The organism is Bradyrhizobium sp. NBAIM08, from assembly GCF_020193935.1.
GTDB classification, from domain to species: domain Bacteria; phylum Pseudomonadota; class Alphaproteobacteria; order Rhizobiales; family Xanthobacteraceae; genus Bradyrhizobium; species Bradyrhizobium yuanmingense.
This window is the reverse complement of record NZ_JADYVR010000003.1, coordinates 112,989-169,007: the sequence shown is the minus strand read 5'-3', so window position 1 is coordinate 169,007 and position 56,019 is coordinate 112,989. Positions and strand designations below refer to the sequence as shown.

The 56,019-nt window shown below is 65.0% G+C and carries 56 protein-coding genes (2 of these 56 running past the window's edge); 29 read left to right on the top strand and 27 right to left on the bottom strand.

What is annotated here, in order from left to right:
- Positions 1-66, top strand: the final stretch of a protein-coding gene (locus tag I6F37_RS11640; protein WP_035998887.1) for a tripartite tricarboxylate transporter substrate binding protein. Its footprint begins 912 nt before the window's first position; only the last 66 of its 978 coding nucleotides appear in the window; the start codon falls outside the window, past its left edge; it ends in the stop codon at positions 64-66.
- A 120-nt stretch (positions 67-186) separates the two neighbouring features.
- On the opposite strand, the gene I6F37_RS11635 is transcribed toward I6F37_RS11640, so the two are convergent.
- Complete coding sequence (locus I6F37_RS11635) at positions 187-1,872, bottom strand: methyl-accepting chemotaxis protein (RefSeq protein ID WP_035998883.1); 1,686 nt, start codon at positions 1,870-1,872, stop codon at positions 187-189.
- 254 nt (positions 1,873-2,126) lie between these two features.
- On the opposite strand from I6F37_RS11635, the gene I6F37_RS11630 reads away from it, so the two are divergent.
- The 5 genes from I6F37_RS11630 (at position 2,127) to I6F37_RS11610 (ending at position 8,085) form a co-directional block, all read left to right on the top strand.
- Positions 2,127-3,170: a C-terminal binding protein gene (locus I6F37_RS11630; protein ID WP_035998879.1), complete on the top strand. Its 1,044-nt coding sequence runs from the start codon at positions 2,127-2,129 to the stop codon at positions 3,168-3,170.
- 85 nt (positions 3,171-3,255) lie between these two features.
- On the top strand, positions 3,256-4,596 hold the full coding sequence (locus I6F37_RS11625; RefSeq protein WP_225112909.1) for an ABC transporter substrate-binding protein: 1,341 nt from the start codon (positions 3,256-3,258) through the stop codon (positions 4,594-4,596).
- Positions 4,597-4,739: 143 nt separating this feature from the next.
- Positions 4,740-5,696, top strand: a complete 957-nt coding sequence (locus tag I6F37_RS11620; protein ID WP_035998865.1) for a carbohydrate ABC transporter permease — start codon at positions 4,740-4,742, stop codon at positions 5,694-5,696.
- 49 nt (positions 5,697-5,745) lie between these two features.
- Entirely contained in the window at positions 5,746-6,588 is an 843-nt protein-coding gene (locus I6F37_RS11615) for a carbohydrate ABC transporter permease (RefSeq protein ID WP_225112986.1), read from the top strand.
- A gap of 141 nt (positions 6,589-6,729) precedes the next feature.
- Positions 6,730-8,085: an esterase-like activity of phytase family protein gene (locus I6F37_RS11610; RefSeq protein WP_035998858.1), complete on the top strand. Its 1,356-nt coding sequence runs from the start codon at positions 6,730-6,732 to the stop codon at positions 8,083-8,085.
- Positions 8,086-8,145: 60 nt separating this feature from the next.
- Here the strand turns inward: I6F37_RS11610 and I6F37_RS11605 are convergent, their stop codons facing one another.
- The 6 genes from I6F37_RS11605 to I6F37_RS11580 all read right to left on the bottom strand — a co-directional run bounded on the left by I6F37_RS11605 (position 8,146) and on the right by I6F37_RS11580 (position 13,611).
- Positions 8,146-8,973: an energy transducer TonB gene (locus I6F37_RS11605; RefSeq protein WP_225112910.1), complete on the bottom strand. Its 828-nt coding sequence runs from the start codon at positions 8,971-8,973 to the stop codon at positions 8,146-8,148.
- The gene (gene exbD / locus I6F37_RS11600) at positions 8,973-9,413 is read right to left on the bottom strand and encodes a TonB system transport protein ExbD (protein WP_035998845.1); all 441 of its coding nucleotides are present in this window, start codon (positions 9,411-9,413) and stop codon (positions 8,973-8,975) included. Before exbD ends, I6F37_RS11605 begins: the two co-directional genes overlap by 1 nt.
- Before the next feature lie 2 nt (positions 9,414-9,415).
- Complete coding sequence (exbB, locus tag I6F37_RS11595; protein WP_225151263.1) at positions 9,416-10,192, bottom strand: tonB-system energizer ExbB; 777 nt, start codon at positions 10,190-10,192, stop codon at positions 9,416-9,418.
- A 23-nt stretch (positions 10,193-10,215) separates the two neighbouring features.
- Positions 10,216-10,731, bottom strand: coding sequence for a heme utilization cystosolic carrier protein HutX (gene hutX, locus I6F37_RS11590; RefSeq protein WP_035998840.1), 516 nt, complete (start codon positions 10,729-10,731; stop codon positions 10,216-10,218).
- A 24-nt stretch (positions 10,732-10,755) separates the two neighbouring features.
- A complete protein-coding gene (locus I6F37_RS11585; protein WP_035998838.1) occupies positions 10,756-11,091 on the bottom strand; it encodes an antibiotic biosynthesis monooxygenase in 336 nt (111 codons plus the stop codon).
- A 126-nt stretch (positions 11,092-11,217) separates the two neighbouring features.
- Positions 11,218-13,611 (bottom strand): TonB-dependent hemoglobin/transferrin/lactoferrin family receptor, encoded by a 2,394-nt coding sequence (locus tag I6F37_RS11580; protein ID WP_225151260.1) that lies wholly within the window; start codon positions 13,609-13,611, stop codon positions 11,218-11,220.
- 262 nt (positions 13,612-13,873) lie between these two features.
- Here I6F37_RS11580 and I6F37_RS11575 point away from each other — a divergent pair, with 262 nt between their 5' ends.
- Genes I6F37_RS11575 through I6F37_RS11560 form a run of 4 tightly spaced genes read left to right on the top strand, consistent with a single transcriptional unit; the run spans position 13,874 to position 16,927 of the window.
- The gene (locus I6F37_RS11575) at positions 13,874-14,080 is read left to right on the top strand and encodes a hemin uptake protein HemP (protein WP_035998834.1); all 207 of its coding nucleotides are present in this window, start codon (positions 13,874-13,876) and stop codon (positions 14,078-14,080) included.
- A gap of 5 nt (positions 14,081-14,085) precedes the next feature.
- Positions 14,086-15,036, top strand: a complete 951-nt coding sequence (locus tag I6F37_RS11570; protein WP_225151258.1) for a hemin ABC transporter substrate-binding protein — start codon at positions 14,086-14,088, stop codon at positions 15,034-15,036.
- Positions 15,033-16,118 carry an iron ABC transporter permease gene (locus I6F37_RS11565; RefSeq protein ID WP_035998828.1) on the top strand — a complete coding sequence of 362 codons (1,086 nt, stop codon included), beginning with the start codon at positions 15,033-15,035 and terminating at the stop codon, positions 16,116-16,118. The genes I6F37_RS11570 and I6F37_RS11565 overlap by 4 nt, the downstream gene beginning before the upstream one ends.
- Complete coding sequence (locus I6F37_RS11560) at positions 16,115-16,927, top strand: heme ABC transporter ATP-binding protein (protein ID WP_225151256.1); 813 nt, start codon at positions 16,115-16,117, stop codon at positions 16,925-16,927. The genes I6F37_RS11565 and I6F37_RS11560 overlap by 4 nt, the downstream gene beginning before the upstream one ends.
- Before the next feature lie 171 nt (positions 16,928-17,098).
- Here the strand turns inward: I6F37_RS11560 and I6F37_RS11555 are convergent, their stop codons facing one another.
- Positions 17,099-18,778 carry a mucoidy inhibitor MuiA family protein gene (locus I6F37_RS11555; protein WP_035998805.1) on the bottom strand — a complete coding sequence of 560 codons (1,680 nt, stop codon included), beginning with the start codon at positions 18,776-18,778 and terminating at the stop codon, positions 17,099-17,101.
- A 179-nt stretch (positions 18,779-18,957) separates the two neighbouring features.
- On the bottom strand, positions 18,958-19,566 hold the full coding sequence (locus tag I6F37_RS11550; protein WP_035998802.1) for a response regulator transcription factor: 609 nt from the start codon (positions 19,564-19,566) through the stop codon (positions 18,958-18,960).
- 199 nt (positions 19,567-19,765) lie between these two features.
- Between I6F37_RS11550 and I6F37_RS11545 the strand changes: the two genes are divergently transcribed.
- On the top strand, positions 19,766-20,794 hold the full coding sequence (locus tag I6F37_RS11545) for an AraC family transcriptional regulator (protein WP_035998798.1): 1,029 nt from the start codon (positions 19,766-19,768) through the stop codon (positions 20,792-20,794).
- 2 nt (positions 20,795-20,796) lie between these two features.
- Here the strand turns inward: I6F37_RS11545 and I6F37_RS11540 are convergent, their stop codons facing one another.
- Positions 20,797-22,008: an NnrS family protein gene (locus I6F37_RS11540; RefSeq protein ID WP_035998796.1), complete on the bottom strand. Its 1,212-nt coding sequence runs from the start codon at positions 22,006-22,008 to the stop codon at positions 20,797-20,799.
- Between the two features lie 129 nt (positions 22,009-22,137).
- Between I6F37_RS11540 and I6F37_RS11535 the strand changes: the two genes are divergently transcribed.
- Positions 22,138-22,848, top strand: coding sequence for a Crp/Fnr family transcriptional regulator (locus I6F37_RS11535; protein ID WP_035998793.1), 711 nt, complete (start codon positions 22,138-22,140; stop codon positions 22,846-22,848).
- Positions 22,849-22,953: 105 nt separating this feature from the next.
- Here the strand turns inward: I6F37_RS11535 and I6F37_RS11530 are convergent, their stop codons facing one another.
- Together I6F37_RS11530 and hemN are read right to left on the bottom strand one after the other, a co-directional pair.
- The gene (locus tag I6F37_RS11530) at positions 22,954-23,151 is read right to left on the bottom strand and encodes a DUF1858 domain-containing protein (RefSeq protein WP_225151254.1); all 198 of its coding nucleotides are present in this window, start codon (positions 23,149-23,151) and stop codon (positions 22,954-22,956) included.
- Between the two features lie 180 nt (positions 23,152-23,331).
- Positions 23,332-24,684: an oxygen-independent coproporphyrinogen III oxidase gene (hemN, locus tag I6F37_RS11525; RefSeq protein ID WP_225151252.1), complete on the bottom strand. Its 1,353-nt coding sequence runs from the start codon at positions 24,682-24,684 to the stop codon at positions 23,332-23,334.
- Positions 24,685-24,849: 165 nt separating this feature from the next.
- On the opposite strand from hemN, the gene I6F37_RS11520 reads away from it, so the two are divergent.
- The 5 genes from I6F37_RS11520 to I6F37_RS11500 all read left to right on the top strand — a co-directional run bounded on the left by I6F37_RS11520 (position 24,850) and on the right by I6F37_RS11500 (position 30,279).
- Entirely contained in the window at positions 24,850-25,050 is a 201-nt protein-coding gene (locus I6F37_RS11520) for a hypothetical protein (protein ID WP_035998787.1), read from the top strand.
- A 302-nt stretch (positions 25,051-25,352) separates the two neighbouring features.
- A complete protein-coding gene (gene nirK / locus I6F37_RS11515; protein ID WP_225151250.1) occupies positions 25,353-26,450 on the top strand; it encodes a copper-containing nitrite reductase in 1,098 nt (365 codons plus the stop codon).
- A 58-nt stretch (positions 26,451-26,508) separates the two neighbouring features.
- Positions 26,509-27,387 (top strand): SUMF1/EgtB/PvdO family nonheme iron enzyme, encoded by an 879-nt coding sequence (locus I6F37_RS11510; protein ID WP_225139243.1) that lies wholly within the window; start codon positions 26,509-26,511, stop codon positions 27,385-27,387.
- 164 nt (positions 27,388-27,551) lie between these two features.
- Positions 27,552-28,577 carry a Fe(3+) ABC transporter substrate-binding protein gene (locus I6F37_RS11505; RefSeq protein ID WP_035998784.1) on the top strand — a complete coding sequence of 342 codons (1,026 nt, stop codon included), beginning with the start codon at positions 27,552-27,554 and terminating at the stop codon, positions 28,575-28,577.
- 67 nt (positions 28,578-28,644) lie between these two features.
- Positions 28,645-30,279 carry an iron ABC transporter permease gene (locus I6F37_RS11500; protein WP_035998781.1) on the top strand — a complete coding sequence of 545 codons (1,635 nt, stop codon included), beginning with the start codon at positions 28,645-28,647 and terminating at the stop codon, positions 30,277-30,279.
- Positions 30,280-30,360: 81 nt separating this feature from the next.
- On the opposite strand, the gene I6F37_RS11495 is transcribed toward I6F37_RS11500, so the two are convergent.
- From I6F37_RS11495 to I6F37_RS11485, 3 genes are read right to left on the bottom strand one after another with little or no spacing between them, the layout of a single operon-like run.
- A complete protein-coding gene (locus I6F37_RS11495) occupies positions 30,361-30,996 on the bottom strand; it encodes a GNAT family N-acetyltransferase (RefSeq protein WP_057028038.1) in 636 nt (211 codons plus the stop codon).
- Positions 30,997-31,017: 21 nt separating this feature from the next.
- The gene (locus I6F37_RS11490) at positions 31,018-31,668 is read right to left on the bottom strand and encodes a CoA transferase subunit B (RefSeq protein ID WP_035998776.1); all 651 of its coding nucleotides are present in this window, start codon (positions 31,666-31,668) and stop codon (positions 31,018-31,020) included.
- Between the two features lie 18 nt (positions 31,669-31,686).
- Positions 31,687-32,394 (bottom strand): CoA transferase subunit A, encoded by a 708-nt coding sequence (locus I6F37_RS11485; RefSeq protein WP_035998773.1) that lies wholly within the window; start codon positions 32,392-32,394, stop codon positions 31,687-31,689.
- 288 nt (positions 32,395-32,682) lie between these two features.
- Between I6F37_RS11485 and I6F37_RS11480 the strand changes: the two genes are divergently transcribed.
- The 4 genes from I6F37_RS11480 to I6F37_RS11465 all read left to right on the top strand — a co-directional run bounded on the left by I6F37_RS11480 (position 32,683) and on the right by I6F37_RS11465 (position 37,960).
- The gene (locus tag I6F37_RS11480) at positions 32,683-34,566 is read left to right on the top strand and encodes an AsmA family protein (protein WP_225126653.1); all 1,884 of its coding nucleotides are present in this window, start codon (positions 32,683-32,685) and stop codon (positions 34,564-34,566) included.
- A 188-nt stretch (positions 34,567-34,754) separates the two neighbouring features.
- A complete protein-coding gene (locus I6F37_RS11475) occupies positions 34,755-36,140 on the top strand; it encodes an ABC transporter substrate-binding protein (protein WP_035998767.1) in 1,386 nt (461 codons plus the stop codon).
- 99 nt (positions 36,141-36,239) lie between these two features.
- Positions 36,240-37,112 (top strand): carbohydrate ABC transporter permease, encoded by an 873-nt coding sequence (locus I6F37_RS11470; protein ID WP_035998764.1) that lies wholly within the window; start codon positions 36,240-36,242, stop codon positions 37,110-37,112.
- Positions 37,109-37,960 carry a carbohydrate ABC transporter permease gene (locus I6F37_RS11465; protein WP_035998760.1) on the top strand — a complete coding sequence of 284 codons (852 nt, stop codon included), beginning with the start codon at positions 37,109-37,111 and terminating at the stop codon, positions 37,958-37,960. The genes I6F37_RS11470 and I6F37_RS11465 overlap by 4 nt, the downstream gene beginning before the upstream one ends.
- Positions 37,961-38,098: 138 nt before the next feature.
- Here I6F37_RS11465 and I6F37_RS11460 read toward each other — a convergent pair whose 3' ends face one another.
- The 5 genes from I6F37_RS11460 to I6F37_RS11440 all read right to left on the bottom strand — a co-directional run bounded on the left by I6F37_RS11460 (position 38,099) and on the right by I6F37_RS11440 (position 45,462).
- Entirely contained in the window at positions 38,099-38,911 is an 813-nt protein-coding gene (locus I6F37_RS11460; protein WP_225151248.1) for an ABC transporter permease, read from the bottom strand.
- A 4-nt stretch (positions 38,912-38,915) separates the two neighbouring features.
- A complete protein-coding gene (locus I6F37_RS11455; RefSeq protein ID WP_225151246.1) occupies positions 38,916-39,830 on the bottom strand; it encodes an ABC transporter permease in 915 nt (304 codons plus the stop codon).
- Positions 39,827-40,999 (bottom strand): ABC transporter ATP-binding protein, encoded by a 1,173-nt coding sequence (locus I6F37_RS11450; RefSeq protein ID WP_225151717.1) that lies wholly within the window; start codon positions 40,997-40,999, stop codon positions 39,827-39,829. The genes I6F37_RS11455 and I6F37_RS11450 overlap by 4 nt, the downstream gene beginning before the upstream one ends.
- A 169-nt stretch (positions 41,000-41,168) precedes the next feature.
- A complete protein-coding gene (locus tag I6F37_RS11445) occupies positions 41,169-42,641 on the bottom strand; it encodes a glycerol-3-phosphate dehydrogenase (protein WP_225151245.1) in 1,473 nt (490 codons plus the stop codon).
- 136 nt (positions 42,642-42,777) lie between these two features.
- A complete protein-coding gene (locus I6F37_RS11440; protein WP_225151243.1) occupies positions 42,778-45,462 on the bottom strand; it encodes an EAL domain-containing protein in 2,685 nt (894 codons plus the stop codon).
- Positions 45,463-45,664: 202 nt separating this feature from the next.
- Between I6F37_RS11440 and I6F37_RS11435 the strand changes: the two genes are divergently transcribed.
- Complete coding sequence (locus I6F37_RS11435) at positions 45,665-46,789, top strand: NAD(P)/FAD-dependent oxidoreductase (protein ID WP_035998729.1); 1,125 nt, start codon at positions 45,665-45,667, stop codon at positions 46,787-46,789.
- A 146-nt stretch (positions 46,790-46,935) separates the two neighbouring features.
- On the opposite strand, the gene I6F37_RS11430 is transcribed toward I6F37_RS11435, so the two are convergent.
- Positions 46,936-47,118 (bottom strand): YdcH family protein, encoded by a 183-nt coding sequence (locus tag I6F37_RS11430; RefSeq protein WP_008546178.1) that lies wholly within the window; start codon positions 47,116-47,118, stop codon positions 46,936-46,938.
- A gap of 330 nt (positions 47,119-47,448) precedes the next feature.
- Between I6F37_RS11430 and I6F37_RS11425 the strand changes: the two genes are divergently transcribed.
- From I6F37_RS11425 to I6F37_RS11415, 3 genes are all read left to right on the top strand, one after another.
- Positions 47,449-47,655 carry a YdcH family protein gene (locus I6F37_RS11425; RefSeq protein WP_008546179.1) on the top strand — a complete coding sequence of 69 codons (207 nt, stop codon included), beginning with the start codon at positions 47,449-47,451 and terminating at the stop codon, positions 47,653-47,655.
- A gap of 131 nt (positions 47,656-47,786) precedes the next feature.
- Complete coding sequence (locus tag I6F37_RS11420; protein ID WP_035998725.1) at positions 47,787-48,005, top strand: hypothetical protein; 219 nt, start codon at positions 47,787-47,789, stop codon at positions 48,003-48,005.
- A gap of 22 nt (positions 48,006-48,027) precedes the next feature.
- Complete coding sequence (locus tag I6F37_RS11415) at positions 48,028-48,279, top strand: hypothetical protein (protein WP_035998722.1); 252 nt, start codon at positions 48,028-48,030, stop codon at positions 48,277-48,279.
- A gap of 1 nt (position 48,280) precedes the next feature.
- Here the strand turns inward: I6F37_RS11415 and I6F37_RS11410 are convergent, their stop codons facing one another.
- A complete protein-coding gene (locus I6F37_RS11410; RefSeq protein WP_051056819.1) occupies positions 48,281-48,988 on the bottom strand; it encodes a GGDEF domain-containing protein in 708 nt (235 codons plus the stop codon).
- Between the two features lie 142 nt (positions 48,989-49,130).
- Between I6F37_RS11410 and purE the strand changes: the two genes are divergently transcribed.
- A complete protein-coding gene (gene purE, locus I6F37_RS11405; RefSeq protein WP_035998720.1) occupies positions 49,131-49,619 on the top strand; it encodes a 5-(carboxyamino)imidazole ribonucleotide mutase in 489 nt (162 codons plus the stop codon).
- Entirely contained in the window at positions 49,616-50,722 is a 1,107-nt protein-coding gene (locus tag I6F37_RS11400) for a 5-(carboxyamino)imidazole ribonucleotide synthase (protein WP_035998717.1), read from the top strand. The genes purE and I6F37_RS11400 overlap by 4 nt, the downstream gene beginning before the upstream one ends.
- 42 nt (positions 50,723-50,764) lie before the next feature.
- On the opposite strand, the gene aqpZ is transcribed toward I6F37_RS11400, so the two are convergent.
- A complete protein-coding gene (aqpZ, locus tag I6F37_RS11395; RefSeq protein ID WP_035998714.1) occupies positions 50,765-51,487 on the bottom strand; it encodes an aquaporin Z in 723 nt (240 codons plus the stop codon).
- Positions 51,488-51,746: 259 nt separating this feature from the next.
- Here aqpZ and rpsU point away from each other — a divergent pair, with 259 nt between their 5' ends.
- Together rpsU and I6F37_RS11385 are read left to right on the top strand one after the other, a co-directional pair.
- Positions 51,747-52,043: a 30S ribosomal protein S21 gene (rpsU, locus tag I6F37_RS11390; RefSeq protein ID WP_008546194.1), complete on the top strand. Its 297-nt coding sequence runs from the start codon at positions 51,747-51,749 to the stop codon at positions 52,041-52,043.
- A gap of 101 nt (positions 52,044-52,144) precedes the next feature.
- Entirely contained in the window at positions 52,145-52,795 is a 651-nt protein-coding gene (locus I6F37_RS11385) for a tetratricopeptide repeat protein (RefSeq protein ID WP_074447704.1), read from the top strand.
- A gap of 26 nt (positions 52,796-52,821) precedes the next feature.
- Here the strand turns inward: I6F37_RS11385 and I6F37_RS11380 are convergent, their stop codons facing one another.
- From I6F37_RS11380 to I6F37_RS11365, 4 genes are all read right to left on the bottom strand, one after another.
- Positions 52,822-53,727, bottom strand: a complete 906-nt coding sequence (locus I6F37_RS11380; protein WP_036021950.1) for a hypothetical protein — start codon at positions 53,725-53,727, stop codon at positions 52,822-52,824.
- Between the two features lie 93 nt (positions 53,728-53,820).
- The gene (locus I6F37_RS11375; protein WP_035998690.1) at positions 53,821-54,105 is read right to left on the bottom strand and encodes a cupin domain-containing protein; all 285 of its coding nucleotides are present in this window, start codon (positions 54,103-54,105) and stop codon (positions 53,821-53,823) included.
- A 12-nt stretch (positions 54,106-54,117) separates the two neighbouring features.
- Complete coding sequence (locus I6F37_RS11370; RefSeq protein WP_035998688.1) at positions 54,118-55,215, bottom strand: calcium:proton antiporter; 1,098 nt, start codon at positions 55,213-55,215, stop codon at positions 54,118-54,120.
- A 48-nt stretch (positions 55,216-55,263) separates the two neighbouring features.
- Positions 55,264-56,019, bottom strand: partial view of a sodium:proton antiporter gene (locus I6F37_RS11365; protein WP_225139249.1) — the 3' portion only. The gene runs 672 nt beyond the window's last position; only the last 756 of its 1,428 coding nucleotides appear in the window; the start codon falls outside the window, past its right edge — the gene reads right to left on this strand; it ends in the stop codon at positions 55,264-55,266.

The window sequence follows — 56,019 nt, the reverse complement described above, 5'->3', positions numbered from 1 at the left end:
TTCGTGAACGAGCAGCTGGTGCTGTGGGAAAAGCTGATCGCCAACGCGAAGATCGAGAAGCAGTAGAACGGTCTCGTAGGGTGGGCAAAGCGCAGCGTGCCCACGAAGAGTCGCACCGTACTCAAAAAGAAAAGGTGGGCACGACGCTTCGCGTCTTTGCCCACCCTACGAATTCAGCGTAAGAATTTACGCCGCGCGGACCTTGGCGAGGAAGCCGTCGACGGCATCGCGCAGCGCGCCGGACTGGGTGTCCAGCTCGCGGGCGTTGGTGAGCACATCGCTGGCCGCGCTGCCGGTCGCTTCGGCGGCCGAGGTGACGCTGCCGATATGGGCGTTGATCTCGCTCGAGCCGGCCGCGACCGACTGGATGTTGCGGGCGATCTCGCGCGTCGCCTCGCCCTGCTGCTCGATCGATGCGGAAATGCCGGCGGTGATCTCGCTCATCTCGGCGATCGTCTGGGTGATGCCGGAGATGGCCGACACCGCATCGCTGGTCGAGGTCTGCATCGCCGCGACCTGGGCGGAGATCTCCTCGGTCGCCTTCGCGGTCTGGTTGGCGAGCGCCTTGACCTCGGAGGCGACGACGGCGAAGCCGCGGCCGGACTCGCCGGCACGCGCCGCCTCGATGGTGGCGTTGAGCGCGAGCAGGTTGGTCTGCGCCGCGATCGAGTGAATGAGCTTGACCACCTCGCCGATCTTCTCGGCACCGGTGGAGAGCTCCTGCACCGTGGCGTTGGTGCGCTCGGCATCGCTGACGGCACGGCTCGCAACTTCAGTCGAGCGCGTCACCTGGCGGGAGATTTCCGCAACCGAGCTCGACAGCTCTTCGGCGGCGGCCGCAACGGTGCCAACATTGCCGGACGCCTTCTGCGAGGCGGCACCGACGGTTGCCGCGCGCGAGGAGGCATCGCTGGCGGTCGCGGTCATCGATTGCGCCGTGGTCTGCATGCCGGCTGCGGCCGAGGAGACCGAGCGGACGATGCCGTTGACGCTGCGCTCGAAATCGTTGGCGATCTCCTCCATGGCGCTGCGGCGATCCGCCGCGGCGCGTTCCTTGGCGTCCGCGTCGGTCTTCTCGAGGTCGCGGATGCGGATCGCGTTGTCCTTGAAGATCTGCACGGTCGATGCCATCGCGCCGATCTCGTCGCCACGACCGACGCCGGGGATGTCGCCTTCGAGCTTGCCGTCGGCCAGCTCCCGCATCCGGGTGCCGAGCAGCCCGAGCGGAGCACTGATGCTGCGGCCGATCATCCAGGCGACGCTGCCGGCAACGATGACGATGCCGAGCACCGCCAGGCCGAGCAGCCAGTAGACCGGACCCATCTTGGCGTCGATGTCATCCAGATAGGCGCCGGTGCCGAGATACATATCGAAGCCGGGGACCGCGACCGCGTAACCGATCTTGCGGATCGGCGTTTCCTGGCCGGGCTTCATATATTCATAGTGAAGCAGGATCTCGCCGTTGGCCTTGACGCCGTTCATCAATTCCAGCGACAGCTTGCGGCCGTTGGTCACGACGTCCATTCGGTTGGTGCCGATCACCTTCGGATCGGGCGCAAGCTGGGTGAGACCGTCATAGGACGTGCCGAACAGGTAGCCGGCACCCTTGTCATAGGTCATCGCGTTGCCGTAGCGGCGAAGCTCGGCCATCGCGGCGTCCTTCGTCATCTCGCCGGCATCGACGCGCTTCTTCAACGCGGCGGCATAGTTGCGCGCCAGCTCGACGATCGCCTTGGCCTGGTCGATGCGCGCATTTACCATCTCGCGCTTCATCAGATAGCCGGCGAGAACTCCGGAGATGCAGAGGCCGAACAGCGTGACGCCGACGAGAATGCCAAGCTTCGGGGCGATCTTCAGATTGCTCAACTTCACAGGTTAGCTCCGGCAATGATGGGGTACAGGCGCACGACGAGATCGATCAAATTCGAATCAAGTCTTAGTGGCGGAGCCCTTAGCAAGTTACTTACGCACCTCCGTAGAAGCCCGGGGCTTGCACGGAAAAGCGGAAATATACCTCGCCCGCAACAACCGTGAATTGTACGCACTCGCCCGGATTTCGCGTAAAAGACGCAAAGGCCCGCCCGTCGAGGCGGGGCGCAACAAGAAACCAAAATCGGGAGCAGATAATGCCGAAATACAGGGTGGTGACGCCGAAGGGTGCGAGCTTCACCGTCGCGGGCAGCGATTATTCCTATGAGCGCGAGGCGCTCGATCCGATCGATGCCGAGATCGTCGAGGGGCCCGCCGACGAGGCGGGGTTCATCGCCGCCGCGAAGAATGCCGACGCGATCTACGCCAAGGGCATCCCGATCACCAAGACCATCATCGACGCGCTCGAGAGCTGCAAGGTGATCACGCTCGGCTCGGTCGGCGTCGACAGTGTCGACGTCAAGGCCGCCACGGCCCGCGGCATTCCGGTCACCAACATTCCCGACACCTTCATCGAGGAGGTCGCCGACCACGCCATGATGCTGCTGCTCGCCGGCTTCCGCCGCCTGGTCGAGCAGGACCGCATGGTGCGCGACGGCCGCTGGGCCGAGGGCCGGCCGGCGCTGCTGAAAATCCCGAGGCTGATGGGCCAGACGCTTGGCTTCATCTCGTTCGGCCGGGTCGCGCGTGCGGTCGCGAGACGCGCCGCGCCTTTCGGCCTGCGCATGATGGCCTACGATCCCTTCATCCAGGAAACGCTGATGTACGAACACGGCGTGATCCCGGCGACGCTGAACGAGGTGCTGTCGCAATCCGACTTCGTCTCGATGCATGCCCCGGCGCGGCCCGAGGTGCATCACATGCTGACCGAGAAGCACTTCCGACAGATGAAGAAAGGCTCGATCTTCATCAACACCGGCCGCGGTGCCACCGTGGACGAGGAGAGCCTGATCAAGGCGCTGCAGGAGGGCTGGATCGCGCACGCCGCTCTCGACGTGCTGGAAAAGGAGCCGCCCTCGCACAACAATCCCCTGCTCGGCATGGAGAACGTGACCCTGACCGCCCATGTCGCCTCGGCCTCGGCACGGTTCGACGAGGCGCGCAAGCGCCGGGTGGGCTACGAATTGTCACTGGTGCTCCAGGGCATGTGGCCGGTAAGCTGCGTCAATCCGTCGGTGCTGCAGAACACCGCGCTCCGCCGCTGGCAGCCCGTCAGCATGGACCGCGGGCCGAACAGCTAGGCGGGCGGCGCGAAGGCGCCAAGGACCAAACGGCCCCTTCACCGGCGATCAACGCCGGGAAGGGAGACATCATAGGGAGGTACTGATGAGGAACGACATCACACGTCGTGATGCCTTGGCGCTGGGCCTGTCCGCTGCAACGCTCGCGGCCACCGGTGCTGCAGCGCAAACGTCCGCTATCAAGGCTGCCGACGTCCCGGCACCCAAGCGCGAGATCGAAAAGGGCGCGTCCTTGCGCATGCTGCGCCCGGTGCGCTTCGTCCAGGCGGACGAGGACGTGTTCCGCGCCAATGCGGCAAAGTTCACCAAGGACACCGGGGTCGAGGTCAAGGTCGACTTCGTCGGCTGGGAGGACATCAACCAGCAGACCGCGGTGACCTCGAATTCCGGCGCCGGCCCCGACATCATCATCGGCTTCTCCGACGCGCCTCACATCTACATCGACAAGCTGATCGAGCTCACCGACGTCGCCGACTATCTCGGCAAGAAGTACGGCGGCTGGCTGCCGCTGGCGCAACGCTACGGCAAGAAGAACAAGAGCGAGTCCTGGATCGGACTGCCGTTCGGCGCCACCGCAGGTCCCCTGATCTACCGCAAGTCGGTCCTGCAATCGGTCGGCTTCGACAAGGTTCCGGAAGATCATGCCGGCGTGCTCGACCTCTGCCGCAAGCTGCAAAAGGCCGGCAAGCCGGCCGGCTTCGCACTCGGCAACGCCAAGGGCGACGGCAACGGCTTCGCCAACTGGGCGCTGTGGTCGCACAACGCCTCGCTGCTCGACGAGGAGGGCAACGTCACCATCAACAGCAAGGAGACGATCGCCGCACTCAACTGGGTCAAGGAGCTGTATCCGACCTTCATCGCCGGCACGCCGTCCTGGAATGACGTCAGCAACAACCGCGCCTATTCCTCGCAGGAGATCGCGCTGACGGCCAACGGCGTCTCACTGTACTTCTCGCTGAAGAACGACCCGGCCACCAAGTCCATCGCCGAGGACAGCGAGCATCAGCTGCTGCCCAAGGGCCTCGCCAAGGTCTCGCCGATGGCGGGCCTGACATTGAACGCCATGGTGTTCAAGCACAGCCCGTACCCCAATGCCGCCAAGGCCTTCCTGCAGTACATGCTGGAGAAGGACCAATACGAGCCGTGGCTCAATGCCAATTCGGGCTACTGGTCGCAGCCGCTGGCCGCCTATGCCGAGGCTGCCGTGTGGTCGCAGGATCCGAAGGTGAGCCTGTTCAAGAACACGATGAACAGCACTTACTATGACGGCTACAAGGGGCCGATCTCGACGGCCACCGGCGCAGTCAGCGCCGATTACGTGCTGATTCAGATGTGCGCGTCCGTCGCCACCGGAGCCGCCACGCCGGAAGCCGCGGCTGCGGAAGCCGAGCAGCGCTGCAAACGCTACTTCCGGCGGCAGCGGTAGAGCGCGACGACGACAGAGCCGCCGTCATTGCGAGGAGCACTTGCGACGAAGCAATCCAGACGATCACTGCGGAGACAGACTGGATTGCTTCGCTTCGCTCGCAATGACGGTGTCGTGACACTTCAGACGGGACAAACCAATCTATGTCCGTGACCACCCTCTCCTCCCACGCACTGGCGCAACGACAGCCGAACTGGATCGTGCGCCTGTTCGACTACAAGCCGTTCCTGATCGTGATGTGCCTCGCGCCCGCGCTCGGGCTGCTCACGGTATTCCTGACCTACCCGCTCGGCCTCGGCGTCTGGCTCGCCTTCACCGACACCACGATCGGCCGTCGCGGCATCTATGTCGGGATCGAGAATTTCCAGTACCTGCTCACGGATCCCTTGTGGTGGAACGCGGTGTTCTACAGCGTGTTCTACACGGCCGTGGCGACCTTCGGAAAATTCGCGCTCGGCTTCTGGCTCGCCCTGCTGCTCAACAACCATTTCCCGTTCAAGAGCCTGCTGCGCGCCATCGTGCTGCTGCCCTGGATCGTCCCGACGGTGCTGTCGGCGCTGGCGTTCTGGTGGATCTACGATCCGCAGTTCTCGATCATCTCCTACCTGCTGGTCGACGTGCTGCATTGGCGCGACAGCAATATCGACTTCCTCGGCTCGCCCTGGCCGGCGCGGTTCTCGCTGATCGCCGCCAACATCTGGCGCGGCATTCCCTTCGTCGCGATCTCGCTGCTGGCGGGCTTGCAGACCATCTCGCCCTCGCTCTACGAGGCCGCGATGCTGGACGGCGCCAGCGCCTGGCAGCGCTTCCGCTACATCACCTTCCCGATGATGCTGCCGATCCTCGCCATCGTCATGACGTTCTCGATCATCTTCACCTTCACTGACTTCCAGCTGGTCTACGCCATTACCCGCGGCGGTCCGGTGAACTCGACGCATTTGCTGGCGACGCTGGCGTTCCAGCGCGGCATCGCCGGCGGCGAGCTCGGCGAAGGCGCGGCGATCGCGGTGTCGATGATCCCGTTCCTGGTGTTCGCGACGCTGTTCTCCTATTTCGGCCTAGCACGCCGCAAATGGCAGCAGGGAGAGGCCAATGACTGAAACCGTCGCGCAATCGACCGTCGCGGACGCAAAAGCGCCGCCCGACACCATGGCCTGGGATTCCGGGCTGCGGCGGCTGATGATGATCTACCTGCCGCTCGGCTGCTTCGTTCTGATCCTGCTGTTTCCGTTCTATTGGATGGCGATCACCTCGTTCAAACCGAACGCGGAGCTGATGAACTACCGGGACAACAACCCGTTCTGGATCTCCTCGCCGACCCTGGCGCACATCAAGCATCTGTTGTTCAACACCGCCTATCCGCAATGGCTGAAGACGACGATGCTGGTCGCGATCGGCTCGACCACGCTGTCGCTGATCGCGAGCACGCTGGCGGCCTACGCGATCGAGCGCCTGCGCTTCCGCGGCAGCCCCTATGTCGGCCTCGGCATCTATCTCGCCTATCTGGTGCCGCCGTCGATCCTGTTCATTCCGCTCGCCACCGTGGTGGTGCAGTTCGGCCTGTTCGACTCGCCGCTGGCCCTGATCCTGGTCTATCCGACCTTCCTGGTGCCGTTCTGCACCTGGCTCCTGATCGGCTATTTCAAGTCGATTCCTTACGAGCTCGAGGAATGCGCGCTGGTCGATGGCGCCACGCGGCTGCAGATCCTGCGCCGGATCACGCTGCCGCTCGCGGTGCCCGGGCTGATCTCGGCCGGCATCTTCTCCTTCACGCTGTCCTGGAACGAGTTCATCTACGCGCTCGCCTTCATCCAGAGCGGCGCCAACAAGACGGTGCCGGTCGCGATCCTGACCGAGCTCGTCACCGGCGACGTCTATCAATGGGGTGCGCTGATGGCGGGATCGCTGCTCGGCTCGCTCCCGGTCGCGATCTTCTACTCGCTGTTCGTGGATTACTACGTCTCTTCGCTGACGGGTGCGGTGAAGGAGTAGCCCCGCTCTCTCGTCCCCCTCTCCCCGTTCTCACGGTCTGCAGGCGGGGAGAGGCGAAGAGCGCTGCGGCCTTTGGCCCGGCTTCACAATACTGCAACATGCGATCCGCATAAGCGTTGCGTCCGCCAACAGGAGACGCACATGCGCGCGACTTTTCTTTGCACCGTCGCCACGATCATCCTCACCGCGAGCACAGCGCTCGCGCAGAGCGAGGGCGAATTCCCCGCCAAGCTCGCCGGCCACGCGGTGATGCCCGCCGAAACCTTCATCGAGGCGCCGGCTGATGCCCCCGCCGATCTCAAGGCGGCGGGCAAATATACCACCGGCAAGCGGGTCGACGCGCTCGGCACCGTGATGGGCAAGTCCTTCGAGCGTCCGACCGGCGTGTCGCTGCCGTTCAAGGGCCAGCCGCTGCAGGGCCATTCCGGCATCAAGACCCTGCCCGACGGCACGTTCTGGGTCCTCACCGACAACGGCATGGGCGCGCGCGCCAACTCGCCGGATTCGATGCTGTACCTCAACCGCTACAAGATGGACTGGGCCAGCAGTAAGATGGAGCGGCTGGAGACCATCTTCCTGCACGACCCCGACAGACGCGTCCCCTTCCGCATCGTGCACGAGGACACCCAGAAGCGCTATCTCACCGGCTCCGATTTCGACACCGAAGGTTGCCAGATCGTCGGCGACACCTTCTGGATCGGCGACGAGTTCGGCCCCTATGTCCTGAAGGCGGACAAGTCAGGCAAAATCCTCGGCGTGTTCGATACGGTCGCCGACGGCAAGCCGGTGCGCTCGCCCGACAATTGGGCGGTGGGGACGCCGGCCGCGCCGGGCGCGACCTACACCAATGTCAATCTCCGCCGCTCCAAGGGCTATGAGGGCTTCGCCGCGTCCAAGGACGGCAAGTTCCTCTACGGCCTGCTCGAGGGACCGCTGTGGGACGCGGAGAAGAAGGAGTGGGAGAAGGTCGACGGCAAGGAAGCCGCCCGCATCCTCGAATTCGACGTCGCCGCCGAGAAATTCACCGGCCGGTACTGGCACTATGTGTTCGAGCAGAACGGCAACGCCATCGGCGACTTCAACATGATCGACCAGGCTTCCGGCCTCGTCATCGAGCGCGACAATGGCGAGGGCACCGCCGACAAGGCCTGCCCGCAAGGCCAGCGCGGCGAGAACTGCTTCCCCGACCTCGCCAAGTTCAAGCGCGTCTACAAGATCGAGCTGACCGACGCCAATGTCGGCAAGCCCGTGCGCAAGATCGGCTATATCGACCTGATGAAGATCAGGGATCCCGACAAGAAGGCGCGGAAGCCGCTCAACGACGGCGTCTACACCTTCCCGTTCTTCACCATCGAGAACGTCGATCGCGTCGACGACACCCACATCATCGTCGGCAACGACAACAACCTGCCGTTCTCCTCCAGTCGCGATCCCAACAAGGCCGACGACAACGAGTTCGTGCTGCTCGAGGTCGCGGATTTCCTGAAGGCGAAGTGAGGCGAGGCTCGCTCTCTCTCCCTCCCGCTTTTCCGCGGGAGGGAGAGTCATTGCCCATGGCTACTTCCCGAAAATCACCGGGACGTTGATGGGTATGGTTGCATAACTGATCTCGGCCGGCACCGGCGGGAATGGTTGGGCCTGGCGCACCATGGCCATCGCCTGGGCATCGAGCGCTGCGACGCCCGAGGAGCCGCCGAGGCGGCTGGACAATACCTGACCGTTACGGCCGAGCGTGAAGCTCACCTTGACCACGCCCCTCTGGCCATTCGCGCTCGTCGGATACTGGTGGAAGCGCATGAGATGCGCGCGGACGCGCTGATAATAGGTCGCCATCGCAGACGCGAGCGAGCCGGCATTGACGGCAGAGGCCAGCGGAGCCTGCCGCTCCGTGCGCGGCGGTGCGCTGGTGCGCGGCGCCGGAAGGGCATCCGACGGCTTCCGGGCGTCGAGGCGGACCGCCTTGGGCTTCGCCGGGGCGGGCTTCTCCACGGGCACAACTTTCGCGGGCTCGGGCTGCGGCGGGCTCGGCTCGAGCTTCTGTTCCGGTGGAGCCAACACCTCCGGCCGCTCCTGCGGCGGTGTCGGCGGGATCATTTCCTCGACAGCCTGCTGCTGCACCGGCTCGGGCGGTGACGCATCCGCCTGCTGCATCATCGGTCCCGGCGCGATGTCCAGCGGCGTTGACTGCGGTGCCGACGTCTCCGGCGTCATGTCGATCAGGATGGCCGGCATGTTGACGCCCTCGTCCGGCACCTGCTTCAGCCAGTTCATCGCAAGCAGCGCGGCGCCGAGATGCAGCGCCACGATCATCGCCGCCGAGGCGCCCCAGCGCGCGCCCTCCCGCTCGTCAAGCGGCTGATGCAAGGCAAAGGCGTTCGCTGCCATCAGCTGCGTCCGTCGAGCCCGACGAGGGCGACCTTGAGATAGCCGGCGTTGCGCAGGGTGTTCATCACCTCCATCAGGTCGCCATAGGAGACGGCCTTGTCGGCGCGCAGATAGATGCGCTCGTCCTTGCGGCCCTTGGTGGCGGCATCGAGTGAGGTGCTGAGCCCGTCGCGAGCGACGATATCCTCACCCACGGCGATCGAAAGGTCCGGCTTGACGGTGACGAAGACCGGCTTGTCGGGCCGCGGTGCCGGCTCGGCGGCGGTCGCCGGGAGATCGACGCCGATGTCGACGGTGGCGAGCGGTGCGGCCACCATGAAGATGATCAGGAGCACCAGCATCACGTCGATGAACGGCGTGACGTTGATCTCGTGGGTGACGTCGAAATCCCTCGTCTCGCCGCGCGAGCCGAGCTTCGATGTTCCGAGCTTGACGGCCATGGCTACTCCGCTGCCCGCGCCAGACGGAAATGGCTGTGGTCGCGCTGGCGGCTCACCAGCAGCATGAGCTGCGCCGAGGCGTCGCCGAGCAAAGCGCGGTAATTGGCAATGCCGCGGACGAGGTGATTGTAGATCACCACCGCCGGAATCGCGGCGACGAGACCGAGCGCGGTCGCGAGCAACGCTTCGGCAATGCCGGGCGCGACCACCGCCAGACTGGTGGTGTGGCTCTCGGAGATGCCGATGAAGGAATTCATGATGCCCCAGACGGTGCCGAACAGACCGACGAACGGCGCGATGGCGCCGATGGTCGCGAGCACGCCGGTGCCGCGCGCGATCTGCCTGGACATCGCCGCCTCGACCCGCTCCAGCCGCAACGCGACGCGCTCCTGCAGGCCGTCGTCGAGAATGCCGCCGGAGAGCTCGGCCTCCCTGGCGCAGGACTGAATCAGCTGCGCGACTGCGTCGCGGGCGTCGTCGGTCCGCGCGGATGCCTCGGCCAGCGTCATGTTGCCTTCGAGGGTGCGCGTCCGCTGCAAGGCGAGCGAGCCCTTGCGACGCAGCTCGATGGTCTTGGCGAGCCAGACCGTCCATGTCGCCAGCGAGGCAACGGCAAGCCCGACCATCACGACCTTCACGACGATGTCGGCACCGAGGAACATGCCCCAGGGCGACAGATTGCGCGGCAACAGCGCCGCGTCGATCGCAAAGGCCGGCGCCGGCACGAGCGCCAGTGCGATTGTGAGGATCACGTGCCCTAGCGTGGAATTGCTCTGCATCCTGATCTCCCGACAAATGGAAGTCACGCCGAAAGCTTCGCCGCGATCCGGTCCGCGAGCCGCCGGAACCGCGCCAGCTGATCCGCCCGCAGCGCCCTCGTCTCGTCGCGGCCGACGAAGACCTTGAACATGATGCCGCCGTCGGCGTTCACGAAGGCGACGAAGGCCGAGGACTTGCCCATGAAGGGCCGCTCGACGAAGGCAATTCCCGCGCAGCGCTCGTGGCGGAGATGGCCGTGCAGGCCCTTTGGCTGCATCAGGTTGAAATAGCCGCGGCCGATCTCGCCCGCGGGAATGGTCCCGGTGAACTCGAAGATCGCATCATCGGTGTGGACGATCAGCGTGACCTCGCCCCATTCCGCGATGTCCTGCATGGCGGCGGCAAAATGTTCGCCGCTCCCGATGCGCACCATTGACGGCGGCAACGCCTCGATCACCGCGCGCGGCGTGGCGCTGCGCTCGCGCGCGACGTCCTCGATCACGGCACCCGGATTGTCCGCCATATGCGCCTTGAGGTCGGCGAGATCGGTGCTCAGCATATCTGGCTCCTCAACCCCGGCGCCTCAAGCGGCCGCGCTCGCCTTGCGCTCGGTCATGATGACCTCGAAACCTTCGAACTTGGGGTGACCGAGATAGAGGCTCTCGCCGGTCTTGTTGTCGGCGCGCGCATGAGCGCGGCGGAATTCCTCCGAGCGCGTCCAGGCCTCGAAAGCCGCTTTGTCGACCCACACGGTATGCGAGGAATACAGCGTGTGGTCCTCGGCGACCGGCCCCTTGAGCAGATGGAATTCGACGAACCCCGCCATGCTGCCGAGATAGGACTCACGGGTCCGCCAGACGGTTTCGAACGCGGCTTCCGAGCCGGGCTTCACCTGGAAGCGATTCATGGCGATGAACATTCGACTTTTCTCCTGTGACTTGTAGATCGGCAATTGCCGACCGGATATTTCAGAACGGGTCGAAAGCCACGCTGACGCATCAGCGTGGCTTTCGAGATCAGCAAGGCATAACCTGCGGTGTCTTCCTCAGGTGCCGCCAAAGTGGTATTTGAGACCTCCCTTGATCACGAGCCCAGCGCCGGCGCTCGCCCACTTCACGTCGTTTTGCGTGTCGCCCGTGCTACCGACCGGAATGGCGTACGGACGATAGTAGCGGTTGAAGAGGTTCTCGACGGAGAAGTTGAGCGTGAGATCGGGCGTCGGGTGATACTGCGCGTAAAGATTGACGAGATCGTACGACGTCGCGGGCGTGTAGGTCCTGGGGATGTCGTAGTTGGCGATTGCCGACGTCCACATCATCGAAAGGATGAGGGTGCGGTCGAGCAGACGCACGCCGGCCGTCGTCGTGATCTTCTGCGGCGGAATGCTGTAGAGGCCGAAGCCGGTCTGCAGATTCTTTCCGCTCTGATAGGTCCCGGAGAGGCCGAAGAACCACAGGTTCGCGTCATACATCGCCTCGGCCTCGACGCCTTGTATGAGCGCGGACGCCACGTTCTGATACTGCAGGAACGGGAGCACCGTGATCGACGGCGCCGGTGGCGGCCCGGTCGGGACCACGCGCGGGTTTCCGTAAGCGACCTGATCGATGAAGTCGCTGATGTCGTTGCGGAACACGTTGATCTTGCCGCGCAGCGTGTCGCCCGCCGTGAACAGATCGTTCTTCTTGATATTGAAACCGATCTCCTTGTTCTTGCCGACCTCGGGGCGCAGGTTTGGATTGGGCACGAAGCAGAAGGTCGAGTCCGCGCCCGGTCCCGGCGTGCCCGACGGACAGCGGAAGAACGAGTCGTTGACCGTCGCGCCGGCATGTGGCCCGCTCACCAGCGTCTCCGTGATCGAGGGCGCCCGATAGCCTTCCGCGTAGCTGGCATAGGGGGTCACGACCGCGGTCGGAACGAGAGCAACGGTGATCTTCGGCGAGAGGCGATCGCCGCCCGACGACGAGGATGCCGAGGAAAGCTGATAATTGTCGTAACGGAGCGCACCGATCACCTCGAGCATCGAAGTGTAGTTCGCCCGCCACTGCACGAAGCCGCCAGACACCGTGCGCTGGCCGCCGGGCGTCGTCACTTCGGCGGTACCGGTCCTATCCTGCGTAGATACTTTATCCTGAAAGGCGTCCAGGCCGTATGTCACCGCGTGGCGCCAGCTTCCAGTGTCGAACCGCGTCGTATTGTGCACGTCGATGCCGATTGTATCGAGCAGATATCCGCGGTTGCTCCCGATGCACCCCGAAACGGCATTGCCCGGCACGCCACCGCAATACACTGACGGCGTCGTGGTGGTGTGCCTGGTCTTAGTCTGGTCGTTCTCGGTGCGATTCCAGTAGATCTTCGCATCCCAGTCGAACCACTGATCATCCGGCTGCGAATATTTCCAGCCGAGCGTCGTGGTGTAATTCTTCACGTTGGAGGCGTAGATCGACGTGCCGTTCAGATTGTTCGTGCCGTTCGCATTGGTCGAATTGGGATCGCCGGCGCGTCGCGGCGGCTGGCCCAGGCTGTAGATGTCTTCCTGAAAGATGGCGCCGAGCTTGACCTCGTGGCCGTCCGCCGGCCGCACCGTCAGCTTGGCGATGCCGCTGCTGAGCCGATTGCCGGTATTGGCGACCTCGAAGCCGGTGCCGTCCTTGTAGCTCTCCTGCGTCGAATAGGTGCCGCCTGCGAACACGTCGACATTCGGATTGACGTGCACGCCGCCGAAGGCCGAGCCGAGTGCGCGACCATAATTGCTGCCAAGGATAGTCTTGACATCGACGCCCCAGCGCTCGCCCACGCGGACGACATCCTCGATGTCCTTGGTGCGGAACGAGGCCACGCCACCGATCGCGCCGGAGCCGTAGATGTTCGCGGTCGGGCCGCGCACGATGTCGATGCCGCTGATCAGCTCCGGATTGAGGAAGAAGGAGCCGTTGGCGAAGTGGCCTGTGCGCTGATAGTTCTGCCGCGCGCCATCGACGACGACAGCAACGCGGCCGAAATCCTGCAGGCCGCGAATGTTGATCGAGGTCGACGGCTCGTCGCCGCGATTCTGAACCCATACGCCCGGCACATTATAGATGAGGTCACCAACCGTGCTGGCCTGACGTCCCTCGATCTGCGCCGAGGTCACGACGCTGACCGGTGCCAGCGCATCCACGGCACGCTCCTCGGTCTTCGTTGCCGCGACCGTAATCGCATCGAGCGTTTGCACCGGCGCTGCGCCGCCGGCCTGGGCGCGGGCGTTCATCACCTCCGGCGCGGCCTGCTGCGCAACTTGCGGCGCCGGCTTACGCTTGGCCTGCTTCGGCCTGTCCGACGACGCGTTTTCGCTCTGCGGCGATGCGGTCTGCGCGAGACTGCCCTCCGCCGTCATTGCCGCAATTGAAACCACCGACGCGCCCAAAATCAGGGCGCGCGAATACCTAGCCCCGTCAGCCATATCAGCCCCAGCCTGCACTTCACTTTAGTTTTTGATGTCGTCTGGCTGGCGCGCGCTCGCAACGCGAGCGACTGGCTGGCTGATTGTCTCAAGAGGCGGGCGAGTTCCCCGCTGTGAGAAATCGTTACGTGGCAACACTCTGACGGTCAATGACATCGGGTTACAGTTTATATCGATTGTAAACTGCGATGGTTGGAATGCGCTTGGCGCCACCTGTACAAACGGGCGGTACTCCAGCTTTCGAAAGCGCATCACACCGACAATGTCAGCCACATCAGGGGACAGCAGCGGCAGCGCGGCAGGACGGGCACAAAGCCCTTCTGCAGCAACGCGAACTCTCACCATGCGCGGCAGCCGCATCGATAGCCGCGAGCTGTTTGCCGCCGAGCGCGAGATCATCATTGCGCATGGCGAGGACAGCTATCGTCTCCGCCTGACCTCGCAGAACAAGCTGATCCTGACGAAGTAACTGCAATGACATGTTGCCGCACCCTCGCCCGTCTCCTGCTCTCCGGCGGACTCGCGTTCGCGTCTATCGCTCACGCCGCGGGCATCATTGTGCATGACGCACGCAATCGCGACGTCACTGTTACCGATTTTGCCCGCACGGTGTCGATCGGCGGCGCCATCACCGAGATCCTCTATGCGCTGGGATTGGAAAGCCGGCTGGTCGGCGTCGACACGACGAGCCTCTATCCGGCGGCGGCACTGCAAGACAAGCCGAATGTCGGCTACGTGCGCCAGATCTCGGCCGAAGGCGTGCTCGGTCTCAACCCGACGCTGATCCTGGCGATCCAGGGCTCGGGCCCGCGCGAGACCATGGACATCCTGGAGACGGCGAAGGTGCCGCTGGTGCTGGTGCCCGAGACCTTTTCCGAGGAAGGCCTGATCGAGAAGATCAAGCTGGTCGGCCACGCCATGGGGGTCGATGCGCGTGCCGAATGTCTCAGCGCCGCGGTCGGCGCCGATCTTGCACAGCTCCGTGCCCTGCGCGCCAAGGTGACGAAGCCGGTGCGGGTGATGTTCGTGATGTCGCTCCAGAACGGGCGGGCGATGGTGGCGGGCCACAAGACCGCGGCGGATGAGATCATCCAGCTCGCGGGCGCGGTCAACGCGGTCGAGAATTACGACGGCTACAAGGTCATCAGCGACGAGGCGATCGTGGCCGCAAAGCCCGATGTCGTGCTGTCGATCGAGCGCGGCAAGGATTCGCTGCAAGCCGATGCAGTCTACACGCACCCCGGCTTTGCGCTGACGCCGGTCGCGGCCAACAAGAGCTTCATCACCATGGATGGGCTTTATCTGCTCGGCTTCGGGCCGCGCACCGCGGCAGCGGCGCGCGATCTCTCGGTCAAGCTCTATCCGACCTTGGCCGAGGGTGGCGCGTTCGCGTCGGCGCTGTCGACGGCGAATTGCCGGCAATGAGCGTGGCCGCCGGGATCGAAACACGGAGCCCGCGACACAGCGCGGGGCGGCGAGCAGCATCGTTCGCGATTCCCCTCCTGCTCGTGGTGCTCCTGGTCACCGCGATCGCCGCTCTGACGGTCGGCGCCGCCGGCATCCCGCTCTCCCGGCTGCCAGCCGCGCTGGGCTTGGCCGGCGAAAGCACGGCCATGACGGCCCGCGACCAGCTCGTGCTGTGGTCGATCCGCATTCCCCGGATCGCGGCGGCGGCGATGATCGGCGGCCTGCTTGCCGCGGCCGGCGCGATCATGCAGGGGCTGTTTCGCAACCCGCTCGCCGATCCCGCCCTGGTCGGCGTCTCCAGCGGCGGCGCGCTCGCAGCCGCGAGCGCGATCGTCTTCACCGATTCCCGCTTCGGCGAGGCGCTGCGCGTTCTCCAGACCGAGCTGTTGCCGCTCGCAGCCTTCGCGGGTTCGCTGGCGACCACCACAATCCTCTACGGCATCTCCAGTCGCTCGGGACGCACCTCGATCGCGATCTTCCTGCTCGCCGGCGTCGCCATCACCGCGATCGCCAATGCGGGCATCGGCCTGCTGGTATTCATCGCCGATGACCGTCAGCTGCGCGACATCACGTTCTGGATGCTGGGCTCGATGAGCGGCGCGACCTGGACCAAGGCCGCCGTGCTCGCGCCGGTGCTCATTGCCGGACTCGCAGGCTGCGCCTTCATCGCGCGCGGCCTCGACCTGCTGGTGCTCGGCGAGGCCGACGCCTTTCACGGCGGCGTCGACGTCGAGCGCCTGAAGCGGATCTCGATCGTGATGGTCTCGGCCATGACCGGCGTCGCGGTGTCGATCAGCGGCGTGATCGGCTTCGTCGGCATCGTCGTGCCGCATCTGCTCCGTCTCGTGATCGGCCCGGCGCATCGCCTGCTGCTGCCGGCCTCGGTGCTGTCAGGCGCGATCCTGATGGTCGGGGCCGACACGCTGGCGCGGACCATCGTGGCGCCCGCGGAGATGCCGATCGGCATCCTGACGGCGGCCGTCGGCGCACCCGTCTTTCTCTTCATCCTGCTGCGGCAGCGCGGGCTCGCCGCGCTATGACCGCGGTGCTCGAAGCACGACACTTGGGCAAGCGCGCCGGCCGCGCGACATTGCTTGACGGCGTCGGCCTGACGGTTGCGGCCGGCGAGATGATCGCCATCATCGGCCCGAACGGCGCCGGCAAGTCGACGCTGCTGCGGCTGCTCTCCGGCGATCTCCGCCCGAGCGCCGGCGAGGTGCGGCTCAAGCAGCGCGACATCGGCAGCTTCGCGCCGCGCGAGCTCGCCGCGCGCCGTGCGATGCTGTCTCAGCACATCAACGTCACCTTCCCCTTCACCGTCGAGGAGATCGTGCTGATGGGCGCGGGCGAGCGCAGCTTGCGCGAGGCCGGCCCGCTCGTCGACGCCGCGCTGGACGAGGTCGGACTGTCGCATTTCCGCGAGCGGCAATTGCCGACGCTGTCGGGCGGCGAGCAGCAGCGCGCTCATTTCGCCCGCGTGCTGGTGCAGCTCGCCTGCGGCGAGGCCAAGCACGGCCCCGGGCTCTTGCTGCTGGACGAGCCGACATCGAGCCTCGATCTGCGTCACCAGATCGACCTCGTCGAGGCGGCCCGCCGCCGCGCGGCTGCCGGCACCGCCGTGATCGCGATCCTGCACGATCTCAACCTCGCGATCCGCTTTGCCGACCGGCTGGTCGTGCTGGCCGGCGGCAGGCTCGCCGCGGACGGTCCGCGCGCCGAGGTCGTCACGCGGGAGAGGATCCGGAATATTTTCGAGATCGACGCGGACGTGCATCAGGTTGACGGCGTGCCTTATGTGCTGCCGCAGTCGATGCGGGCTGCGGGGCAAGCTGAACTGCCGCCACGGTGAAGGTGCGCTCCCTCGCCCCGTTCTTACGGGGAGAGGGTTGGGTGAGGGGCCTCTCTCCACTCGCGAGATGGTCGAGAGACCTGTACCCCCTCACCCGGATTGCATCTTCGATGCAACCCGACCTCTCCCCGCAAGCGGGGCGAGGTGAAGCTGCGCCACCCGTGCAGGAAATCAGCCCGCCGGAACGATCACCATGCTCTTGTCCTTCGGCCAGCGGATGCGCCAGGCGAAGTTGATGTCGCGGGCCTCGCCGGGCTTGGCGTCGAACGACCATTCCAGCACGCCGCGCTTGTCGCGGATGTTGTTGGCGGTCGGCTGGGTGCTCGAGGGCAGCATCTCGACGACGATGTCCTCGTTCTCGCTGACCGGCAGCTGATCCTCGATCGCGACGCGAATCGGAAAATCATGCCCGTTGCGGATCGTGGTCTTGAACGAACGCTCGTCGGTCTTCGACGTCGTGACCAGGAGGCCTGCCGAGCCTTCGTTGCGCTTGAGCACGGCGCGTTCGATCTTGACCTTGTCGTCGGCGCCGAACCCGAGCCGCACGATGTCGTCCTTGGTGGACGCCGTGATCTTGCCGCGGCCGACGAAGGTGCCGTCGCGATAGATCGCGACCTTGCCCGGCAGCAGGGTCGTGTCGTCGGTCTGCTTGAAGCTGGCTTCCAGGAATGCGGTCGGATCCAGCACCGGCGCGGCGCGCACCGCGAGATCGGCGGGCACATTCACCGAAGCGATACGTAGGCTCTTGGCACCGTCGGCGGCGCCGAGGCTGACGCGGCCGGGAATCCTGAAGGTGGCCTGGAAGTCGCCGATCTCGGCGACGGCCTGTTGCTCGTCGGCGCGCTCGCGCAACTCGGTCGCTTCGGCAGCCTTGGACATGGGCTCGTAGGAGCGCTGGCGAACAGTTGGCGCAGGCCGCGCTAGATCCGAGGCCGTGCCAAGGGCCATGGGCTTCGGCACTTGTGGATATTGCGCGATCAGCGAATGCAGCTCCGGAGCACTGCCGCCGCGGCTGATGCGCACGGTGGAGACGCCGAGCGTCACGTTCGACCAGTCCTCGCCGGTGGCCTGCGTCACCTCGGCGCGACGAACCAGTTCGAGCTGCGGCTTGCGATCCTTGGCGCCGGTATCGAGCCGCGCATCGTAGAGCGGCACCCAGCGCGCGTTGCGCACGGCATAGGTCACGCGCAGCGTCGCCTTGGTCGCGGCGGCCGAGGCGACGTCGATCCGCACTTCCAGCTTGCTCGGCGGCTTGGCCGAGCGCTCGGCTTCCAGTTGCGCGATCTGGCGGTCGAGCTCGCGCTGTTTTCGCGTGGCATCGCGAATTGCGCTGTCGGCGGTCGCGATCTCCTCGGCGACCGCGGCAAAGGCCGCGCGCCATTCAGCAATCGGGCGCGCCTCGCCCTTCTCGCCGAGGCCGGCCGGCGACGCCTCGGCAAAATGCTGCGCGAACTTGCGCCGGGCATTGGCCGAGTCGATCGCACCCTGCAGGTCGGCCCGTTGATCCTTCAGCGCTTCGATGCGCTTGTCGAGCTCGGGCAGGTTGACCGGCGGCGCGGCCTTCGGTGGGCGTGCATCGATCGTGCCGATGGTGAGCTTGGCGCCCGCCTCGCCTTCGACGCGGAGGGAAGATGGATCGAGCGAGAGCGGAAAATCCTTGGCCACCAATGTCGAATCGCCGGAGGCGAGATCCAGCGAAATGACGCGGGTGACGGTGGCACCGTCGGGATAGACGGTGACCGTGTCGATCGTCGAATTGGCGTCCACATTGGCCGCCCATAACGGCGATGCGAGCGCCGTGGTCACCAGGACCAGGCCCGTGGTTGCCAAATATCTTGCGGTGATGCGCATAAAGTCCCTCCTGCCGGTATCGCCGCGCCGCCAGCCGGACGCGCGCGATGAGATGCCTCGCCATCGTGGTTGGACGCGGCAGGGAAGGAACCGGTTCGATTGAGACTTCCGTGGGGCGCCGCCGCGGCGGCACCATGTCTGTGGAACGCTCGGTGGTCCGGGCGGCTTCAGGCCTGGGCCTAAGAGCCCTGACCGAAAATGCGCCGGAGCAGATCGGTCACGTTCTTGGCGCCGGCCTTCTTCAGGACGCTGGCACGGTAACCTTCGACCGTCCGCGCGCTCAGATGCATCCGCCGGGCGATCCCCTTGTTGGTGAGGCCGGCGGCAAGATGCTCGAGCACGTCGGCTTCGCGCGCGGTCAGAGGCTCACAGCCCGGCAGCCAGCGTTGCCCGATCGCCCCGGGTTGCGCGAATTGATCGATGGCGGCATCGATCCGGTTGACAATGTCGTGGGTGCGGAACGGCTTTTCGATGAAGTCGGTCGCGCCGCTCTTGATGGCGTCGACCGCCATGGCGATGCTGCCATTCGCCGACGTCACCAGCACCGGCGCCATGCAATTCTCCTCGCGCAGCTGCCTGAGCACCTCGAGAGCGGAGCGATCCGGCGGCATCTCCAGCAGCACACAGGCCGGCATCCGCGTCTTGGCTTCCGAGAGCAGAGAGGCACCATCGGCAAAGCAGATCACGTCATAGGCGCTCTGTTCGAGCGCGGCGGAAAGTTGTTCGCGGGAGGCGGCGTCAGTGTCGATGACGAATACCTCGCCCTTGGAATGCATGTTCCCCGGCATAGTCCCGATCCAGCAATGTCTTGGTCAAATGGCCCGAGACGGCCGGGCCCCGTCGCGCCCGCCGTCAATGCGCACGGCATTCACGCCAGTGCATCGGTTTTCCTTATGTATGCGCCACCGGGTTCCCCGATTTGACGTATTGAGACAGAAACTTTACATTTCGGGACATCTGCGGGTATGGCTGGCAGGAACGGTTTGCATGACCGACCTCATTCGCAGCGCAGGCTTGAGCTGTTACCCCGAGGTCGCGCGGTCGGTCGGGCTGGACCCCAGCCAGATGATGCGCAAGGTCAGGCTCCCGCTGGCCTGCCTCGACCAGCCCGACATCCCCATCGCCGTCACCGGCCTGCGCCGCCTGCTCGAACTATCGGCAAAGGCGTCCGGTGCAGAGGATTTCGGCCTGCGTCTCGCCGAGCGCGGCGGCCTCACCAATTTCGGCGCGGTCGGCCTGATCGTGCGCGAACAGGCGACCGTCGGCGAAGCGATCGAGGCGTTTTCGCGCTTCATCCATATCCATCACGACGGCATGCGGCTCGACGTCACGCGTGACGAGCGGACCGTGACCATCACGCTGCATTTGCGCGGCCGGCAGCCGCGCGCGCCGCGGCAGTCGATCGACATGGCGCTCGGCAGCGTTCAGCGCATCATCCAGTCGCTGTTCGGAGGCGATTGGCGGCCGCTGGAAGTGCATCTGCACTACCCGCCGCCGCTCGACCGCAAGCGTTACCGCGACTTCTTCGGCTGCCGGGTGATCTTCAATGCGGACGACGATGCGATCCTGTTGTCGGCGCACGACATGCAGCGCCGGATCCCAAGCGCGCATCCCTTGATCGCGAGTTACTTGCGCAAGCGGATCGAGGCGATCGAGAGTAGGCCGGCAAGCTGGGAGGCGAAGGTCGACGAGGTGGTGCGGACCCTGCTCGCCAGCGGCGATTGCACGGTCGAGCGCGTCGCCGAGCATCTGGCCTGCACCCGCCGCACCATCCACCGCCGCCTCGCCGCATCGGGCACCAGCTTCTCGGCCATCCTGGACGCGCAGCGCGCCGATCTCGTGGTGCAGCTGATCGAGGATCACACCCGGCCGCTGGCCGACATCGCGGTGCAGCTCGGCTTCTCCGCGCAGAGCGCCATGGCGCGCTGGTTTCGCGGCCGCTTCGGCTGCACCATCACCGATTGGCGCAAGGGCGTGCGGCCTCGCTCCGCACCGCCCTCGGCAGGTGCAGCCTGACTTCAGCGCGCGGGGGCGGGCACGCCCATCGTGGCGAGCGCCCGCCGCCCGCTGCCGGCGAGCAGCGGACCGAACGCGACGGCAAATCCGAGGAAGGCGAGGATCCAGCCGCAGGCAGCGACGTACAGCAGCACGTCGCCATACGCGGGCAACACGACGGCACCGATTCGGGCCAGAGCCGCGATGACGATTGCAGCATAGATTGCCTGGACCGCCGGCGAAGCCGTCAGCGCCTGTCCGGTATGGCCGAGGCTGGCGCGGGTCATCACCGCGAGCGTCATCGTTCCCGCAGCACCCGCCATCCAGGCATGGATGCCGGCGCTCGGCGGCAGCTCGCCAAAGGCGGCCACAGCGTTCAGGATGAAGCCGAGCGGCACGAAGACATAACCGACATGCAGGATCAGCAGCAGCCGCTCCCGCGTGGTGCGGTCGCCGGCCCAGCGTGCAAGCCGAACCAGATGCAGCACGCCGACTGCCACCATCGCGACGCCGGTGATCATGTTCAGCGGTGCCGCGATCCATGCGATCAGCGCCAGCGCGCTCAAGCCGATCACCGCGCCATCGAATCGTCCGAACGGCACCGGCAGGCGGCCGGGATTGAACTTGACCAGCCAGTTGCGGGTGAAGCTCGGAATGATGCGGCCGCCGATCAAGCCGATCAGCAGGACGACCACGCCGATGCCGACGCGGATGCTGACGTCGGCCGCGCCTGCGTAATGCGTCTCGACATGGAAGGCGACGTTGCCGGCGAGCAGAACCAGCACCAGCCCCACCACCGGCAGGTTGCGCCAGTTGCCGCCCGCGATGATCTCGCGCGTTGCGGCGGCAACGACCAATGCCAGGAACGCGGCATCGACGACCAGTGCAAACGTCCAACCGGTATTCGCCGACAGCGTCACCGCGACGCGTCCGGCAAGCCAGACCGTCACCAAGCCCGCGAGCGGCGCGCCCTGGATCGGCAGGCGCCCCGTCCAGTTCGGGATGGCGGTGAAGAGGAAGCCGGTGATGACGGCCGGCAGGAAGCCATAGAGCATCTCGTGGATGTGCCAATCGCGCGGCGCGAATGCGGAACTCACCGACAATTCGCCGTAGAACATCGGCAGCCAGACCAGGATCGACAACGCCGCCTGGATTGCGGCGAGCAGGAAAAAGGGGCGAAAGCTGTTCGCAAACAGCGGCCAGCCCGTAAAGTTGCGGGATCGGGCGCCAGCCATGGGTCAACTCCAATCAAATCAGACTGTTGCTTGGAAAAATACTGCCACCGGGCGGCCTCGTTTTGCGCTAACGCAAACTACCTGACGATTGCAGGTGCCATCACACTCCCTGATGCCAGGGGAGGCAGAATGGCCAAGGTCGACACATCGCTGGTTGCGCATTTGCCGCTGTTTGCGGGGATGACGCCGGAAGCTCTCGACGAGATCCTGCGTGAGGCCCGCTCGGCGCGCTATCCCAAGAACAGTACGATCTTCGAGCAGGGGGCGGACGCGCAGTCCTTCTTCCTGCTGCTGCACGGCCATGTCCGCGCGGCCAAGACCACACCTGCCGGCGAGCAAATCGTGGTGCGCTATGTCACGCCCGGCGAGACGTTCGGGCTCGCGATGGCGATCGGAGCCGCGCGGTATCCGGCGACGGCCATGGCGGTCGACGACAGCGTCGTGCTGATCTGGCCGACTTCGGCCTGGCCGCGGCTGGTCGAGCGGTTTCCGGCGCTTGCCGCCAACACGCTCCAGACCGTCGGCACGCGGCTGCAGGAAAGTCACACCCGCATCCTGGAAATGTCGACCCAGCAGGTCGAGCAACGCGTCGCGCACGCGCTGCTTCGCCTCGCCAAGCAATCCGGCAAGAAGCTCGACCACGGCATCGAGATCGACTTCCCGATCAGCCGCCAGGACATCGCGCAGATGACGGGCACCACGCTGCACACCGTCAGCCGCATCCTGAGCGGCTGGGAGAGCCAGGGCTTGGTCGAGAGCGGCCGCCAGCGCATCATTCTGCGCGAGCCGCACAAGATTGTGGTTCTGGCGGAGCGGAGCGTCGACAGCGGCACGGCGTGAGAGACACCTCTCTGCTCAAGTCAGGGATGAGGGGCGCTTCCGCTTACGGCGAAAGCGCGCTCATCATCCGGGAACCCACGCACACCTGCGCGATTCCTGATCGTTTCACGCCGGCACGCACTCGATCAGCGCGGCGAGGAACTTGTCGCGGTCAATGCCATGCTCGCGGCAGGCGTCATCGACCGTGTGGAAGGTCGCGATCGGACAGCCGACGCAAGCCATCCTGAAGGCGAGAAACACGCGGATCGTGTGCGGCGCCGAATGCATGGTGTCATCGACCAGATCGTCGGATCGGAAGGACATGGACAACTCCCATTCCGATCGACGATAGCGACGCGGGACCGAGTTTCTTTGTTGGAGCGCAAGCTGGCTCGTCATTGCGGGGCGCGCGTAGCGCGAACCCGGAATCCATCGAGCAGCAACCAGTGCAGTGAAATGGATTCCGGGTTCGCGCCAAGAGGCGCGCCCCGGAATGACGGGGGGCTACACCGCCCGACTGTGCAACTGCTTGCCTGGATCCAGATGCGCATCGAACGCAGCGGCGACGCTGCGGACCAGGAAGCGCGAGTCCTTGGCGACAGCGAGTCGATCGCCCTCCACCCTCACGACGCCGTCGGAAATCAGCGGCTTCAGACGCGAGGCAGATTTCAGCATGGCGCCGGCCTCCGCGCCATGGCGCGCGCAGATGTCACCGAGATCGGCACCGAACTCGCACATGATGCGTTCGATAATGTCGGCGCGCAGCCGGTCGTCATCGGTGAAGCCGTAACCCTTCGCGGTGGCGAGGCGGCCGGCAGCAATGCTCTGCGCATAGGCGCCGATCTGCACCTCGTTCTGGACATAGCCCTGCGGCAGGTGCCCGATCGCGCTGGCGCCGAAGCCGAGCAGGACTTCGCTCCGGTCGGTGGTGTAGCCCTGGAAGTTGCGCCGCAGCGTGCCCTGCTCGAACGCCACGGCCATGGCATCGTCGGGCCGCGCGAAATGATCGAGCCCGATCTGCACGTAGCCGGCCTCTTTCAAGGCATTGGCGATGGCGCAGGCCTGGTCGTGGCGCGCAAGGCCGTCGGGCAACACGCCTTCATTGATCATGCGCTGGTGCTTCTTGAAGGCTGGCACGTGAGCATAGCCGAACACCGAGAAGCGGCTGGGTGAAAGCGCGAGGCTGCGTCGCACCGTCTCCAGGCACGAAGCCACTGTCTGGTGCGGCAGTCCGTAGATCAGGTCGAAGTTGACACCCTCGATCCCGGCGCCGCGGAGTATCTCGACCACGGAGGCCGTCTGCGCGAAGCTCTGCACACGGTTGATCGCCCGCTGCACCACCGGGTCGAAGCTCTGCACGCCGAGGCTCGCGCGGTTGACGCCGGAGAGCCGCATCGCCTCGACCATGTCCGCGCTCAATGTACGGGGATCGATCTCGACCGCGATTTCCGCCGAGGGCAGCACGAAGGATTCCTGGCGCATCGTCGCCATCAGCTCGGCAAAGCCGTCCGGCGCCATGATCGTCGGCGTACCGCCGCCGAAATGAATGTGCTCGACCTTGATGCGGTGGCCGATGGTTTCGGCCGTCAGCGCGATCTCTCTGCGCAGCGTCCGCTGGTAGCCGGCGATCAGTTCGTCGCGGCGGACGATCTGGGTATGGCAGCCGCAGTACCAGCACATCTCGCGGCAGAATGGCACGTGCAGATAGAGCGAGGCGCTGGCGGCCACGGGCAGCTCCGCCAGCCAGCGGGCATAGGCGTCCGGACCGATCGCCGGCGTGAAATGCGGTGCGGTCGGATAGCTGGTATAGCGTGGCAGGCGTTCCTCGCCGTAGATCGCCGCAAGATCAGCTCTCATAAGTTACCCATTCGTAAATGCCCGCCGCGCGCGAGACATCGCGGCAAATCACGGAATGAACTCAAATAACCCGGATCGGCGGACGCGGCTTTGCGCTCGCGCAAAGCGCGGATACCGGTTCCCGGCCATGGTGAGAAAAAATCGCGGCCATCCGGAGCGTTCGCCATGAGGCTTTTCGCACTCGAACTCATTCTCTCCCTGCTCGACGTCCGCGGCCATATCCCGCGTTTCGACGACTTCCGACCGGCCCCGGCCGCGCCGGCCCCCGCCGGCGCGGTGCGCGCCCTGGCGGCCGCGATCGCCGTCTTCGTCGCGCTATCATTGGCGATCTGGGGATTGGTCTGGCTCGCCGTGAACCTGCTCTGAACGGACGCGCCTTCGCCAAGGCCTGTCTTGCGATCTCGTCCACGCGCATGAGCGGGGCAACCGAGATCGTCATCCAGCTTGAACATGCAAACGAGTTGCCGCTGAGTTGACGCTCGGCCTCGATCGGCATCGCGCCTGCGGACGCGGTGAGTTGCCATCGCCGATCCCGCTCCTTCGAGAAATCTAGGTCATGTTGCCGAACGCGAATCCGGCGGAAGCTTGTCGCAGCACAAACACGCTTGCCGCAATCGGCGCACACTGCACTCCGTCATCAAAACCATTTCAGATGAAGGATGCTTCCGATGTTCACCCGCAGAGCCGCATTGATCAGCGCCGCCGCGACCGCCCTGATGTTGGCGATCCCGGCTTTCGCCGCCGGCGATCTCAAGCTGCCGCGTCAGAAGGTAGAGCTGGTCGCTCCGCCCTTCGTGCACGCGCACGAGCAGGCCACGACACAGGGCCCCAAGATCGTCGAGTTCAGGATGACGATCGAGGAGAAGAAAGTCGTCATCGACGACAAGGGCACCACCTTCCAGGCGATGACGTTCAACGGCTCGATGCCGGGCCCGCTCATGGTCGTGCACGAGGGTGACTATGTCGAGCTGACGCTAGTCAATCCCGCGACGAACACCATGCCGCACAACATCGACTTCCATTCCGCGACCGGCGCGCTCGGCGGCGGCGAGCTCACGCTCATCAATCCCGGCGAGCAGGTCGTGCTGCGCTGGAAGGCGACCAAGACCGGCGTGTTCGTGTATCACTGCGCACCGGGCGGCCCGATGACCCCCTGGCACGTCGTCTCGGGCATGAACGGTGCCGTGATGGTGCTGCCGCGTGAGGGGCTGAACGACGGCAAGGGCCGCGCGCTGAAATACGACAAGATCTACTATATCGGCGAGCAGGACATGTACGTGCCGCGCGACGAGAATGGCAACTTCAAGTCCTACGAATCGCCGGGCGAAGCCTTCACCGAGACCGAAGAGGTGATGAAGAAGCTGACCCCGACCCATGTCGTGTTCAACGGCAAGGTTGGCGCGCTCACCGGCAAGAACGCGCTCACCGCGAAGGTCGGCGAGAACGTGCTGATCGTGCACTCGCAGGCCAATCGCGACAGCCGTCCGCATCTGATCGGTGGCCACGGCGACTATGTCTGGGAGACCGGCAAGTTCGGCAACGCGCCCGAGGTCGGGCTCGAGACCTGGTTCATCCGCGGCGGCTCGGCGGGAGCTGCGCTGCACAAGTTCCAGCAGCCCGGCATCTACGCCTATGTCACGCATAACCTGATCGAGGCGGCCAGTCTCGGCGCCACCGCGCACTTCAAGGTCGAAGGCAAGTGGAACGACGATCTGATGATGCAAGTGAAGGCGCCTGCCGAAATACCTCCCGCCAGCACCAACTAGACGCGACGAAGGGGCCGGTCATCGCCGGCCCCTTTTTTCCTTCTGCGGAGGAATGATTGTGCTGATCGCATTCAAGCTCAAGCTGGCACTTGCCTGCGCGGCCGGGCTTGCGGGGCCGCTGGCCGTTGCGCCTCTGGTCTCGGAGCTGACGATGCGCCATGCCGTCGGCGAGCCGGCCTTGGTCGAGGTCGCCCCGGGCAGCTTCGCCTATCGCGAGGCCGGCGATTTCACCCGCGGCGGACAGCAGGCGGAAGCGCCGATGCGCACCATCCGGATCAACCGGCCGCTGCGCATCATGCGGAATCAGGTCGCTTCATCCGACTATCAGCATTGCGTGCAGGATGGCGCCTGCCGCGCACTCGATCGCGACGTGGCAATCGCCCCCGATCGCCCAGCAGTGCAGGTGAGCTGGCACGATGCCGAGGCCTACGCAGGCTGGCTATCGCGCAAGACCGGCCATCAATACCGCCTGCCGAGCGACGAGGAATGGGCCTTTGCCGCCGGCTCCCGATTCAAGGACGACGGCGCACCGGTCGATGCAAGCGACCCTTCGAAGCGCTGGATCAGCCGCTATGAGCGCGAATCCGAACGCGACCTCTCCGACACCACGGCTCATCGCTTCGGCAAGTTCGGCCCGAACGAGCATGGCGTCGAAGACCTCGCCGGCAATATCTGGGAGTGGACCGCGACGTGCTTCGTGCGCTCGCGTGTCGATGATTCCGGCAATCCCGGCCGCGCGACCGTGAATTGCGGCGTGCGCGTCGCCGAGGGTGCGCACCGCGCCTATGTCACCGACTTCATCCGCGACGCCCGTGCCGGCGGCTGCGCCCAGGGCGTGCCGCCCGCCAATCTCGGCTTCCGCCTGGTGCGCGAGGAGACGTCGTGGCTGGCCAGCGTCTCGCAGCGCCTGAGCAAGATGAGGCCGGCAGGATCATAGGGCGTCAATTATTTCCCATGACCGTCGCTTCAGTATTAGAATGAGTCTAAAAGATACTTTGGAATTGCTCTAAGCTTATGCTCTCGCGACATCGCGTCGCTAACGTTGGCTCCCCGCCTGCGCTACTCAATCGGCGTTCAATCTCGCGCCTGGGAGCAGCCCTTATGATCTATCTTCGCGTCCTCGCCGCGTCTGCGGCGGTGTTGAGCCTGACCACGTCTTTCGTGTCGGAGGCAGCCGCCAACGGCGAGGTCAACGTCTATACCTACCGCGAGACCAAGCTGATCCAGCCGCTGTTCGATGCGTTCACCAAGGACACGGGCATCAAGGTCAACGTCGTCTCCGCAAGCTCCGGTCTGGAGCAGCGCATGAAGGCGGAAGGGGCCAACAGTCCGGCCGACGTGCTGCTGACGGTGGACATCGGCCGCATCGACGAGGCCGTGCAGGCCGGCGTCACCCAGCCGATCAAGTCGGAGGCGGTCGACAAGGTCGTGCCGGCGCAATATCGCGATCCGGACGGACACTGGGCCGGCATCTCCATGCGCGCGCGCGTGATCTATGCCTCGAAGGATCGCGTCAAGCAGGACAAGATCACCTATGAGGAGCTCGCCGATCCCAAGTGGAAGGGCAAGATCTGCATTCGCTCGGGCCAGCACATCTATAACAACGCGCTGTTCGCGGCCTACGCGGCCAAGTACGGCGAAGCCAAGGCCGAGGAATGGCTGCGCGGCCTGAAGGCCAATCTCGCGCAGAAGCCGTCGGGCGGCGATCGCGAAGCCGCGCGTGACGTCGCCGCCGGCAAATGCGATATCGGCATCGGCAACACCTATTACTGGGCGTTGATGATGAACAACGATCCCGAGAAGAAGCCGTGGGCGGAGGCGACCCGCGTCATCCTGCCGACCTTCGAGGGCGGCGGCACCCACGTCAACCTCTCCGGCGTGCTGCTCGCCAAGAACGCGCCCAACAAGGCCAACGGTACCAAGCTGATCGAGTGGCTCGTCAGCGAGCAGGCGCAGCAGATGTATGCCGACCAGAACTACGAATATCCGGTTCGGAGCGGTGTCGCCGTCAATGCGACCATCGCCGGCTACGGCAAGCTCGTCCCGGATCCGTTGCCGATCGCAAAGATCGCCGCCAACCGCAAGGCTGCGGCCTCGCTGGTGGACAAGGTCGGCTTTGACAACTGATCTCTGGCGGCCCACGTCTATCGAACTGCTGGAAGCTACGAGCACACGGCCTCGATCGAGGGGCCGTGTGCGGGCCGGTCGCGCCGCAACCGCCATCGCGATCGCAACCGCGGTCCTGGTCGCGGCGCCCGTGATCTCGATCGTTTCGCTGGCTTTGCAGCCGGCATCCGATGTGTGGCACGACCTGATCAACTACGTGCTGCCGGCCGCCCTTCTCGACACTGCCCTTCTGCTCGTCGGGGTCGGCGCGGTCACACTTTTGATCGGCGCCGGCACTGCATGGGTGATGTCGCGCCACGATTTTGCCGGCCGGGGCATGCTGCTGTGGCTGATGCCGCTGCCGCTGGCGATTCCGACCTATCTTGCGGCGTACGTCTATGCCGATCTGTTCGAACCGCTAGGCCTGGTGCATCGCACCCTGGCGACCTGGCTGCCGCTGGGCGATGCCCTCGGCCTTCTGCCCAACCTCCGCTCGCTGCCGGGCGCCATCTTCGTGATCGGGCTCGTGCTCTACCCTTACGTCTATCTCTCGGCGCGTGCGACGTTCCAGGTTCAGTCTGCCGAATTCGCGGAAGCGGCCACGACGCTGGGCGCCGGCCGATGGACCATCTTGTGGCGCGTTTCACTGCCGATGGCGCGGCCGGCGCTGGCGGTCGGCGTGGCGCTGGTCGCGCTGGAAACGCTCAACGACATCGGAGCCAGCGAATATCTCGGCATCCGCACGCTGACGGTCTCGATCTTCACCACCTGGCTCAACCGCGGCAGCCTTGCCGGTGCAGCGCAGCTCGCATGCCTGATGCTTGCGATCGTTGCCGGCCTGATCGCGATGGAGCGTTACGGCCGTCGCAACGCCAGCATCGAATTCTCGGCCGAAAGCCCGCATGTGAGGCGGCGAACCCCGCTGTCGGGCGCAAGAGCGTCGATCGCGTTCGCGGTCTGCGTGCTGCCGGTGCTGATCGGCTTCGTGGTCCCGCTGCTCTATCTGGCGCATCAGGCTCTCGGCCGCGGCCTGCTTGCAAATTTCGACCCGCTGCTGTGGCGCCACACCTTCCATTCGTTTGCCTTTGCAGGGCTCGCAACGCTCATGGCCTTGATGCTTGCGCTCGCCACCACGATCGCGCATCGCTTGCGGCCGGATCCTCTGCGATATGTCGCGCTGAGCATCGCGCAGGCCGGATACGCGCTGCCGGGTCTCGTCATCGCTCTCGGCCTGCTCACCCCGGTGCTGGCGGTCGACAATGCGCTGAGCGCGGTCGCGACCTGGACCGGACGTTCGCTTCCGGGGCTGGTCCTGGTCGGCTCCGGGATGGCCGTCGTGATCGCCTACACGATTCGTTTTCTGGCTGTGCCGGTCGGCATGATCAAGGCCGGGTTCGACAGCATTCCGAGCGACTATGACGAGAGCGCACGCGCGGTCGGCGCCGGCCAGGGGGTCATGTTGAGGCAGATCTATCTGCCGTTGCTCCGGCCCGCGATGCTTGGCGCCGTCATCATCATGTTCGTCGACTGCCTGAAGGAGCTGCCGGCAACGCTGCTCCTGCGGCCCCTCAACGTCGAAACGCTGTCCACGTCAATCTACCAGTACGCAAGCCGCGGCAATTTCGAGGACGGCGCGCTCGCGGCCCTCCTGATCATCGCGGCCAGCATCGGCCCGGTTGCCTGGCTAACCCGGTTCTCCGAGGTGCCGAGCGGCCCCGCTTGAAGGGGCACATCGTCCGCACATTCATGGCGCTTCGACCAATTGATAGCAAACGCTTGGTTGTCGCCGGCGCCTGCAACCTGCTCAAATCTTTCGCGCGAACATGCGAAAACCGGGCGCGCCGATGATTGCCTCGAAATTCGGGTCGCGCTTCTCTTCCGCGAAGACAAAACCCGCCTTCGCGTAGGCGCGCTCGGCCGGCTCGTTGCCGATCAGGAACGATATCGTCGCCCGGGCAAATCCAGCTGCCCGCCCTTTGTCCAGCGCATGCGCGATCAACGCCTGCATCAAGCCACGACCACGATAGGCAGGGTCGGTCGCGACATGCTCGATCATCCAGTCGCCCTCGCCGCCCTGGACCCAGCAAGCTCGCGAATAGGCACCGCGCTGGCGGATGGCGTCGAGCTCTGACGCCGTCAGCCCAATCGACAGACCGACCTCTTCGACCGCGCGCCATGCCGCCGGTCCGGTGCCGGCTGCCGGCACGGCGCAAAGTGCAGCAGCGGGCTTGCCATCAATCTCGGCGACCAGGAACTGCGAAAAATGCCACATCGACACCGCCCGTGCGACGGCGACGCGCGCGACGAAAGCGAGGCACTCCGCTTCCGGCCAGCCGAGCGCCACGTCGAACCAGCCGCGCGGCCGGTGGCCGCGCATCGAATTCAGGATGGTTTGTGCGATGAATTCGGCATCTTCGGGACGCGCGGACCGTATCGTCATGCGCGCCCCTTTACGACGACCCTACGTGTTCTTCAGCGCGACGCGGAATTCGGCTTCGGTCTTGGACTTGATCTCGTCGAGCGTGACGCCGTCGGCGAGCTCGATCAGCGCCATGCCGCCATCGCCGTGCTTGTCGATGGTGAAGACGGCAAGATCAGTGACGACCATGTCGACGACGCGCTCACCGGTCAGCGGCAGATTGCACCTCTTCAGGAGCTTCGGGCCGTCCTTGGCCGAATGCTCCATCACCACCACGACGCGCTTGACGCCGGCGACGAGATCCATCGCGCCGCCCATGCCCTTGACCATCTTGCCGGGGATCATCCAGTTGGCGAGATCGCCGTTCTGGGCCACCTGCATGGCGCCGAGGATCGAGAGATCCATGTGGCCGCCGCGGATCATGCCGAAGGAATCCGCGCTCGAGAAATACGAGGTCGACGGCAGCTCGCTCACGGTCTGCTTGCCGGCGTTGATGAGATCGGCGTCTTCCTCGCCCTCATAGGGGAACGGCCCCATGCCGAGCATGCCGTTCTCGCTCTGCAAGGAGACGTCCATGCCATCGGGGATGTAGTTCGAGACCAGCGTCGGGATGCCGATGCCGAGATTGACGTAATAGCCGTCGCGCAATTCCTTCGCGGCGCGCGCGGCCATCTGTTCACGGGTCCAGGCCATGTGAGTCTCCTGTTGCGCTTAAGCGGCGGTACGCGGGCGGGTGTTGCGGAATTCGATGCGCTTCTTGGCCGTGCCGACCTCGACGATGCGCTTCACGAAGATGCCGGGCGTGTGGATGTGGTCGGGATTGAGTTCACCGGCGGGAACCAGATGCTCGACCTCGGCCACCGTGATCTTCGCGGCGGTCGCCATCATCGGGTTAAAGTTGCGCGCGGTCTTGCGGTAGATCAGGTTTCCGGCGGTGTCGCCCTTCCAGGCGTGCACGATGGCGAGGTCGGCGAACAGGCCGCGCTCCATCAGGTACTTCTCGCCGTCGAATTCCTTCACTTCCTTGCCTTCGGCGATCAGCGTGCCGACGCCGGTCTTGGTGTAGAAGGCCGGGATGCCGGCGCCGCCGGCGCGGATGCGCTCGGCCAACGTGCCCTGCGGATTGAACTCGAGTTCCAGCTCGCCGGCGAGGTATTGCTGGGCGAACAGCTTGTTCTCGCCGACATAGGACGAGATCATCTTCTTGATCTGGCGGGTTTCGAGCAGGCGGCTGAGGCCGATGCCGTCGACGCCGGCATTGTTGGAGACCACGGTCAGGCCCTTGACGCCGGAATCCCGGATCGCGTCCGACAGCTCCTCGGCAATGCCGCAGAGGCCGAAGCCGCCCGACATGATCATCATGTTGTCTTTTAGAATGCCTGACAGCGCCGACTTGGCGTCGGGATAGACCTTGTTCATGCAAAAAACCTCGACTGAACCTTGGGCTGGCGGGCGTCGCGCCTCATTGGCGGCGATTATTAGGCGAAATCGTCCGAAGCCGTCAATGATACGGGGTTCTCCGCTCCGCCCCCGGGTGATAGAAGCTGCCCATGCCGTGGGCATAACCGCGCAGCGGCCTTGAAAGCGTCAAGAAAACCCATCAAGTTGCGGTACTTAACACCATAGGATCTGGGCGTTCGGCACACACGTTTCGCGGCCCGCCCTTCTGGCTCCAACGACCAACCCGATCAGGACATGCCATTGACCATGGCCCAAGGAATGAAGCGCCTCGGGACGCCGATCGCGGCGCTGCTTGGCGTCGCGCTGATCGCCCTGATCGCGACCTCCTGGCTCATCAACCGCGACGCGCTGCGCAAGGCGGTCGAAGCGCAGATCCGCGACGTCACCGGGCTCGAGCTCAATGTCGCAGGCAGCATCGAGATCTCGGTGCTTCCGGCGAGCTACATCTCCTTCCGCGACGTCGGCCTCAAGGGCGGCGGCACCAGCGCTCCCGCGCTCCAGGTCGACGTGCTTACCGCGAATTTGCGGCTGCTGCCGCTCCTGCTGCAGCGTTTCGAGATCGCCGACCTGACGCTGCTGCGGCCGCGCATCCACGTCAGCCTGAAGCCGGACGGCGAGAGCAACTGGACGCCCTTCATCCAGACCATCGCACGCACCATGAAGCCCGGGGCCGAGAACCAGGTCTCGTTCTCCGAAATCCGCATCCAGGACGGCGTGCTCGATTACGAGGACGTTGCCACGCGTGCCACCGAGAAGCTCGAGGACATCGACCTGTCGCTGGCCTGGCCTTCGATCTCGCGCTCTTTTGCCGCGACCGGGCAGTTCGACTGGCGCGGCGAGCGCGTCGACGGCTCGATCAGCTTTTCCGATTTCGTCGCCGCCCTCTCCGGCGACCGCTCCGGCCTGAAGGCGCGCATCGCCAGCGCGCCGCTCAAGCTCGCCTTCGACGGCAGCGTCGCCAATCGCACCAGCGCGATGATGGAGGGCACGCTCACAGTGGACAGCCCGTCCTTGCGCAACGCGCTGCGCTGGACCGGACAGCCGCAGCCCGGCAGCGGCGGCTTCGGCCGCTTCGTGCTGAAGGCGCGCGCCAACGTCGTCGGCGCCTCGATCGCGCTCACCAATGTCAACGTCGAGCTCGACGGCAATGCCGCCGAAGGCGTCATGACCTACGCCAATAACGGCCGGCAGACGCTGCAGGCCACGCTCGCCGCCGACGCGCTCGACTTCACACCTTATATCTCGACGTTCCGCCTGCTCGCGAGCGGCGCGCGCGACTGGAACAGGCAGCTGTTCGACCTCCAGGGATTGTCGACCACCGATCTCGACATGCGCCTGTCGGCGGCCAAGCTGACGGTCGGGCCCACGCGGCTCGGCCGCACCGCGATCGGCGCCAATTTGCGGAATGGCACGCTGGCCCTCTCGGTCGGCGAGGCGCAGGTCTATGGCGGTATCGCGAAAGGCTCGTTCGGCATCGCGCGGTCCGATACGGTCGCCGACATCAAGGCGCAATTCCAGTTCACCGACGTGGATCTGCAGGCCTGCGCCACCGAGCTGTTCGGCCTCAACAAGCTATCCGGCCGCGGCAACATCAACGTCTCGCTGTTCGCCTCGGGCTCGAGCCCGTTCGGCCTCGTGCAGTCGCTCGACGGCAGCGCCACCGTGACCGGGCATAACGGCGCGATCGCGGGCTTCAATGCCGAGCAGCTGCTGAAGCGGCTGGAGCGGCGGCCGCTGTCGGGCGGCGGCAATTTCCGCAGCGGCTCGACGCCATACGACAAGCTCACGATCGCCGTGAAATTCTCCGACGGCATCGCAACCGCCGAAGACATCCGCATCGAGGGCCCGGCGGCCAAGATCACGCTGACCGGCACCGCCTCGGTGCCGACCCGCGAATACGACATGAAGGGCGTGGCGAGCCTCAACACGGCGTCCGGCTTTCAATTGCCCTTCATGGTGCAGGGCCCCTGGGACGATCCCCTGATCTTCCCCGATCCCGAAAGCCTGATCCGGCAGTCGCCGGCGGCGTCTCCCTTCCTCGATCTCCTCAAGCAGCGCATCACGGGGGGAAAGCGCCCGGAGGGATCGCCGACCGCCGAAAATGCGAAAGAGGGCGCGAAGTCGAACTGACGATTGTGCGCCGTGGAGCGCGCGCGAATTGATCCCGGTGAATTGATGCGGCGATTGGATCGATGCGCGCATGATGCATCTCCGACGCGCTACGACCTTGGTCCGACAAGATGCGTTGATTGCGCTACCACCATGCGCTAGTGTTTTATACGACCGGTTAAAACACCGGCCGTTTGAGGGAGAAAAACGTGAAATCCAAGGTTATTGGCGCAGTTTCATTGGCGGTCGCTGCGGTTGGGCTGTTTGCCGCCACTGCGCCCGCATTTGCACAACAGAAGACGATCACGGTCTGGTGGGTCAAAGGCTTTTACAAGTCCGAGGACGAAGCGCTCGCCGAGACGATCAAGAAGTTTGAAGCCAAGACCGGCATCAAGGTCGAATTGTCGCAATACGCGATCCAGGACATGATTCCGAAGACCGTCGCAGCGCTCGATGCGGGCACCGTGCCCGACGTCGCCTATTCCGACAGCTACGACGTGCAGGTACAGGGCAAGTGGGCCTATGAGGGCAAGCTCGAGGACCTCACCGACGTCATGGAGCCGATCAAGGGCCGGTTCGTGCAGAACACGCTGGACGCCTCGATCCTCTACAACGACGTCGCCAAGAAGAAGGCCTATTACGGCTTCCCGCTGAAGCAGCAGAGCATGCACGTCCAGATCTGGAACGACATGCTGGAGAAAGCCGGCTTCAAGCAGAGTGACATCCCGAACGACTGGACCGGCTACTGGAGCTTCTGGTGCGACAAGGTGCAGCCGGCGATCCGTAAGGCCACAGGCCAGCGCATCTATGCCGTCGGCCAGCCGATGGGCGTGGAATCTACCGACTCGTTCCAATCGTTCTACACCTTCATGGACGCCTACCACGTCAAGCTGGTCGACGACGACGGCAAGCTGCTGGTCGACGACCCCAAGGTCCGCGACGGCCTGATCAAGGCGCTGAAGGACTACACCGACACCTACAGCAAAGGCTGCGCCCCGCCCTCCGCGACCACCTGGAAGGACCCGGACAACAATGTCGCCTTCCACAACAAGACGATCGTGATGACCCACAACTTCACGATCTCGATCGCAGCGAAATGGTACGAGGAATCGCAGAACCAGAACCTCACGCCGGAACAGCGCGAGGCCGGCAAAAAGGCTTATGAGCAGGACATCGTCACGGCGTCCTTCCCCAAGGCTCCCGATGGCTCGACCATCAAGTATCGCTCCGACGTCAAGACGGGTCTGATCTTCACCGCGGCCAAGAACAAGGCCGAGGGCAAGCAGTTCCTCAACTTCCTGCTGCAGGAAGAGAACATCCGTCCCTACATCGAGGGCGCGCTCGGCCGCTGGTTCCCGGTGACGAAAGAAAGCCAGGAAAGCCCGTTCTGGCAGGCCGACAAGCACCGCAAGGCCGTCTACACCCAGTTCAAGGGCGGCACCTCTCAGTTCGACTTTACCAGGAACTGGAAGTTCACGATCTTGAACAATGAGAACGTGTGGGCGAAGGCGATGAACCGCGTCGTCAGTGAGAAGGTTCCGGTTGACAAGGCCGTCGACGAACTCATCGCCCGCATCAAGCAGGTCGCGGGCTGAGTCGTCCGCCCATCTCTCCGCGTTGCGGGGGAGAGTGCAACAACAACAACAACACCGGCCGCGTCTCGCGGCCGGCTTCTCTTTGAAGAGTCCGAAAGAATGGCGATCACGCTCTCTGGCGATCAGGCAATACCCGGCCCGCCCCTGTCGTCGCGGCTGACCCCGGCGCAGGTCTGGGGCATCCTCCTGCTAACACCTTATCTGCTCGTCTTCCTTGCCTTTGTCGTCTATCCCGTCTGCTACGGGCTCTGGCTGGCACGCGATCCGGCGAACTATGTGGCGCTGTATCACGACCCGATCTTCGCGCGCGCTGCAATCAACACGCTGATCTTCCTGGTCGTCGGCATCAACATCAAGATGATGATTGCGCTGTTCCTGTCCGGCTTCTTCGCGCAGCAGCGCACCTGGATCAGATGGCTGTCGGTGATCTTCATCCTGCCCTGGGCGGTGCCGTCGATCCCGACCATCCTGTCGGTGCGCTTCATGCTCAATCCCGAATGGGGCATGGTCAACCACTTCATCTTCTCCCTGACCGGCGATGACGGTCCGAACTGGCTGAACGACCCGACCGTCGCGCTCTGCATGGCGATCGCCGTGCACATCTGGAAGTCGCTGCCGTTCTGGACGCTGATCCTGATCACCGGGCGCCTTGCGATCTCGCACGATCTGTTCGAGGCCGCCGAGGTCGACGGTGCCAGCTGGTGGCAGAAATTCCGCTACATCACCTGGCCGTCGATGCAGACGCTCTACGTCACCTGCACGCTGCTCTCGATGATTTGGACGCTGGGCGATTTCAACAGCGTCTACCTGCTCACCGGCGGCGGACCTGCCGACCTCACGCACGTGCTGGCGACGCTCGGCATCCGCTATCTTCGGCTCGACCAGCTCTCGCTCGCGATGGCATCCATCGTCTGCGCGATGCCGTTCGTCCTGCCACTGGTTTACTTCATGATGAAACGGTTGTCGCGATGAAGCTTCCCTCCCTCCGTGACGTCGCGACGGAAGCGCGGCTGCTGCTGATCGGCATTCCCGTCTTCCTGTGGACGATGATCCCGATCTACCACATGTTCCTGTTCGCGATCTCCCCGAAGGAGGACGCGTTCTCGGGCAAGCTGTGGCCGGACCATCCGACGCTGCACAACTTCGAAATCGTGTTCAAGCAGCAGCACTACTTCCTGCGCGACTTCTACGCCCAGTTCTGGAATTCGACGCTGATCGCAGTCTCCGTGGGCGTGCTCACGCTGTTCATCGCGACCGCCGCGGCGTTCGCGATTTCGCGATTGAAGGTGCCGGGCGGCCGCGCCGTGCTGAACCTCGCGCTCTTCACCTATTTCATTCCGGCGGCGTTCCTCGCGGTCCCGATGTATCGCACGATGGGCAATTACGGCCTGCTCAACAATCACTGGTCGCTGATCCTGGCCATGGTGACGATCGCGAGCCCCTACGCGATCTGGGTGCTGAAGCAGGCCTCGGACAAGCTGCCGGTGGAGCTGGACGAAGCCGCGGTGATGGACGGCGCCACCACGCTGCAGATCTTCCGCCTGGTCTATTTGCCGCTGATGATGCCCTCGCTGGTCGCGATCGGCACCTATGCGGTGCTGCTGGCCTGGAACGAGTATCTCTACGCGTTCCTGCTGCTGTCGAACGACCGCGACATCACCCTCCCCGTCGCGCTCGGCAACTTCCTCGCCGCCGACGACTCGCCGTGGGAGCTGCTGATGACGACGGGCTTCATCTACGCGCTGCCGCCGGCCGCAGTCTACTATGCCTTCCGCCGCTACATGGTGGGCGGGCTCACGGCGGGTGCGGTGAAGTCGTAAGCTCTTCTTTCGTCATTGCGAGCCACCGGGTCCGCGCGGAGCGCGGCCCGATCACAAGCTCCGCGAAGCAATCCAGACTACTGCAGAGACAGACTGGATTGCTTCGTCGCAAGAATTCCACGCAATGACAGCAGAGCCTCACAGCGGCGCCGCGCTCTCGCCCTGCGAGCTCGACAGCTTGGAGGCGAGCGAGGCGATGACAATGACGACCGCGATCAGGGCGATCACAAGCGTGCAGATCGCGTTGATCTCGGGCTTCACGCCGAGCCGCACCTCCGAATAGATACGGATCGGCAGCGTCGCCGAGCCTGGGCCGGTGGTGAAGCTCGCGATCACGAGGTCGTCGAGCGACAGCGTGAACGCCAGCATCCAGCCGGCGACGATTGCAGGGGCGATCAGCGGCAGTGTTACGGCAACGAACGCACCGACGGGATTGCAGCCGAGATCCATCGCCGCCTCCTCCAGCGAGCGATCGAGCGAGCCGAGGCGCGACTGCACGACCACCGTGACGAAGCACATGGTGAGCGTGGTGTGGGCGATCGTCACCGTCCAGAAACCGCGCTCGGCGTTCAGCGCAACGAACAGCAAGAGCAGCGACAACCCGGTGATCACCTCCGGCATCACCAGCGGTGCGTAGAGCATGCCTGAGAACAGGGTGCGACCACGAAAGCGTTCACCGCGCGACAGCGCCACCGCTGCGAGCGTGCCGAGCAGCGTCGCGATCGTCGCGGAGGCGACCGCGACCCGCAGGCTCATCCAGGCCGCCTCGATCAGGGCGCGATCGTTGAACAACTCATGATACCAGCGCAGCGACCAGCCGCCCCACACCGTCACCAGGCGCGAAGCGTTGAAGGAATAGAGAACGAGGATCAGGATCGGCAAATAGAGGAACGCCAGCCCCAGCGCGAGCGAGGCGATGTTGAAGCGGGACAGGCGGGAGACCTTGCGCATCGCGCTAGCTTCCCTGTTCCAGCTGCCGCTTCTGCAGCCGCTCGTACAGCAAGAGCGGCACCAGCAGCACGACCAGCAGCACGATCGCGGCAGCCGAGGCAACCGGCCAGTCCTTGTTGGTGAAGAATTCGAGCCACAGGGTCTGGCCGATCATCAGCGCGTTGGAGCCGGCCAGAAGGTCGGGAATGACGAACTCGCCGACGATCGGGATGAAGCACAAGATCACGCCGGCGCCGACGCCGGGCAGCGACAGCGGGAAGGTGACGAGCCAGAACACCTGCCAGGGCGGCGCGCCGAGATCGGCAGCCGCTTCCTCCAGCACCGGCTCCATCTTGGCGAGCGTCGCGTAGAGCGGCAGGATCATGAACGGCAGATAGGAATAGACGATGCCGATATACATCGCGGTGTCGGTGGAGAGCCACACTACGGGCTGGCTGACCAGATGCAGCGCCAGCAGGACCTGGTTCAGCAGGCCGTCGTGCTGGAGGATGTTGATCCAGGCGTAGATGCGGATCAGGAACGAGGTCCAGAACGGCACGATCACCAGCACCATCGCCACCGCCTGCCAGCGCTGCGGCAGCCGCGCCATCCCGTAGGCGATGGGATAGCCGATCAGGAGCAGTAGCGCGGTGGCCGTGAGGGCGACGGTGAGACTGCGGACATAGGCGAAGACGTAGATGTCGTCGGAGGCGAGCAGCTTGAAATTGTCGACCGAGAGCGCAGCGAACGCCGCCTTCAGCGCGTCCCATCCCGCCGTCAGGTCGAACACCGGCTCGTAAGGCGGCTGCGCGATCGCGGTCTGCGACAGGCTAATCTTGAGCACGAAGCCGAACGGCACCAGGAAGAACAGCACCATCCAGACATAGGGCGCGATGGCCGCGAAGCGCGCCGGCTTTGCGAAGATGCGGCGCGAGCTCATGATTGCAGCACCACGCAATCGTCGGGCGTGAACCAGGCAACGACATGCTGGTTCAGGCTGTAGGCGTCGACGTCCAGCCGCGCGCTGTTAGCGACCGACGCCTGCAGCATCCCGCCGGTGTCGAGCTTCACCTTGTAGGTGGTGGTGCCGCCGAGATAGCAGATGTCCGCGATCACGCCGTCGAGGGCGTTGATCGCGGTCTCACGACCGGCCTCGCTGACCGGGCCGCGCCGCGACAGCTTGACCTTCTCGGGGCGGATCGCGACCGCCAGTTTTCCAGTGCCGACGGCCTCGCGCGGCTCGGCCACCACCAGCGCCCCCGCATCAGGCGTGCCGATGACCAGACGATGACCGTCGCGCAATTTTGACTCGCCGTCGAACAGGTTGATGTCGCCGACGAAGTCGGCGATCCAGCGCGAGCGCGGCGCCTCGTAGAGCTCGCGGGGGCTCGCGACCTGGGCGAGCTTGCCTGATTTCATCACGCCGATCCGGCTCGCCATCGTCATCGCCTCCTCCTGGTCGTGGGTGACGATGATGAAGGTCATGCCGAGCCGCCGCTGCAGCTCCATCAGCTCGGCTTGCGTGTTTTCGCGAAGCTTCTTGTCGAGAGCTGCGAGCGGCTCGTCGAGCAGCAGGAGCTGCGGGCGGCGCGCCAATGCGCGGGCGAGCGCCACGCGCTGGCGCTGACCGCCGGACAGCTGGTCCGGCTTGCGCTTCTCCAATCCCTCGAGCTTGACCAGCGCCACCATCTCCGCCACGCGCGTGGCGATGTCGGCACGCGGCATGCCGGCGCGCTTCAGGCCGAAGGCAATGTTGTCGCGTACCGACAGATGCGGGAACAGTGCATAGTTCTGGAACATCATGTTGATCGGGCGCTCATGCGGCAGCGCCTGCGCGATATCCTTGCCGCCCAGCAGGATACGCCCCTCGTCCGGCGCCTCGAGGCCCGCGAGCATGCGCAAGAGCGTGGTCTTGCCGCAGCCGCTCGGGCCGAGCAGCGCGAAGAACTCGCCGGCCTTGATATCGAGCGACACGCCGTCGACGGCGCGGAACGTGTCAAAGGTCTTGGCGACGCCCTCGATGCGCAGCAGCGGCTGGCCGGCCGCCGGACATGCGTCCCCGCCAGCCGCTTCAGCCGCAACGTTCATCCCGGGCAATTCTTCCGCCATGGTCCCTGACAACCCCGATTCCGCCGCACGCTAGCGGCCGATTGGCTTTTGCTCAACCGGTTCGGGGAAAACTTACATCGCGCCGCCGTAGCCCGGATGGAGCGAAGCGGAATCCGGGGCTGTTCGCCGGCGCAGAGACTCTCCCGGATTTCGCTTCGCTCCATCCGGGCTACACCAGTGACCGGCTCAGATCCGCCATGAACGCCGCCAGCGCGTCGTGGTCCGCCGCAGGCATTGTCAGGCCCAGCTTGGAACGGCGCCACAGAACGTCATCCGGAAAACGCGCCCACTCGCAGGTCATGAGATATCGCACCTCCGCGCCGGTCAGTTCGGGACCGAAGGCTGGGCCAAGCTCTTTGCGCGTGCTTGCTTCACCGAGCACGGCCGCCAATCGCGAGCCGTAGGCCCCGACCAGGCGCTGGGCTTCCGGCTCGGACAGAAATCGCCAGCGCTCGCGTGCGAGGTCGACCTCGGTGTCGAAACGATCCCAGGCGAAATCTCCACCTGGCAGCGCTGCGCCGGCGGTCCAGGGCGGCGACATCGGATAGAACGGCGTCAGCCTTGTCACCGCCCGCTCGGCGCGCCGGCGCGCGGTGGTGAGGTCGTCGCCGAACATCGTGATCAGCGGTGCCTTGCGCCGGCGCGCGTGGAACAGGGTTGTGCCCTCGCGTTGCCGCGCGGACGCCGGCCTCAGATTGACGCCGCAGACCGCCCGGACCACGTCGGTCGGGGCGACGCGCTCGCGGAAGTAGCGGCTCGCCGCTTCGCAGAGATAACCGACATCGGCCCCTCGCACCGCCACGATGGCGGGGTCGCCGGTGAAATCGTGCGTGACTGTGCCGATCAGCGTGAACGCGCGCTCAAACGGGCTTGCGAAGATCAGTCGGCCGTCGCTGTTCTGGAACACGTAGACATTGTCTGAATCGAACAGCCTGGGCACGATGATCTGGCTCATCTGCATGGCCGTGGCGGCGGGCTGCGGCTGGCGCAGGACGGTCTCCGCGACGATCGAGGTCCAGCCGCCACTGGTATTGGCCAGCGCCCTTGCTGTAACGGAGCGGCGGTGGCCGCGATCGACCACGGCGAGCCGCCAGATGTCGGTTCGGTCGGCACGCACGCAGCGCGCCCCGGTCCGGATCGTCGCACCACGCTCGGCGGCGTCCAGCGCCGTGAGCACGACAAGGCGGGAATCGTCGACGATACAGTCCGAATATTCGAACGCCGTGCCGAACGGGCGCTTCAGCGCGTTGCCGACCGGGTGATGGGTGATGTCGAGGGTCGTCGATCCGGGCAGGCCGCTCCGGCCGGCGAGGACGTCATAAAGAAACAGGCCGGCCCGCAGCAGCCACGGCGGACGCTCGTCCACATGTGCAGGAATCACGAAACGCATCGGCCGCACCAGATGCGGCGCGATGGCGAGCCAGGTCCGGCGCTCGGCCAGTGCCCGGCGCACCCGCCAAAAGCCGCGGCGCTCCAGCACCGAGAGATCGCCGTGGATCAGCCGCGGTGTTGCCGACGACGCTGCGCCGGCGAGATCGCCCTGCTCGAACAGGATCACGCGCAGGCCGCGCCCCGCCGCATCGCGGGCGATGCTGACGCCGTTCAGGCCGCCGCCGATGATCGCGAGGTCGTAGTCCGCCATGAAGCCGTCGAATGGGAGCGAGCGCTCCCATCACTAGAGCCATTTCCGTTCCGATGAAATCGGAACGGTTGCTCTAGATTCGTATTCTGACGCATTTTCTTGACGCGAGCCGGTGTCCACTTCGCTCGAAGACGCTCTAACCGGTCTTCAGCGCAAGCTCCATGGCTTCGGCGCGGCCGACCAGCCCGGCATATTTGCCGATCGGCAAGGGCTTGCCGAGCAGATAGCCCTGCACCCCGTCACAGCCTTCCTTGGCGAGGAAGGCGAGCTGGTCGAGCGTCTCGACGCCCTCGGCGATGATCGACATTTCGAGGCCGTGGCCGAGGTCGATGACGGCGCGCACGATCGCCGCCGATTGCGGGTTGCGGCCGAGATTGATGATGAAGGCGCGGTCGATCTTGATCTTGTCGAACGGGAACGCCTGGAGATAGCTCAGCGAAGAATAGCCGCTGCCGAAATCGTCCATGGAGATGCGCACGCCGAGCGCCTTCAGGCGGCGCAGCAGCGCAAGGCCGCGATCGAAATCCTCGATCAGAACACCTTCGGTGATCTCGAGCTCGAGCCGGCCGGGTGCGAGGCCCGTCTCGATCAGGATCGAATGGACGAGGCCGACCACGTCGCCGTGCATGAACTGCGCCGGCGACAGATTGACCGCGACCTGCAGCGGCTTCGGCCAGGACGCCGCCTCGCGGCAGGCCTCGCGCAGGATCCACTCGCCCATCTCGACGATGAGGCCGCTCTCCTCGGCGATGGGAATGAATTCGGCCGGCGAAACCTGGCCGCGCACCGGATGCTGCCAGCGCGCCAGCGCCTCGAAGCCGATGATCTCGCTCTCGGCGACGCTGTGGCCCGCGGCCCCCTGCGGCTGGAAGGCGAGCGAGAGCTCGCCGTTCTTGACCGCCATGGAGAGGTCCTGGTGCAGCACGCGGCGGTCGCGGATCTGCTGGTCCATCTCGGGCTGGTAGAGGCTGATCGTGCCGCGCGACTTCTGCTTGGCGCGGAACAGCGCCGCGCCGGCATTGGCGAGCAGCGAGGCGCCATCGGTGCCATTGTGGGGAAAGACCGACATGCCCGTGGTGATGCCGGCGCGGACCGGCCGGCCGTCGATCTGAAAATCCTTCGCGACGGCTTCGCCGATCTGCTGCGCCAGCGCGAGGCCGGCCTCGGGCTGCTTGCCGTCGATGATCAGGCCGAACTCGTCCCCGGACAGGCGCGCCACCACGCCGCCGCGTGCGGAATCCTGGAGCCGATGGGCGACCTCGATCAGGAGCTTGTCGCCGAGCGCATGGCCGAAGACGTCGTTGACCTCCTTGAGGCCGTCGAGGTCGACGCAGAGAACGGCGAACTCCTCGCCGGTGCCCTCGCAAGCCTCGATCATCTGGGTCAGAGCCTGCAGGAAGGCGGCGCGATTCGGCAGATCGGTGAGGCCGTCGTGATAGGCCATGTGCGCCATGCGCGACTCGGTCTGCCGGCGGTCGGTGACGTCCTCGTGGGTCTTGATCAGATATTGCGGCTCGCCGGCATCGTTGACCACAGTGGCGCGGCGGGTCAGGAACAGCCGCAGGCCGCCCTTGGTGGAGATCGGATGCTCCTCGGTGATCATCCCGCGCTTCTTGATCGCGGCCTCGTCGCGCGCGACGATCAGCTTGGCTTCCTTGGCGTTGAAGATGTCGGACGCGGTCAGTCCGGTGGCTTCCTCGCGCCTGCGGTTGAGGATCGTCTCCGCGCTGCGGTTGGCGAGCAGATAGCGGCCGTCCTTGACCTGCTCCACGATCAGCGCAACCGGGATGTTGTCGACCACGAGCTCGAGGAACTTCTTGGTGCTCTCCAGCTCCTGCGACAGCGAGCGGCGGTCGGTGATGTCCTCGAACAGGATGAGCAGAAATTCGGGCTTGTTGCTCTCGTTGCGGACCACGATCCGGATCGAGGCGACCATGCGCCGCGCGCCGGCACGATCCACCTCGAACTCATTGCGGTGCTGGCCATCCGGCGAATTGAGCGCGGCCTGGTCAGCGGCCTCGATGCTGGCCGCCGAGGCCGACGCAAACAGCTCCCGTGCATTCCTGCCGACGGCGAAGTCCCGCGACAATCCCCAGAACTTCTCATAGGCGCTGTTGGCGAAGATGTAGCAGCCGTCCTCGATGTTCTTGGCCGCCACGCAGGCCGGCACATGATCGAGCACCGATTCCAGGAACTGCTTGGTGGAGGCGAGCTGCCGCGACAGGTTGCGCTGCTCGGTGACGTCGAGATGGGTCGCCACCGAGCCGCCGTTCGGCAACACGAAATACTTCACCAGGATAGCCCGTCCGTCCGGCAGTTCCGTGGTCAGGCCATTGGCGCTCGATGCCTTCCGGTAAAATTCGTCATCGGTGACGCCGAGCACTCCGCGCTCGCGGCGCAGCCTCAGGATGTCGCAACCGGTCATGTTGGGCCGGAGGTCGGATCGCGTCAGGCCATAGATCTCTAGATAGCGGTCATTGCAGAAGATGACGCGGCGCTGCGCATCCGTCATCACCACGCCCTGGTTGAGGTTGTTCATGGCGGAGGAGATGAAGGCGTTGCGACGCAGCTGCAAACGGCTGGACCGGCGCAGCGAGGAATGGATCCACAGCCCGATCGCGGCGAGGAACGAGCAGACCACGATGCCCGCGATGAGGGCTTCCCAGATCACGCCGGGATCAAGCCTGGTGAGATCGCCCGGAACGGCAAGGCTGTCCGATGCCGCAAAGGCGCGCGCAGGCGCGCCCGTAACGGCCAGGCATAGGAGGGCGTGCACAGCAATCGAAAGCGTGCTGCCCACGTGCCAGTTCTTCTCAGCCATCAGCCACCCGCGATTTCAACGTCGGATTGTCTGGCCTCGCGGGTTTGGATCGGGTAAACGCCTGTGGGCACAACAGAATAATGTGACATAAAATGCGGCAATTGCCCTGACATGATAAACGACTTCTTAACGGAAGCCCCGCCTGCGCCGCCGCATCCGGACCATGCGCCACCGGTGCTTCCAACTGGTATCCTGCACAACCATGGATAGGGTCGATTGCGTCGTCATCGGAGCCGGCGTGGTCGGGCTCGCGGTGGCCCGGAAGCTCGCCCAGGCCGGGCGCGAGGTGATCGTGCTCGAGGAAGCCGAGGCGATCGGCACCGTCACCTCCTCGCGCAACAGCGAGGTGATCCATGCCGGCATCTACTACCGGGCCGGGAGCTGGATGGCGCGCATGTGCGTGGCAGGCAAGCACGCGCTGTACCGCTACTGCGCCGAGCGCGGCATCCCGCACAAAAATTGCGGCAAGCTGATCGTCGCGACCAGCCCGAAGGAGACCGAGAAGCTGCAATCGATCAAGGCGCATGCCGAGGCCAACGGCGTGCTCGACATGCAGCTGCTCTCGGGCGAGGCCGCACGCGCGCTGGAGCCGGCGCTCGCCTGCGACGCCGCGCTGCTGTCACCGTCGACGGGCATCATCGACAGCCATTCCTACATGCTCTCGCTGCGCGGCGAAGCCGAGGACGCCGGCGCAGCTTTCGCGTTTCACACCCCGCTGATCCGTGCCAAGGCGGCGGCCGGCCTCATCGAGATCGATGCCGGCGGCGAGGCACCGATGACGCTGCAATGCAACCTCCTCGTCAACGCCGCGGGGCTGTCGGCAACGCATGTGGCGCGCAACATCGACGGCATGCCGCTGGACCGGATTCCGCCGGCCTATCTCGCCAAGGGAAACTACTTCAGCTGCAACGCCAAGGCGCCGTTCTCGCGTCTGATCTATCCGGTGCCCGAGCCCGGCGGCCTCGGGGTGCACTTGACGCTGGACATGGCAGGACAGGCGCGCTTCGGGCCTGACGTCGAATGGATCGAGACGATCGACTACGAGGTCGATCCGTCACGCGCCGAGCGCTTCTATCCCGCGATCCGCAAATACTGGCCGACGCTGCCTGACGGCGCGCTGATGCCGAGCTATTCGGGCATCCGCCCGAAGATCGTGCCGCCGGCCGTGGCCACGCAGGATTTCTTGATGCAGGGCCCGCGCGATCACGGCGTTGCAGGCCTGATCAATCTCTTCGGCATCGAATCGCCGGGACTGACGTCCTCGCTCGCGATCGCCGATCACGTCGCCGAGCTCGCAGATATCGACAGTGTTTCGAGAAGCGGATAAGTGTGCGCGTCGAGAGCCACGGGTCCAAGCAAGAGTGAGCGCCGCACAACCGTGTTGCACGGTACACACCTTGCAGCAGGGATGAGCACGGATGCTCTCATCCCTGCGTGAAGGACGTGATCAACTCTACACTGTCACGGGGGTTACTAGTGGAGCGTGTCGCCAGATTGCTTCAGACGCTCGATCTGGTCCTTGACCATCAACTTCCGGCGCTTCAACTCAACAATTTGCAGGTCGTCTGTTGAAAGGTGCACGAGAGCTTCGTGCAATTCGTTTTCGAGAAGTTTGTGCTTCCGTTCCAATTCAACGAGATGTGCCTGAATTGTCATTCGAAACCTCCTCGGTAGGGTTGAACCTTTAGGATTCGATCCGGACAACCAAGTCTACATCACCGATTCGTCCTGTCGATGGGTATCCGTCGTTGCAGCGTCATTTTTGAAAGTTCATATGTAACGAAGCGTGACTAAGGGAACCACGCCGGAAAAATCCATGATATCAATACGCCGACGCACCGCCGCAGCTCCCTGCAGAAATATGTTGCTGGAGATCGGGGACGAGGGATCGCAGATCGCTTGCGATCACGCGGCGCAAGGACGATAATTTCCACAGGGCATCCACAGCCCGGATCTCACGCCTATCGGTTTTCGGCCACCGCAGACATGACCAATGAAGATGAGCGTGAGCTCGAAGCCGAGCTCACCCGGTTGCAGCAGGAACACCGAGATCTCGATGCGGCGATCGATGCATTGCATCAATCGCCCGCCCCCGACCTGTTGCGGTTACAGCGCCTGAAGAAGCGCAAGCTGTTGTTGCGCGACCGCATCGCATTCATCGAAGACCAGATCACCCCCGACATCATCGCCTGACCGTGAGCCGGTCTTGCGCGGCGCCCCGCCGCTTCCGAATCCGCTTGACTCAATAAGAACAAAATAGGAACATTCGCGGGCGCCCCAACACCTCAGAGAACGCTCAAGGACAACACACGAGGACAACGCAGATGTCGGCAACCGCCCTTTTCGACAACAGCCATTACGAACAGGCCTGCGATCAGGCGATCGCGATGTGCGACGGCAATCTGCGCAGCACCATCAAGGCGCTGATCATGGCCAACGAATATCTGGAAGCCGAGCTGGAGGAATTGCAGGCGGCGATTTCAGCCGGCTGCATTCCGGAGATCTCGCGCAGCAAGATGCGGAGCAAGAGCAGCGCCGCATAATCTTCAACCTTGGAGCAACGCCATGTCGGATGTGACCTATTACGTTGCAATGCCCTTCTTGATCGATGACGACGGATCACCCGTCGCAGGCGCTGCAGAGGAGTGTCAGTCCTCGACGGCGGCGCTGCGACGCGCAGAGATGCTGGCGCGCGGCGCCGGCCATATCGGCGCGATCGCGTTCAGCCGCAGCGGCGATCCCATGACCGGCGAATTCGGCGACGCGACGCTGCTGCGCAAGTTCGGCACCGTGCCGGAAGATCTTGCCACCCTCTAGACTAGCGCTCGCCGCCGACCAGCCTGATCCGCGGCTCGTGCCGGCGGCTCGCCTTGCGCACATACATGGCGGCATCCGCCTCCTCCAGGGCGCGGCCTGCACCGGATTGCGGACCGAGCAGCGCGACGCCGGCCGAGGCGCCCGCGGTCACGTGCTGGCCGCGAAAAACGAATGACAATTCGTCGATCGCCTGCTCCAAGGCCGCAGCCTTGACCTTCGCATCGGTCTCGCTGAGATTCCAGAGCAGCAGCGCGAACTCGTCGCCCCCGAGCCGGCCGACCACGTCGGAGGCGCGGACCTGTCGCGTCAGCGTGGCGACGATCGCCTTGAGCACCTCATCGCCGGCGGCATGACCGAAGGAATCGTTGATCGGCTTCAGCCGATCGACGTCGAGCACGATCAGCGCCCCGCTGGCGCGGTAGCGCTTCATATAGGCGATGGCGCGCGCAAGCTCGCGCTCGAAACCGCGCCGGTTGGGAATCCCGAGCAGGAAATCGGTATCGGCGGCCGCCTCGAGCTCCGAGATCCGCAGCAGGGCCGCCTTGAGCTTGCTCCTGAGGCCGCGGATGATCGCCTTGCCGTCATCAGCAGCCGGCGCTCTGCGCAAGGCCGGTTTGGCCGCGCGGCTCGAAACGGCTTTGGAGCGGGCGGCGCTGATGTTCCGGCCCTTTCTGGCCTTCACAGGGCTCGCCCTTTTCGGTTTCTTCATGGGCATCCTGCTCAATGAAGGCTTGCGGGGATTCACCAAGACAGGATAGTGGATTCCCTTCTCCTTGCCACCGCCTTGCGAGCCGCCGGCCGGAATCATTAATCTGGCCTATCTCTCTGTTTTTCTGGGCACAATTGACGTCATGACCGCGCCGATCGCCATCATCATGGGAAGCCAGTCGGACTGGGACACGATGCGGCACGCCGCCGACACGCTTGACGCGCTCGGCATTGCTGCCGACAGCCGCATCGTCTCGGCCCACCGCACGCCCGACCGGCTGTTCGCATTCGCCAAGGGTGCCAAGGCCGCAGGTTACAAGATTATCATCGCCGGCGCCGGTGGCGCGGCCCATCTGCCCGGCATGGCGGCGGCGCTGACGGAACTTCCCGTCTTCGGCGTTCCCGTCGAATCCAAGACGCTCAAGGGCGTCGATTCGCTCTATTCGATCGTCCAGATGCCCGCGGGCATTCCGGTCGGCACCCTCGCCATCGGCAAGGCCGGCGCGATCAATGCCGCGCTGCTGGCAGCGGCCGTGCTGGCATTGTCCGACCCGGCCCTGTCGGATCGCCTCGCCGCCTGGCGCAAGGCCCAGACCGAGGCGGTCGCCGAGCGGCCGGAGGACAAGGCGTGACGGACACCAGGCACGTGAAGCTGAAGCCCGGTGACACCATCGGAATCCTCGGCGGCGGACAATTGGGCCGGATGCTGGCCATGGCCGCGGCGCGACTCGGCCTGCGCTGCCAGGTGTTCTCGCCCGATCCGGATTCGCCGGCCTTCGACGTCGTGCTGAACGCGACCTGCGCCGAATATGCCGACGTCGAGGCGCTCGAATTGTTCGCGCATGATGTCGACGTCATCACCTACGAATTCGAGAACGTGCCGGCGGCAGCCGCGCTGGTATTGGACGCGCGCCGCCCGGTGCTGCCCAACCGCAAGATCCTCGAGACGACCCAAGACCGGCTCGCCGAGAAGGATTTCGTGACGAAGCTCGGGATCGGCACTGCCGCCTACGCCGACGTCACCTCCGTCTCCTCGCTGCGCGAGGCGATCGCCAGGATCGGCCTTCCAGCGGTGCTGAAAACCCGCCGCTTCGGCTATGACGGCAAGGGCCAGGCCATCATCCGCGAGGGCGACGACATCGCGAAGGTGTGGACCAGCCTCGCCACCAAATCGGCGATCCTGGAGGCCTTCGTGCCCTACGAGCGCGAGATCTCCGTGATCGCCGCGCGCGCGGCCACGGGCGAGGTCGAGTGCTTCGACGTCACCGAGAACGAGCACCGCGACCACATCCTGAAGATATCGCGTGCGCCCGCGCCGATTCCTGACGCGCTCGCCGAGGAGGCGCGCAGCATCGCGAGCAAAATCGCAAGCGCGCTCGACTATGTCGGCGTGCTCGCGGTCGAAATGTTCGTGCTGGCAGGCGGCACCGGACCGAAGGTGCTGGTCAACGAGATCGCGCCGCGCGTGCACAATTCCGGGCACTGGACGCTCGACGGCGCCTCCGTCTCGCAGTTCGAGCAACACATCCGCGCCATCGCCGGCTGGCCGCTCGGCAAGCCGGTGCGCCACGGCGACGTCGTCACCATGACCAACCTGATCGGCGACGAGATCAACGATTACGAAAAGTGGATGAGCGTGCCGGGCGCGACCGTGCACATCTACGGCAAGGGTGCGCCGCGCCCCGGCCGCAAGATGGGCCACGTGACGGAAGTCAGGCCGCCCCGCGACAAGTGACGGGATCGCAGCAAGAGCTGCAATCCCGCCGGGCGATTGTGACTACGCCGTCTTCACGCCCGCAACGACGCCGCTGGGCTCCTCGCTGAGCCAGCGATAGATCACCCCGCCGAGCGCGCCGCCGATCAGCGGCGCGACCCAGAACAGCCACAGCTGCGACAGCGCCCAGCCGCCGACGAACAACGCCGGGCCGGTGCTGCGCGCCGGGTTCACCGAGGTGTTGGTGACGGGAATGCTGACGAGGTGGATCATCACCAGCGCGAGCCCGATCGCCAGCGGAGCGAAACCCGCCGGCGCGCGCCCATGGGTCGCCCCCATGATGATGAACAGGAACATCATGGTCATCACCACCTCGGTGAGGAAGCCGGCCATCATGCTGTACTGACCGGGCGAATGCGCGCCATAGCCGTTGGAGGCGAAGCCCTTGCTGACGTCGAAGCCGGGCGCCCCACTCGCAATGACATAGAGCAGCGATGCGGCGACAATCGCGCCCGCCACCTGGGCGATCACATAAGGCAGGATCTGGCCGGCCGGAAAGCGGCCGCCGGCGGCGAGACCGACCGTGACGGCCGGATTCAGATGGCACCCGGAGATGTGGCCGATCGCGTAGGCCATGGTGACGACGCTCAATCCGAAAGCCAGGGACACGCCGACCAGCCCGATCCCGACCTGCGGGAAGCCGGCGGCGATCACCGCGCTTCCGCAGCCCGCGAATGTCAGCCAGAAGGTGCCGATGGCTTCGGCAGCATATTTTTTGATGTCCATTGTAGTCCCTCATTGCAAAGATTCCGGAACAAAGCTCCGGTGCGGCCCCGTCCTCGGCGCCAAATCGCCCAAATCGGGGCCGCATGGAGGTATTTTCGCCGCATTTAATGGCCGAACTTGGCCCGAAAATCCGCTTGGCCGGTGGACATCTGCGGTTTTGTCTGATACATCCGCGCGCTCAAGGTTAAGGGCTTGCGCGTTTCGCCATCCCCTTTGACTTACCAGAATTCAAATCCGATCCACCTGAAGAGGATGCCGCGTGCAGGTTCTCGTTCGCGATAACAATGTTGATCAAGCCCTCAAGGCGCTGAAGAAGAAGATGCAGCGCGAGGGAATTTTCCGCGAGATGAAGCTCCGCGGTCATTACGAGAAGCCCTCCGAGAAGAAGGCCCGCGAAAAGGCCGAAGCCGTGCGCCGCGCGCGCAAGCTGGCCCGCAAGAAGCTGCAGCGCGAAGGCCTGCTGCCGATGAAGCCGAAGCCGGTGTTCGGCGCCGGCCCGGGCGGTGATCGCGGCGGTCGTGGCGGCCCCGGCGCAGGTCCGCGCGGACCGCGCTGAGCCGATTCAGCAAGACTCTAGTTTTCGATGACGCGGGCCCCGGGCCCGCGTTATTGTTTTGAGGACTTGTCGGATCAAGCTCTAGCGCGAGCCAACCGTAGATGGCCTCCCCTTTCTCCCAGCGCGGCCTTCCGCGACGGCGCCGGATCTGGCAGCCGCCGCTCGCGGCGGCCCTGACGGGGATCGTGCTGGGCGGCTGCTCGTTCGATCTGGGATCACTGATGCCGGAGAAGGACAAGCCGCAGGAGGCCCCCAAGGCCGCCGCGCCGGCCGAGAGCGCGGTGAGCGCCGGCAACGTCACCGAAGCCCAGGCCCATACCGCGAAGGCTCAATCTCTGGCGAAGTCAGGCGAGGCCGCGGCAGCGCTCGACGAGTTCAATCGCGCGATCGGCCTCGATCCCTACAATGCGCAGGCGCTCTATGGCCGCGCCCTGATCTACCAGGGCAACAACCAGCACGACTTCGCGATCGCCGATTTCAGCGCCGCCAGCGGACTCAACCCGCAAAAGGCCGAGCCGCTGCTGGGCCGCGCCAACAGCTATCTCGCGCTCGGCAAGGTCAAGGAGGCCGCAGCCGATCTCGACGAAGCCTCCGAGGCCGATCCGAACAATGCCCAGGTCTGGACCGCGCGCGGTCAGGTCTATGAGCGCTTGGGCGACAAAGCCAAGGCGGCGGCGTCCTACACCAAGGCGGTTGCGCTTCGTCCACGCGACGAACCCGCTCGCAGCGGTCTCGCCCGCGTCGGCGGCTGACGGTTTGGCGGAGGCTGAGCGGAGTTCTAGTCGGGCGTGGCGCTCTTGGGCAGAACGGCGTTGAACATCGACTTCATGCCCGACAGCATCTCGTCGGCGACATTGGTCTTCTTCGGCCGCGGCAGGGCGGCGCCCGCATCGGCACGCAGGTCGAGCGGCGGTGCGATGACCGGCACGGGAATGTCGGCCGGCGGCGTCACCCGATTCGGATCATCGTTGCCGATCGAGGCCGTGTAGGGCGGATTGGAGCCCCCATTGCCATAGGCCTCGGGTGAGGGCGTCGAGACATTGATCGGCGGCGGCAGCGGACGGACTGGAGACGGCTCCACATTCACGACACGCGGAGCCTCCGGCGTGCGGGCGGCGTCCCGCACCGCAGGCTCAGCCGGCTTGGTCTCCGACGCGCGAGCCTCGGCAGGCTTGGTTTCCGACGACCTGGCCTCGGCAGCCTTGCCCTCGGGCGACTTGCGCAGGCGCTCGATCGCAGCACGCGCCAGATCGTTGGCGTCGGGAGCCGCGGAAGCCGCCGTCGGGGCCGAATTGGCCTCAACCACGGGAGCAGAAGCCGCCGGTGCGGATTTCGCCGCGGCCTTGTCGCGGGCAGAGGGACGTCCGCGCGGACCGGTGTCAGCGGGAGCCACGTCTGCGGCCTTGGTCTCGGCGGCCGGCGGATGATCGACCGGCTTCTCGACCGCCGCCTTGTCCGTCACGCTCTTCTCGGGGATGCCCTTGGCCTTGACGCCGGAGGCGGGAAGGTTGGCGGTATCGGTGGGTTTGCCGTCGCTGCCGGTCTGGGCAGGCGCGGTCACGGCGGCTGGGGTGTCGGCGGCCGGCTTGGCGTTGATGTAATGATTGACGATGTAGGCCCCGATGATCGTCGCGAGCACCGAGGGGAAAATATCCATCGAAATTTTTGCGAGGTATTTCAGCATTCCGACCACACTCCCCGCGCGACCTGATGCGGGAACTTTAGGGCATTGTGAGGGATCAACTGCGACGGATCGATGGCAAACGGTGGCGCGACCCTAGCGCTTCAGCTCAATTTCAAGGAACACGATCTCAGTTGAGGTTTCGTTAAGTACGTCATGCTGGACGCCGGCCTTGCGGAAATAGGATTTCCCGGCGGCAAGCTGCGCCTTGGACCTTTCGCCATTGGGCGCGACGATGGTCATCTCGCCGGCGGCGAGCGGAACGATCACATAGTCCATGCCATGGGTGTGATGGCCGGTGGCGCTGCCGGGGGCAAGCCGCCATTCCGTCACCCGGACCTCTTCGTTGTCGACCTGAACCTCGGACTGGGCGGCAAGCACCGGGAGCTCCTTCTAGGGTACGAAAACCATGAACACGTAGACGGCAAATACCACCATATGCACCAGGCCGAACAGGACATTGGTCCTGCCCGTGCCGAAGGTCAGCATGCTCAGGAAGAAGGTCAGCAGCAGGAGCACGCTGCCCTGGGCGCCGAGGCCGAGCTCGAGCTCCTTGTCGAGCGCGTAAGTGGCGACGCCGACGGCAGGAATGGTCAGGCCGATGGTCGCCAGCGACGATCCCAGAGCGAGGTTGATGCTCTTCTGGAGGTCGTTCTGGCGGGCCGCCGAGACGGCCGCGACGCCTTCCGGCATCAGGATCAGAAGCGCGACCAGAAGCCCGGCAAAGGCCGGCGGCGCGCCAATCTTGGCCGCGACGGCGTCGACCACCAGCGAGAATTTCTTGGAGAGCAGCACGACCGCCAGCAGCGCGATCAGCAGCAGCACGACGCTGAGCACCAGCATCCTGCCCGACAGATGCACCTCGCCGCTGCCGGCGTACGCCCGCTCGTGGACGAAGTAATCCTTGTGCAGGACCGTCTGGGTGTAGAGAAACACCGCATAGAGCGCCAGCGTGACCACGTCGACGAAGCCGAGCTGGACCGCCGAATAGACAGGCCCCGGCGTGGTGGTGGTGTAGTTCGGCAGGATCAGCGTGATGGTCGCGAGCGCGAACAGGACGCTGAGATAGACGTTGGCGCCGGAGAGCTGAAAACCCTGCTCGCGATAGCGCAGGCCGCCGATGAAGATGCAGAGCCCGACGAGGCCGTTGCAGACGATCATGACCACGGCGAACACGGTGTCGCGCGCCAGTGCCGGGGCAGGCTTGTCGCCCAGCATGATCGTGGTGATCAGCGCGACCTCGATGATGGTCACCGAGAGCGTCAGCACCAGCGTGCCGTAGGGTTCGCCGACCCGCTCCGCGATCACCTCGGCATGATGAACCGCCGCGAACACCGTGCCGAACAGGATGACCAGAAGGACGACGGTGAAGAGAAGACCGCCAAACGACAGCGTGAAGACGTAATCCGTGGCGCTGACGGCTGCGAACAACAGCAGGGCCAGCGCCGGAAAGACCCAGGCCGACCGGGGCATCGGATCATGCGCGCTCATCCATCGGCTCCAACTACAAAGCGAGCAATAGCAAATCGGCCGGCGGATTCAATGCCAGTGCAGGATCGGTGCGACCGGCAGGAACGTCAGCAACAGGAACAGCGGGATCAGCACGGCGCCGGCGCGCAGGAGATAACCGAAGAAGCTCGGCATCGCGACGCCGTTCTCGCGGGCGATGCTGCTCACCATGAAGTTCGGCGCGTTGCCGATATAGGTGAGTGCTCCCATGTAGACCGCTCCCATGGAGATCGAGGCGAGCGTGCCCGAGAGCTGATGCATCAACACCTGCGGATTGCCGCCGGCGAGCTCGAAGAACAGCAGATAGGTCGGCGCATTGTCGAGGAACGCGGACATCAGGCCGGTGAACCAGAAGTAAACGACCTCGCGCGGCGCGCCATCCGGCGCCGTCACCGCCGACAGCAGCCAGGCGAACGCGCCGTGATGGCCGGCATTGAGCATGGCAATGACCGGGATGATGGCGACGAAGATGCCCGCGAACAGTTTTGCGACCTCGCGGATCGGCTCCCAGGTGAAGCCGTTGGCCTGCCTGTGCTCGTCGGGCGTCAGCCACACCGACAGCGCCGCGATGGCCAGCAGCGCCAGGTTGCGCGCGACGTCCTCCAGCTCCAGCTTGGTACCGAAAATGTCGAAGGCAATGTCGGGCCTCCACATCGCCGAAGCGAGAAGGCTGGCGACGATGGCTGCGATCAGCACCAGATTGACGAGGCCGCGGATGCGCAACGGCTCTCCCCGGCCTGTGTCGGCGGGCGGCGGCTCACTGCGAAAGCGCCAGACGTCGACGAC

Coding starts and splice junctions, on each gene's coding strand:
- I6F37_RS11630 (WP_035998879.1), top strand. CDS start 2,127: ATGCCGAAATACAGGGTGGTGACGCCGAAGGGTGCGAGCTTCACCGTC.
- I6F37_RS11625 (WP_225112909.1), top strand. CDS start 3,256: ATGAGGAACGACATCACACGTCGTGATGCCTTGGCGCTGGGCCTGTCC.
- I6F37_RS11620 (WP_035998865.1), top strand. CDS start 4,740: ATGTCCGTGACCACCCTCTCCTCCCACGCACTGGCGCAACGACAGCCG.
- I6F37_RS11615 (WP_225112986.1), top strand. CDS start 5,746: ATGGCCTGGGATTCCGGGCTGCGGCGGCTGATGATGATCTACCTGCCG.
- I6F37_RS11610 (WP_035998858.1), top strand. CDS start 6,730: ATGCGCGCGACTTTTCTTTGCACCGTCGCCACGATCATCCTCACCGCG.
- I6F37_RS11605 (WP_225112910.1), bottom strand. CDS start 8,973: ATGGCAGCGAACGCCTTTGCCTTGCATCAGCCGCTTGACGAGCGGGAG.
- exbD (WP_035998845.1), bottom strand. CDS start 9,413: ATGGCCGTCAAGCTCGGAACATCGAAGCTCGGCTCGCGCGGCGAGACG.
- exbB (WP_225151263.1), bottom strand. CDS start 10,192: ATGCAGAGCAATTCCACGCTAGGGCACGTGATCCTCACAATCGCACTG.
- hutX (WP_035998840.1), bottom strand. CDS start 10,731: ATGCTGAGCACCGATCTCGCCGACCTCAAGGCGCATATGGCGGACAAT.
- I6F37_RS11585 (WP_035998838.1), bottom strand. CDS start 11,091: ATGTTCATCGCCATGAATCGCTTCCAGGTGAAGCCCGGCTCGGAAGCC.
- I6F37_RS11580 (WP_225151260.1), bottom strand. CDS start 13,611: ATGGCTGACGGGGCTAGGTATTCGCGCGCCCTGATTTTGGGCGCGTCG.
- I6F37_RS11575 (WP_035998834.1), top strand. CDS start 13,874: ATGTCAGCCACATCAGGGGACAGCAGCGGCAGCGCGGCAGGACGGGCA.
- I6F37_RS11570 (WP_225151258.1), top strand. CDS start 14,086: ATGACATGTTGCCGCACCCTCGCCCGTCTCCTGCTCTCCGGCGGACTC.
- I6F37_RS11565 (WP_035998828.1), top strand. CDS start 15,033: ATGAGCGTGGCCGCCGGGATCGAAACACGGAGCCCGCGACACAGCGCG.
- I6F37_RS11560 (WP_225151256.1), top strand. CDS start 16,115: ATGACCGCGGTGCTCGAAGCACGACACTTGGGCAAGCGCGCCGGCCGC.
- I6F37_RS11555 (WP_035998805.1), bottom strand. CDS start 18,778: ATGCGCATCACCGCAAGATATTTGGCAACCACGGGCCTGGTCCTGGTG.
- I6F37_RS11550 (WP_035998802.1), bottom strand. CDS start 19,566: ATGCCGGGGAACATGCATTCCAAGGGCGAGGTATTCGTCATCGACACT.
- I6F37_RS11545 (WP_035998798.1), top strand. CDS start 19,766: ATGACCGACCTCATTCGCAGCGCAGGCTTGAGCTGTTACCCCGAGGTC.
- I6F37_RS11540 (WP_035998796.1), bottom strand. CDS start 22,008: ATGGCTGGCGCCCGATCCCGCAACTTTACGGGCTGGCCGCTGTTTGCG.
- I6F37_RS11535 (WP_035998793.1), top strand. CDS start 22,138: ATGGCCAAGGTCGACACATCGCTGGTTGCGCATTTGCCGCTGTTTGCG.
- I6F37_RS11530 (WP_225151254.1), bottom strand. CDS start 23,151: ATGTCCTTCCGATCCGACGATCTGGTCGATGACACCATGCATTCGGCG.
- hemN (WP_225151252.1), bottom strand. CDS start 24,684: ATGAGAGCTGATCTTGCGGCGATCTACGGCGAGGAACGCCTGCCACGC.
- I6F37_RS11520 (WP_035998787.1), top strand. CDS start 24,850: ATGAGGCTTTTCGCACTCGAACTCATTCTCTCCCTGCTCGACGTCCGC.
- nirK (WP_225151250.1), top strand. CDS start 25,353: ATGTTCACCCGCAGAGCCGCATTGATCAGCGCCGCCGCGACCGCCCTG.
- I6F37_RS11505 (WP_035998784.1), top strand. CDS start 27,552: ATGATCTATCTTCGCGTCCTCGCCGCGTCTGCGGCGGTGTTGAGCCTG.
- I6F37_RS11495 (WP_057028038.1), bottom strand. CDS start 30,996: ATGACGATACGGTCCGCGCGTCCCGAAGATGCCGAATTCATCGCACAA.
- I6F37_RS11490 (WP_035998776.1), bottom strand. CDS start 31,668: ATGGCCTGGACCCGTGAACAGATGGCCGCGCGCGCCGCGAAGGAATTG.
- I6F37_RS11485 (WP_035998773.1), bottom strand. CDS start 32,394: ATGAACAAGGTCTATCCCGACGCCAAGTCGGCGCTGTCAGGCATTCTA.
- I6F37_RS11480 (WP_225126653.1), top strand. CDS start 32,683: ATGGCCCAAGGAATGAAGCGCCTCGGGACGCCGATCGCGGCGCTGCTT.
- I6F37_RS11470 (WP_035998764.1), top strand. CDS start 36,240: ATGGCGATCACGCTCTCTGGCGATCAGGCAATACCCGGCCCGCCCCTG.
- I6F37_RS11465 (WP_035998760.1), top strand. CDS start 37,109: ATGAAGCTTCCCTCCCTCCGTGACGTCGCGACGGAAGCGCGGCTGCTG.
- I6F37_RS11460 (WP_225151248.1), bottom strand. CDS start 38,911: ATGCGCAAGGTCTCCCGCCTGTCCCGCTTCAACATCGCCTCGCTCGCG.
- I6F37_RS11455 (WP_225151246.1), bottom strand. CDS start 39,830: ATGAGCTCGCGCCGCATCTTCGCAAAGCCGGCGCGCTTCGCGGCCATC.
- I6F37_RS11450 (WP_225151717.1), bottom strand. CDS start 40,999: ATGGCGGAAGAATTGCCCGGGATGAACGTTGCGGCTGAAGCGGCTGGC.
- I6F37_RS11445 (WP_225151245.1), bottom strand. CDS start 42,641: ATGGCGGACTACGACCTCGCGATCATCGGCGGCGGCCTGAACGGCGTC.
- I6F37_RS11440 (WP_225151243.1), bottom strand. CDS start 45,462: ATGGCTGAGAAGAACTGGCACGTGGGCAGCACGCTTTCGATTGCTGTG.
- I6F37_RS11435 (WP_035998729.1), top strand. CDS start 45,665: ATGGATAGGGTCGATTGCGTCGTCATCGGAGCCGGCGTGGTCGGGCTC.
- I6F37_RS11430 (WP_008546178.1), bottom strand. CDS start 47,118: ATGACAATTCAGGCACATCTCGTTGAATTGGAACGGAAGCACAAACTT.
- I6F37_RS11425 (WP_008546179.1), top strand. CDS start 47,449: ATGACCAATGAAGATGAGCGTGAGCTCGAAGCCGAGCTCACCCGGTTG.
- I6F37_RS11420 (WP_035998725.1), top strand. CDS start 47,787: ATGTCGGCAACCGCCCTTTTCGACAACAGCCATTACGAACAGGCCTGC.
- I6F37_RS11415 (WP_035998722.1), top strand. CDS start 48,028: ATGTCGGATGTGACCTATTACGTTGCAATGCCCTTCTTGATCGATGAC.
- I6F37_RS11410 (WP_051056819.1), bottom strand. CDS start 48,988: ATGAAGAAACCGAAAAGGGCGAGCCCTGTGAAGGCCAGAAAGGGCCGG.
- purE (WP_035998720.1), top strand. CDS start 49,131: ATGACCGCGCCGATCGCCATCATCATGGGAAGCCAGTCGGACTGGGAC.
- aqpZ (WP_035998714.1), bottom strand. CDS start 51,487: ATGGACATCAAAAAATATGCTGCCGAAGCCATCGGCACCTTCTGGCTG.
- I6F37_RS11385 (WP_074447704.1), top strand. CDS start 52,145: ATGGCCTCCCCTTTCTCCCAGCGCGGCCTTCCGCGACGGCGCCGGATC.
- I6F37_RS11380 (WP_036021950.1), bottom strand. CDS start 53,727: ATGCTGAAATACCTCGCAAAAATTTCGATGGATATTTTCCCCTCGGTG.
- I6F37_RS11370 (WP_035998688.1), bottom strand. CDS start 55,215: ATGAGCGCGCATGATCCGATGCCCCGGTCGGCCTGGGTCTTTCCGGCG.